This is a genomic window from Photorhabdus sp. CRCIA-P01 (assembly GCF_003545805.1).
GTDB lineage: Bacteria > Pseudomonadota > Gammaproteobacteria > Enterobacterales > Enterobacteriaceae > Photorhabdus > Photorhabdus antumapuensis.
On sequence record NZ_NMQR01000029.1, the window covers coordinates 1 to 57,505 of the forward strand.

A 57,505-nucleotide genomic window follows, 5' to 3' on the forward strand; every position below is an offset into this window, starting at 1 on the left:
TAACACAGCAGAAAAAGCTAAAAAAATCACATCCATTAATTCATGTTTTTTATTGATGTCAGAACGTGGGTCATCTATCTTGCTGATAAAGTTGAAAATACTCATTATTAAGATCACGCTTTTATAGAATAGAGAGATCTTAACGTTTTAATGAGAGAAGTGGCTATAAAAAGTTATATTTTGGTCTTTATTTAACCCAAATAACCTTGTTAAAATTGTGAGATCTTGCCCTGCAGCAATGAGAGTGTTTCATTTACTTGTCGTAATAGTTCTACTTGCTTCCGTTTTGCTCCTGCAATCTGATGGGATTTGAGAAGGTCTTTATCAACTACCCACTCTTTACCGTTCCATCTATCGTAATCGGTATCAGGTTTCTTGAATGTCAGAATTTCTGGCAGCTCGCCCAATTCAGTAATTTCTTGCTGTGCACGAGTTTGCTTGTTGTAAATAATTTTTCCGCGATAGTCAGGTACTATTTCCCAATGCTTACTGTCTTCACTGCGACAAACAGCCATATCATCAGAATTAGGAAGATCTGGCGCATCAAGGTAAGCACCCGCTGATAAACTGACACCCAACATCACATATTCAATATCAGAGTTTGTGAATTCTCGTGTAATTTGATTAGTGTGATAAACCTTTATCCAGCCCGCTTGAATTGCTAATCCGTCTTTACCCAATACGACTGTTTCATGTTCTAAAGAATATTTTTGTTCAGTCATTATGCTGCTCTCACTATGTAGTTAAATGCGACGTTGCGGGGGCGGTTCTCTGAGGCTACAGGAACAACCCTTGACGCGTCGAATCCGAAGCCGTATGGATTATCCGGGTTACGAATATTCTGTGACTTGGTCCTACCATCTGTTGCTATTCCAAGATTAATTTTACCGTAGAAAGCTTCTTTTGTTGCGAGATGATAACTATCTGCGATAGCCCCAGGGAACGAGCCTGTAATGTTCCTAATCGCGTCACCTTGCCACGTACTGCAAACCCGGCCCGGATCAACACCACGGCCATTATCCCAACCACGAATGAACTCACCTCTTAAATCGGGTAAATAACCACTAGGATAAGCCTTTGCTAATTCCGGAAATTTCGACTTATCAAAGGACTCACCGTTACATTTCAACCACCCAATGGGCGGTATAGCAGCAGGCCAGGGAATAGGAGTCCCTACGGGTAGATAATTAGCTTTATTACTGATATTAATTTCTTCACGCAATGAATTTATTATTTCTTGAGCCAACTTTTGCGTAACAGCTAATGTATCACTATCGCCCACCACATCCGTAAGCTGAACAACGCCCTTTTGTGTTAATGAGGCATCGGGAACTTTTGTTGTGGCTTTTTGTTCTAAAGCTCTATTTAATTGTGCGGTTAGTTTAGCTACGTTTCCATCATCCAGAACATCATCACCAGATTGTGTCGCAATGAAATTAGCTACGACAGATGATATGGTTGATGATTGACGCAATGCTTTATTTAACAAGTGAGTTGGAACATCATTTGGTGGAAACCCCGTCAGTAAATCCTTACTTTCTTCATATAATCTCTGACTCACTACATTCGCATTATCACTAATAGAAAAAGCTTTAAAATCATTCTTCTGACTCATATACACTCCTTAAATTAAATAATATTATTTTATAGATTTATAGACGACTTATCACAATTCAGTATATTTCAATAAAATAATAACAAAACACCCTTATAAATCAGAAGGCTGACTATTTTTATATAATTCCAAGAGTAAAAACCCATCTATATTTAACATCTGGAAACTACTTTTCTCTTATTCCTTCTATCTATTCCTGCAATTCTTTCTGTGCTTTGTAAACTGTGTTCATAACACTCCTCCTCATCACTTACTACCATTTAGTAATAATAGTCCGCACAATAATGTAAGAAAAGGTGACTATTTGAGCCATCCTTGGCTTGGGGTTATGCAAAGCAACAAATAGCCGTCTATCCAAAAAATTCTCTTTAGTCCATTCTCATATTGCTCTTTATTGTCACTCATTTTTGCGACCGCTAATACTTGACCAATATGCATTCTGAATGCCTTAACGCCAACCTCAGAAAGGAACTGGTGTATTTTGTCAGATGGTTACGTTTAATCGCCTCGCCTCTTCATTAATCATATCTACAATATCAGCCGGAAAACCTATTGAATAAAGTATTTCTCCCGATTCATTTTTAACATTTTCAAACCTTGTCGTATCTCCATATGCCAACCATTCAAAGGGAACATGCATAGCAGCCGCTAATCTTCCAGTCACTTGCGCACTTGGTTTACTTTTACCCGATTCTGCCTTACTTGCTTTTTCAGCAACAGATTGAAATTTGTTTAGTTCCTGATTTCCGCGTTCCAAATCAGCGGTGTTAACTCTCAGAGAAATAGTTGCTATATCAGACATGCTGGCCTCAAAAATAAAAACCAGCACTAAGCTGGCATGGGTTGGTTATATGTTAGAAACAGGAAGCTACTTGACGGGTTGATTCAGTTATCAGATTTAAATGCCCGGCCAGCAACAAAGATCGCCGCCAAACCAACAAGATCTAGAGTAATAAGCGTTCCAGCAAACCAAGTATTGCCAAGAGCTGCGAATACTGTAGCTATGACAAGGATCATTACAGAGATAGTAAATCCCATCCATTGACCCCTCTTGTCTTTATTAATTACCCCTTGCATAGCCTTGCTTTTAGTATCGTGCCGGAATGCCTGCTCTTTTTCTGACAATGACAACAGCCGTTCCGCAGTACCGGGAAGGATATTTTCATACTCACGAAACATACTTGGGGGAGGTAATGGACCTTGGAAATGAGACACTTTATGTTGAACAACGGCCATGATTTTTGGGCTATCGAGCAACCTGTCCAGTAACTCTGGTTGCTCGATCAACTGATGCTTTATCCGCTCTGCTATTTCTACGGATTCAGAATCATTACTATCGACTATGTTTGTATTTTCCCGGTTTTGCATCTTTATAACCTTGAGCACTTAAAACTTTAGCAACATCCTGGGATATCGCCGCCATATCATTACGAATTTGCTCCAAATCACTCTCGGATGATACCAGTTTCATATAATTAGTCGATGGCATTATATCCATAATGCTACCTGCCGCTTTTAAGTACCGCCGTATTGCAAGTGACATATTTCACCCTCCGATTATCAACACTCTATTGTTACATAAGTTTATAACATAACCTCATCACACAATAGTGTACATCGTTGTAATGGCAGATCAACGCTAAGTTATGAGATTTACTACACCATAAATATAAAATCCTAAGCAAACTAGGCTACTGGATACTTATTACATTGAGTGTCCTAAGATGCTCTTTGTGATGTTATGCAGCCAAACTATGCAGTTCTTTAAATGCAACGACTTTTTTGATAGTTCCGACAGAACCGCCTGGCGGAAAATTCTCTTTATCTGTTGTATCCATTCCTTCCAATGTAATAGAAGTTCCTGCTGCCACTTTTACGCGGAACTCTTCGTTGCCTTTAATTTGAGTAATTAGACCGGCCATGACATTTGCGCTATCGTTTTCTGGCTTACGCTTGAGAGTTAATACTTTGCGCAGCTCGGTTTCTATATCGAATCATCTACATCTTCATATGCCTGTAGCGGCTACTTCGTTGGCGTCCTGCCTGTTCGATGCGCTTAAATTTAAGATATCTTAACAAGAATGTCAATAATTTATTTAAATAAAATTAAATATTGGTTGTGAAGATTACTTAAATAATTGATCTATTTCAAAAGAGGCTTAAGAAGAAGCAAAAAACCCTCAAGTGAGGGTCTTTTGTTTTATGTTAATGAGGTATGTGTATGTCATGGTAATTTTGCTATTCTTGCGTCAACAACTACGCCAATGATTTTGCAGTTCCCATTAATCGGTATCATTCGATATTGTGGATTAAGAGGCTTAAGATAATGTTGTCCAGCATCGACAATGTATTGCTTAAATGTTGCTTCATTTTCCTGCTCTAACGTAGCAACAACTAATTTGCCGCTTGCTGGTGCCACTTCTGGATCTACTAAAATCATCATTCCTTCTGGGATACTTAATCCGGATAGTGATGTCATTGAATCGCCTTTCACTTCCAACCAGAAAGATTCATTAGAACAATTGACGGTAGTTTCATACCAATCATCAACGGCTTTTCTATGGTAAGGTTCCACCGCTTCACTCCAATTTCCAGCACAAACCCAGCTTATTAGTGGATATTCCCCCCTTGTTTTATTGAGTTTAAGAAATGAAACATTCGAGCTATCATCTTTTTCCCCTTTAAGGATGTATGCAGCCGAATAGCCTAAAGCAGAAGATAGAGCCAAAAGGTTATCACCTTTCGGCTCAGTATCTTCTTTTTCCCATTGAGAAATAGCAACATGCGAAACACCGACAAGCTTGCCGAGTTCTCTTTGAGTGAGCTTGAGCTCTTTTCTGCGTAATTTAATACGCTCACCGATTGTAGTTTTCATAATTAAGCTATCTTAAATCCTCTTGACTTAAGATTCCTTTAGCTCAATAATTAAAGATATCTTAAATAGAGGTTTGGATATGTTCAAAGATGACGCTATTAAATTTTTTGGCAATCAGCGGGCTATCGCCGAGAAACTCAACGTGTCTGATGCCGCAGTTTCTCAATGGAAAAATGTTATTCCTGAGCGAGCAACTCTTAAGTTGAACAGAATTACTAACGGTAAACTCAAATATAATCCTGAGTTATACAACAAATCTGCTGACTAATAATTGAACTACCCACAATGAATGCACCGCCTGTGTGGGCAGTCTTACCTCTAATTTGCACAACTCATTAAGAAATTGGCAAATTCTGCGTAGCGATATTTTAGGTATTCAAACTATAACCACCATCTAGGGTGATATTTATGTGCGGCGTTTTTCAAGGTATTATCTCCCACATCAGTTTATAGCAACTGATGCATGGAACTACGCGAATGAAAAAAGAATCTAACACTCGGCAAATCCCTCTTTATGTGATTCACTGCGATCCTATGCATATACAAAAATATAACCCTATTTCTCAGGGTTATATTTTTTTAATTGATTCTGATCTGTCAAAGAGATTTATTGTTTACTATAAGCCAAGTTCTGAGTGAGAGTCCAGACGGACAAGGCGCAACGTTCTCGCATCGGGTTTTTGATAAATCAGTATCAAGTCAGGCTTGACATAGCAATCTTGAAAGTCCTTCCAATTCCCAGAAAGAACATGATCGCAATATTTCGGCTCCAATAAGCTATCAAAGGCCAATAGTTCAACCACTGGCATAAGTGCGTCATCAAGAATTTCACGATGCCGACCTTTCTTTTCTCTCTTGTAATCTTGCTTAAACTGACTTGTATAGTTAATCATCCGCATTGAGGTCAGCCATTAACTCTTTGATAGTGCAGAATGAATTACCGCAACCCTGACGAGCTTCTTTCATTGCAGCTATTGTTGTCTCATTTGGTACCAAGGGTTCAAAAGGTAACGCTTTTTCTCTTGCTACTCGCGTTAGCATCATGCGAACGGCATCTGATACAGTCAGCCCCATAGCAGCCGCCGCTTCTGCTTTAATTTCCGCGTCAATACGGGCTTGTACTAATTGATTTGTAGCTATAATAAGATTTCTCATTGAATAACACTGTCATTCAACTTTAATTCAAAGAATGTCTGACATCAACAATTTCAGGGAGCTTCAAAGTTAAGCCATCCTTAGCTTAGAGTTACCATTGGTTAAGCAAGTTGAAAAATTTCTCCCTACGGATAATTAGATAGCCTGCTCTCTGAGCAAGCTCCATGAATGTATCAAGAGTTAAAACCTTTTCATCAGAATGTAATATCTTTTGACTGACTACGATTCCACTTTCGATTGTCATTAGAATTCGTCCATTAAATGACAAACCAAACATCATCGAATTGTAATAACTTCCCGTATTACTAATTACCGGTAGTACTTCACTAGTTACCCACTATTATTATTTCCAAATTATTTAGCAGCTTCAATTCGTTGGGTTTCAAGCATTATCGGTGTATGGTGATGTCCGGTAACCGCGTACATGATAGTTCCGGTTACGCTTACACGACGTCCGATAAGGCTTCGATATATATCATAGAAATCATCAGACCCGACTACCAGTTGCATAAGGTTATAATCACCCCATTCCGGAGCCCCTTTAGCGCATCCAATTGGTTTATCTGGCTGTAATACCCAATAGGTCTCAGGAGTATCCCCATTCTCCACGCTTTCGTAATTTGGCGGGCCAGGATAGGTGATCTTTAATAATGTGCCATCAAGAGTAATTTTTTGCCTCTCTTTATAGCAGTTCTCTGTTGTTTTAACCGCAGCAATCTTTCTATACATTTCAGATGACCGTTGATACCAATCTTGAAGACATTCAACTACTGCGCATTTTTCGCGAAGTTCCCAATTCTGTTTTACCAGAGCCTTAAAGTCTGCATTGTTGTCTGTAACCAATTTAGCTTGAAGGTAATCAACATATAGGTTGTCATCAGCTTGGGATAATGCCGGGGTCGAGCAGATTAACTTTTCAGCCTTACTAGTAGCTTTTGAGCAATCAAAGCTCGCGCCGAATGATAGGAATGACATACCACACAGTATTAATGCCAAAAAACCTATTAGTGTTCTCATACACTACTCCTATTGGTGATTTTTCAGCATTATTTTAAATACATTGAAGATAAAATCACAACCTGAATTTTTTCTAATTTACAATTTTCTCCTCAGGAGATTAACTGTATTTTCAACTCTTGATTTCCTCTAAGTTATCATACCTTTTCCGCCCGATCCTACACGATTGTGAATAATCTGATCACATCTATTTATCCTCAAGCATGCAGTAAACACGCCATCAAGTTTTACCTGATATGTCTCATATTCGGTTCATTCCTTTATTGAATGATTTTCACTGGCAAATACATCGTCGCTGTAGAGTTGGATAATTCAATGTTAACAAAACTATTCTAAGAATGGCCTGTTTATTCAGGCCACTTTCATTATTTTGGCTGTTCCGGCCACTCAATATCGGGAACCTGTGAAATATCAATCCTGTTCAACATGACTCTGTATCTCTTCCATACTGATAAAGCCGTTTCTTCTTCTTTAGTCGCAATTCCTAAATCAACAGCATCTTGTAATGGTGCTATCTGCTGGCTGGCCTCTACAATAAACTGTTGTTTTTTACTTTCAGCACGCTGCTGCAATTCATCTTTTGTTGGTGGAGGAATATCGGCCCATTCCGGTAAACCATTTTGACCTGCTATACGATATTTTCCTTCTGGTACATTATTGGCAGCATATTCTTGATAAATATCAATACTAACCTCCATAATATCATCGGGCAACGAACCAGAAGCAATATAATTTGCTTTCAATTCCATTGGGTAGAATGCATTTGTTTTTGCGCTATAAAAATACATAATTAATATCCTATCGCCAAATATCTCACTAAATTACTTGATAGCTCGTGTATAGAATTTCTGCACGTCACAATAAATTGACTTGCAGAAATAGGCATGGCAGCAACCCCTGATCCATAATTACCAAAATCAGGATATGTTGCAACAATCTGAAAACAAGCATTAGGAAATGGGATGGTGAAATTTCTGTAATCATTTATATTCATAGCGCCGTTTGCTTGCCCCCACTGAATAATTATTCCAGTATCACCACATTTCCACCAACCGTTCACGACCTTATTAGCAGTATTTACATTAAGATTACAACATTTCGCAATTTTTTGTTCTAACACGCTTTTTAATTTTGCGGTAATTTTGGATACATCACCGTCATCTAAAACATCACTGCCAGATTCTGTCGCAATAAAATCAGCTACAGCAGATGATATGGTTGATGTTTGACGCAATACCTTATTTAATACGTGATTAGGAATATATTGATTGTCTGGAAATCCAATTAACAACTCTGGATATGTTTCATAGCTTTGTTGACTTAATACATTGGCATTATTACTAATAGCAAAAGCTTTGAAGTCATTTTTTGCACTCATATATATCTCCTTAAATTAAATAATATTAGTTCATAATAAACATATTGAACTATCGTGAAGATGATTTCTTACAATTCACGTCAATAATAGTCTAGTTTAGAAAAGCAATAATGAAATATTTTTATAACTAAAATGAGCAACTATTTTTGTATAATTGACAATAATAAATAACCCAACACGTTGCAATAAAAATATCCCCAAACTCATTATATTCAACATTTGAAATTAATCTTTTATATATCTTTCTTTTTCATTCAATTATTTTTATTTTAAATTATAAACGTACTCTTCATGTTAGCTGTTACAGCCATTCAATATCATAAGCCGGTAAAATATCTATCCAACTCAGTAATACCTTGTATTTTTTCAAAGCTGTTAACAGCAATTCTTTCTTATCACTTTCCATATTATTCATATATAGCCAAAATCCATATTTAAATTCTGGCTATATTATTTGGACACTCACTGAGAGATGACTACCTGAATTAGCATCATGCGAGTCAATAAATAGATGCTAGTCTAATACTCTCAAAATAATAATTTATTATTATCTTATATACCTAAATAAATTACCGGTATCATACTAACATTTAATGGGCGGTTTTCGTCTGCCGTTGGTACGACTTTTGATGCATCAAAAGTGGCATAGGCTGAATATCCATGATTACTATTAGCATTAGTTCCCGCAGCAATGACTGTAGCAGTACTCAGAACACCATAAAATGCACCACTGGTACGAGTAAAAAGCCCATGCCCTTGCCATCCCACATTACCTGTAATATTTCTAATCGCATCGCCCTGTATCACACCAGGCTGCAAACCGGCACGCGCAAATACCCCTCGTCCATCAGCAAACAAATTAGGGAGATTAATTTTATCACCACTCTGTTTGATTCCCCATGCCACCTTATATGCATCGGATAAATTATTCAATGCTTGACCAACAGTTGAATCAATCGCATAAGTAGCACCATTCGCAATATATTCTCCTTTAGCTAAATCTGATGCTGGATGTGCAGATAAATAGATATCACCCACCCGTTTAGCACTGACGTAAAAAGCTTTGCTCAATTGTGCAGTGAGTTTGGTTATATCCCCATTATCCAAAACATCCTCGCCAGATTGTTCTGCAATAAAATTAGCCACGACAGATGCTATGGTTGACGACTGACGCAATATTTTATTCAACAAATGAGTGGGAACATCATTTGGTGGAAACCCAGTCAGCAAATCCTTACTTTCTTCATATCTTTCCTGACTTACTACATTAGCATTATTACCAACAGAGAAAGCTTTAAAATCATTTTTTGTGCTCATATATCCCCCTTAGATCAAATAACATTATTTTATAATTAACATATTGAATCACTATATAGATGATTGACATTAATTCATGCAAATTATAATCTGGTCCAGAAAAACAATAATTAAATATTCTTGTAATATGAATAATCTATTTATTCAGACTATCTTTATTACTTCGGCTGTTGAGGCCACTCAACATCAGGCGCTAATGAAATATCAACTTTTCTCAACATTACTCTATATTTCTTCCATTCCAGTAGAACGGCTTTTTCTGCTTCGGAGGCAATGCCCAAATCAACAGCGTCTTGTAGTGGCACAACAAGATTATTGGCTTTAATCAATAACTGAGATTTCTCATGTTCTGCTTGCTGTATTAATTTCTCTTTATCAGCAATATAAATATTATCAGATTCTGCTTCCGCATTCTCCCCAACAGTCTTATCAGAAGGTTTATTTAACGAGTTATATTCTTGAGCCCAAAGCGTCCACGGATTATCGCTAAATTGGCTACGTGTATATACTCGACTACTATTATAAACAAAATAGCGTTGAATAACCCCAGCCGCTCTCAACACAATAAGCGAACCCGCAAACGGTTCAGGGTAATTCGCGCCATTTTTGGCATGAGCATTATATTCTTGATAATAAACTCCTGGTGTTTTATAACTATTTAAATCCGCGTTATCACCTAAATTAATCGACTGCCCGGCGAAGATATCTTGAGAAGTAATATTGATATCCGCAGCTAAAGCTTTTCCATTAACTTTTCGGGTCCCTGTAATATATCGAGAGTCAGACTCTGCTTTTGCATACGCTCCAACCTCTCCAGCAGTAGGTCTATTCAGTGTATTATATTCTCTGGTCCAAGGCGTCCACGGGCTTTCATGAAACTGACTACGTGTATATACCCGACTGCTGTTATAAACAAAATAACGTTGAACAACACCGGCCGCTTTCAGCACAACCAGCGAACCAGCGAATGGCTCAGGATAATTATTACCATTTTTGGCATGGGCATTATACTCTTGGTGATAAATCCCCGGTATTTTGTAATTATCCAAATTCGCATTATCGCCTAAACTATGCGTCTGCCCTGCGAGGATATCCTGAGAAGTAATATTAATATCCTCAGTTAACACTTTCCCGTTAACTTTTCGGGTATTGGGTATCCTGGCATTAATACTTTCACGCAATGAATTTATTATTTCCTGAACCAGCTTTTGCGTCACCGCTAATGTGTCACTATTACCTACTACATCGGTAAGCTGAACAATACCTTTTCGTGTTAATGAGGCATCTGGAACTTCTGTTGCAATTTTCTGTTCTAAGACCCTATTGAGTTGATCGGTAAGTTTAGCAATATTACCATCATCCAAAATATCATTGCCAGATTGGGTCGCGATAAAATTAGCTACCACAGATGATATTGTTGACGATTGACGCAATACTTTATTTAACAGATTAACAGGAATATTATCTGGTGGAAAACCAGTCTGTAAGCTCTGGTTTTCTTCATACTTTGCTTGACTCACTACATTAGCATTATCATTAATAGAAAAAGCCTTAAAATCATTTTTGGCACTCATATACAATCCTCAAATTGAATAATATTATTTTGAGAGGAAATTCAAAAATAAAAACATCTATTTTTGCATTGTAAATTACATATCAATATCCTATTGCAAACCAAAACGCAGAACTTTCAGTCTCGTATGCCCAATAACTAAATCCTGTTACAGACAATTGTCTTGCCACAACATTATATGATGATTCTAGGTTAGATTTATCACCCAATGTCAACGAAACATTTACACAAGCATTAGGAAACTGGATTGGAAAATTAACGGGTGTATCATACGCTGCCCAGTTCACGATCCCCCACTGATAAATCACCCCTGTATCCCCACATTTCCACCAACCATTCACTGATTTTAAAGCTGTATTTTTATTTCCTTTAGCATTAACCAGGTTATCTACTTCTGCTTTTGTATACCCGCTAATAACTCTGTCAGCAGGTTTATTCAATGTGTTATATTCTTGGGCCCAAGGTGTCCATGGATTATCATGGAATTGGCTACGTGTATATACTCGGCTGCTGTTATAAACGAAATAACGTTGAATGATTCCAGCCGCTTTCAACACAATAAGTGAACCAGAGAGCGGTTCAGGATAATTGACGCCATTTTTAGCATGAGCATTATAATCCTGATAATAAATTCCTGGTGTTTTACAGTAATCCAAATTTACATTATCACCTAAACTAATCGCCTGCCCACTCAAAATATCCTGAGAAGTAATCGTGACATCCGTAGATAAAGATTTTCCATTCACCTTGCGGACCCCTGCAATATATCGGGAATCAGAATCTATTTTTGTATATGCGCCAATATCCTCAGCAGTAGGTTTATTCAACGTATTATATTCTCTCGTCCAAGGTGTCCACGGATTATCATGAAACTGACTACGTGTATATACCCGGCTGCTATTATAGACAAAGTAACGTTGAACGGTCCCAGCCGATTTCAATACAACAAGAGAACCGGCGAGAAATTCAGGGTAATTAAGGCCATTTTTGGCATGAGCATCATATTCTTGATGATAAATTCCCGGTGTTTTGTAGCTATTCAAATCCGCCTTATCACCTAAACTAATCGCCTGCCCACCTAAAATATCCTGAGAAGTAATAGTGATATCCTCAGACAGTGCTTTCCCATTAATTTTTCGGGTATTTGGTACTTTAGTATTAATACTTTCACGCAATGAATTTACTATTTCCTGAGCCAGCTTTTGCGTAATAGCTAATGTGTCACTATCGCCCACCACATTAGTAAGCTGAACAACGCCCTTTTGTGTTAATGAGGCATTTGGAATTTCTGTTGTGATTTTCTGTTTTAAAGCCTTATTTAATTGCTCGGTAAGTTTCGCTACATCTCCATCATCCAAAATATCACTACCAGATTGTGTCGCAATAAAATGGGCTACGACAGATGCTATTGTTGACGATTGACGTAATACCTTGTTTAACAGATTAATAGGAATATTATCTGGTGGAAATCCAGTCCGCAAACTTTGGTCTTGCTCATATTTCTCTTGACTCGCTACATTAGCATCATTACTAATAGAAAAAGCCTTAAAATCATTTTTAGTACTCATATACACCCCTTAGATTAAATAGCATTATTTATAGTAAATATATTGAATTATTATCAAGGTAATCCTTAATAATTTACGGCCGCCATAGTTTAATTCATAAAAATAATAATAAAACGTTCTTCTAAATCAGAAGAATAATTATTTTTGTATAATTAGCACAAAGAATAAAACCAATAAATTTCCATGAGAACATATCCAAACCATTTATATTCAACACCCGAAATTATTTCCTCCATTTTATAGTTTACTGCAATTTTCTATGTTTCATATTCCAGGCTAAACCTTTCAATATATTAATTCCAGAATCAATAAAACTACTGTATAAATGGCCTGTTTATTCGGGCCATTTTCGTCACTTTCCATTTGAGTCGCAATACCTAAATCAACAGCATCTTGTAGTGGTATTACCTTCTTACTTACAGTGAATAAAAGTCACAGCTTCTCATAGTAAACGCAACATCATTAAGCTAAAAATAAATAAATTCGCATTACTTTAAATAATTCATTAGATATTTTATCATCCAAAATATTTCGGGGTAATTATTTTATTGAGTTTACTGATAATCCTGAAATGCTACCATCAATCACCTTCCTGCATTTTTCTTTATAAATTAATTTACAAATTCCCTCATAAAAAAAGAGATCTCTTGATATCCCTTCAAATGATTAATCATCTATTTATACCCTTCATCTTTCAAGCTGCTGCTTTGTTGGCTGCTTTCACTCACCCCAGTCACATCGTTATCCATGCTCCTAGGGATTCATTCACTTGCCGCCGCGCTGCAACTCGAAATCTATTAGGTATATTACTTATTTTTTGTTAAATTAACCGGTTAATCTATTCTCTTATTTCCTGATTTATTTTTAATTTTTTACTAATGATTGATGGACGTCAGTGCATTTTACTTTGGAAAAGAACAGATGCTAAGGTAATAGCAACGAACCTCCCTCCTGAAAATGCACTTATTAGTTTAGCCGAATCCATTTGTTATTAATAATCCAATGAGTTAAGAATTCATTTCTTCAATAAAGCAACTTCATCCGCATTTTTCTGGCACAACAGAGTAAGATTAGTAATAGAACGGGTAAGATTGTCTATAGTACTCTCCAGCCTTTTAATATCCATTTCCAGTTGCTTATTTTTTATATCCAATGCACCCATTCTTGTCAATTCAGCATATAATTGCTGACCATTCACCGCCTCCGTACTGTTCCTCGAAATATCCCCGGCAGCAACATTCACAATCTTACGTTGATTACCCGGCCTTCCTACAGAAACAACGTTCGATTTGCTGGCAACGGCATTTGAACCTAATGCAATGCTCCCACTTGCTGTTACAGAGGCGTTTTGACCAATCGCAATTCCCTGAGACGCACTAACACTAACCTTTTGCCCCACGACAATAGCAGACGGAGAGTTGGATTTAGAGTCTGATCCTAATACAATACTCCTACTTCCTGTTACAGAGGAGTTTTGACCAATCACAATTGCCTGAGACCCACTGGCAGAAACATTTTGCCCCAGAGCAATAGAAGACGAGCCGCTGGATACAGAGCCATCTCCTAATGCAACGCTCGAACTTCCTGTTGCAGAGGAATTTTGACTAATTGCTACTGCCTGACTCCCCCTGGCAATAGCTTTTTTCCCCAGAGCAATAGCAGCCGAACCGCTGGATATAGAGTCTGATCCCACTGCAACACTCGAATTTCCTGTTGCAGTAGAGTTTTGACTAATTGCTACTGCCTGAACCCCGCTAGCAACAACCTTTTGCCCCAGGGTAATAGAAGCTGAACCACTGGATATAGAATCAGCACCAATCGCAATTGGCCATATGACTTTATCATCCTCATTCTCTTTATCCTCTTTTCTACCCGCCAGTTGATTTTGCCCAATAGCAATAGCAGCCTCACTAATTGATTTAGAAGTTAGTGGTGAAGCACCAATTGCTATAGCATATATTGCTGGTGCTTCTGCATTCCCCACAACAACTGAATCTTTACCAACTGTTTGATCGGTTATATTCATATTATCTGTAGACATAGATACCTCTTAATTCAGAAATTAAATTACTATATACCCGTTATCTTTCAAGCTGCTGCTTTGTTGGCTGCTTTCACTCACCCCAGTCACATAGTTGTCTATGCTCCTGGGGATTCGTTCACTTGCCGCCGCGCTGCAACTCGAAATCTATTAGGTATAACTTATTGCTGGATTAATAAAACCAGCAATATAACGTAGTATTGAACGTCACGGATAATTAAATTTCATATAATGATTTTTCTATACTTTTCATCATGAAATATTAAATCAACTTAACAGAATCTAAAAATATTATTATAACCTCCACTTTTTTACGCAAGTTAAAATTAACACCAAAAGTCGATAAAACATAATATTATACAAAAAATCCAGTTTGTAAATAAATTAAAATCCTAGAATTGTGAAATATATTTCATGGGATGCTATCCTAGATAATTAATTTTAACCAAGATACCAAACGTCATACGCGTAGATTTAATGGCATACTGAAAGGGCATTTTGAGATATTTCCCAAGGAATGTAAATAGATATTTAACACACCCGGCACAAAAAAATAATTACACATTTTAAAACAAATAGTTGAGGGGGAAATATAATCATTATCCAAGGTGGCCTTATAATTTTTACATTAATAGTCCACAGTAACCCAGTCTATAAAAATGATAATGAAATTTCATTACAGATTAAAAATAGACTGTTTTTAATCTGACAAAAATAAATAATCCAATAGGACCCCATCAAAAATATATCCAAAATAATTATATTCAACATATGAAATTATTATTCTCTTATCTCTTTTATTTTAATTAGTCTGCCCAGAGAAACAATAATAAACGACGCCTATTCATAAAAATATTTTAACAGCACTGAACCAATACCCACGACCCTTCCTTTGTTTTCGCCGGATCGCTATTAGCTTTTATTTCCGATTGTTTATAGCGCGTAACACAGATGAATAGAAATAAGTCAATAAATCCTTTCAGTACAATTTTGCCTGGCCAGATTTATATCAAACTGACAAGTCACCTAACTCAGATTGTTCAGCTATGTCCCCTATAACTCTCCTCTGCAACTACCGATTAACATATAGCAAGTGATATGCAACCTAAGGATAACGGTTAGTCATACCACTCAGTATCCCCTCTGCAAGATGCGCTCATCTCATCACCTAAAACACCGATGCAAAATTATTTTAATCTTTAAAATAATTTTTAAAAACCACTTGACTCTGAAGTTTTTCTGATTAAAATCGCAGCCACAATTTAGATTTTCGTGAAACAAATCACATTTTACCAATAAAGAGAGTTCATCATGAAATCTGTTACATCTTTCATCTCAAGTGTTCATAGTGTTGTTGTCTACCTCTCAACATCTCGCTTTCTGTAAGTATGCTTTTCAACCGATGAGTGAAAGGCCAGTTTCCGAGCTGGCTTTTATTAGATTAAAAGATTCAATATTAAAGGGAAATAAACAATCGATAAATAAAATCCTTATCACTAAATCATATATTCTCAGCCTAATAGCCAAGAATATATGAAATAACAATCAACAGATATTAATAATTCAATGCATCGAGAAGTCGTTTCTTCAATAATGCGACATCATCCACACTATTCTGAACCAGCAGAGTAAGATTAGCTACATCACTTTCCAGAGATTGAATCTTCTCTTCCAATTCTTTATTCTTTGCATCCAATAATATATCAACCCTTGCCGATTCAGCATATAGCTGCTGACCATTAACCGCCTCAGTACTGTGATTTGAAATATCTCCAGCCGCAACATGTATAATCTTACGTTCATGGCCCGTTTTTCCTACAGAAACAACATTCGGTTTATTAGCAATAGAATCCGCACCTAATGCAATGCTCCCTTTTTCTGTTGCGGAAGAGTGTTGACCAATTGCCACTGCCTGAGCCGCACTAGCAGTCACCTTTTGTCCCAAAGCGATAGAAGCCAGGCCGTTGGATACAGAATCAGCACCAATCGCAATCGGCCAAACGACTTTCGTATCACCTTGTTTACCCGCGATTTGATTTTGCCCAATGGCAATAGCCGCTTCACTGATTGTTTTAGAATTTCGGGGTGAAGCACCAATTGCGATAGAATGCACTGCTGGCGCTTCTGCATGTCCAAGTACAACTGAATCTTTACCTGTTGTTTGTTCAGCTACATTGGTATTTTCAATAGACATATTAAACCTCTTAATTTATAAATTAAATAACCATGCGTTGTTTGAAACTTAATAAAATATTCAACAGAATATAATATAAATTACGTGAGCTTATTTCACATATTAAAACTTAAATTAACGTTATATTTTTTCCACCGATAATATTAGATATAAATCCCAACTTGTAAATAAATTAAAATTATTGGATGGTGTAATACATTGCATAGAATTTATTTAATGTATTATCAAGCTTTATTGAATATAAATCTTACCAAACGAAACATCATGTTATTTAACCATTAGTTTATTGTTCACAACTTAAATAATAAATTAATTTAAAAATAATAAAATAAGGATTAGGCCAATTTGCAAACAATAGTAATAGATTTTCATCTACCTGATACAGTCACCATGAAGAATTTACTGATTAGTTAAACTTTATCTGATGTGATAATCGGAGAATGCATAGAAAATTCACGAATGTTACTGATTCGTTTTTCCATAAATACTTGTCTGAAATTTAATATTTCAATGTCTTACGGGACGCATTTCACTCACAGTATCAGCCAGTTCAATTAATTCAACAGGGTAATCTTGTCCGGTAATAATCACTGTCTGATTAATTGGCCGTTCGTTTAATGCCTTGATAATTTCGTCTAGCAATAGATAACCATTATTTATCACACAAACCAATTCACCAAGCACTACCAATGATAATTCAGGATCACGCATCATGCGCTTCGCATGCTGCCAAACCTCAGTACAAGCGGCAATATCCTTAGCACGATTTTGCCTTTCTCCAACCAAGTCCATTGATATTAGTTGAAATTCCACCCCATGCCGCTGCAACAAAACACGCTCACCGGCTGACCATTCATCCCTAATAAATTGGATAACGCCGGCCTTTAATCCATGACCCAATGCTCGTGCAACCGTTCCCATTGCCGCGGTAGTTTTCCCTCTGCCATCACCGGTATAGATAATGACAATCCCCCGGTTTTCCTGAGCGGCTGCAACTTGTGCCATAAATCTCTCTTTTTGCCGCTGTTTTCTCTGTTTATATCGCTCCTCACTCATTTGTCCGGCTCCAACATGTTAGTCAGTCAAGGAACGACTGTTTGTTTTGTTTGTATTCGCTTGAGATGACTCAGAAAATAATGTTTCTACCACCCGATCAACTTGTTGACGATCTTGACTGACCAACAATTGCATTAATCGCTCATTAGTGAAAAACCGCTCCCAAAAGTGACGACGTGCCGCCAAATGATGAAAATGTCGTTTTACCCGCTGGCGAAGTGTTCCACCGTAAGCGGCCAGACGACCAAGATGCATCGGTAACAACCGTTCCAGTTTTTCACGCCATAACCTGACCAATACCGGTGCATTACCTCCAGAGGAGATAGCAATCACCAGTGGCGAGCGATCAATCACTGACGGGGTAATAAAACTTGCCTGTTGTGGCTCATCCACCACATTGCAGAAAATACGGCGTTCCGTTGCACAATCACTCACATAGCCATTCACCGCTGCATCATTAGTGGCAGCAATAACCAGCCAGCAACGCTCAAGCCAGTGAGGCTCAAACTCACCGCGAATAAGTGCTACTTGACCAGCCTCTTCCCATATCTTAAATTGCGGGGTAAATTCCCGCGCATTAACTAATAGATGTGCGCCAGCATCTAATAACAGACGCGCTTTACGCTCGGCTACCTGACCGCCTCCAACCAGCAGACAGGTTTTATCCCGGATCTGACAAAACATCGGCAAATAATCCAACATAAGTCTCCTCCTACAGTTAACGTACACCACCCGGTATCATGGTCAGCAAATGCTGATTCTCGCCACCCAAGATCCACCCTTGGACAAGTTCACCACACGATGCCGGACAACGCGTTTCAGCCATAACCGAATACCTGACGTAACGCCGATACCAGACGGCGATTATCATGCTCGCCCTTGATGGCGACCCGATAATGAGCAGCATTCAAGCCCGGATAATTAGCACAATGGCGAATCAATATTCTCTGTTTCAGCAATGCTTGTTGAAGATCGATTTCCGGACGCAGACAACACAGGAAGATATAATTTGCCGAGGGAGGCCAAACACGCAATGCCGGTAACATGACCAATGCCTGATAAAGCCAACGTTGTTGCTCAGCTAACCAGCAGTGTGTTGCTTGAATGTAAGCGTTATCATTAAGCACAATTTCACCCGCCAATGCCGCGAAAGCATTAATCGTCCACGGCTCCCGCCAACATTTCATTGTCCTGATACCCGCGATATCACCGCTGACCAGATAACCAAGGCGCAACCCCGGAATAGCAAAAAATTTCGTTAATGAACGCAGAATATAAAGACGAGGAAAATGCGCTATCTGAGGAATAAATCCAGCAGTGTCCGGGAGAAAATCAATAAACGCCTCATCAACAATCAACGCAATATTATGCTGACGGCAACGTTCAAATATCGCCTGCAATAGCACAGCATCTGGCATCAACCCCGTCGGATTGTTCGGTGTCGCAAGAAACAAACAGTCAGGGCGATAGCGCTCCAATGCCATCAACAAGCGTTCATCAGGTTGATAGCTATCAGCTTCACTCATCACATACTCATCAATCTGGCAATCCACTCGCTGCAAGGCGCGCCGATATTCAGCAAATCCCGGTATCAACAACATGGCTCGACGCGGCTTAAGATAATTCACCACAGCATAAATCAATTCAGTAGCACCATTACCCGCCATCAGATTTTCGACAGTGCAATGATGAGCCTGCGCTAACGCGGCATGTAACCGGCGATATTCTGTATCAGGATAGTATTCTGCGCATTGCAATTGGTCGATAATGGCCGTTTTCAGGGATGCCGGCATGCCTAACGGATTGATATTCGCGCTGAAATCAATCATCTCTTCGACTGTAACACCGATTTTCAGCGCCATTTCCAGCACATTACCGCCATGTTCGCTCATCAAATATTATCCCCAAATGTTAAACAGAGAATCAGAGTGCCATCAGTGATGGAACAGAAGATAACAATAGATGATCCCGGCTAAAAGCCAGTGTCTCCCGCAAACGCACCACATCACCAATCACAATCAATGCAGGTGCAGTCAATCCCTGAGCAGCTACCCGCTGAGCCAGAGTTAACAGGGTTGCGCTGGCAACCTGCTGTTGCTGATGGCTGGCATACATCACAACCGCCGCCGGCGTTGTCGGCGCTTTACCGCCTGCGATCAGTTGCTCACAGATGCTCGCCAGTTGAGTCATTCCCATTAAGATAACCAACGTACCTTCCAGCTTTGCCAGCGTCGCCCAATCTTGGGATTCATTTTCCTGACGCAGGTGGCCGGTAACAACGTGAAAACCTGAGGCATAATCACGATGGGTGACCGGTATCCCGGCACAAGCCAGGCCACCAATGGATGAACTGATGCCCGGGACCACTTCAAAGGGGATTTTCGCCAGTGCCAAAGCTTCCGCTTCTTCACCGCCACGCCCGAACACATAAGGATCACCCCCTTTCAACCGAACAACATTTAACCCTTGTTGCGCACACTCTACCAAGATCTGATTAATTTGCCGTTGCGGCACTGGGTGATAGTTCGGCGTTTTGCCGACATTAATCATTTTGCAGTCATCAGGTGCTTCGGATAACAGGTCCGGGCTGACTAATCGATCATACACCAGCGCCTCAGCCTGACGGATACAATGTAATCCTCTGACAGTAATCAGCGCCGCATCGCCGGGACCGGCACCTACCAACCAAACTTTTCCGCTATTCATCATTTTTCTCACCCTTAACGAAAGTCTGTTGGAAGATATATAACCGATAGCCAGCAATACGATCTGGTGTGAGATCAATAATTCTTCATTTTTGTTAATGTATTGATGATAACCATCTGTTCTGACGCATTGCTGCTTTATCTGCTTGTTTCTCCTGGTAACTTACCCCTGCATCTTGTATCTACGCCATTTTTATTATAACCCCTAATGTTTTTGTGACTACAGTTGACTTTCTAACCAAATTGCCGATATTTAATACTGATTAATAAAAAAAAATGCCAACATACGCCTTATTACAGACAAGAGGTGTAACGATGGAAGCCAAGGAATTATTCAGTGTCGGTATTGACATCGGCACCACCACCACACAAGTGATCTTTTCGCGTTTGTCACTGGTGAACCGTGCAGCGGTATCACAAGTGCCACGCTACGAGTTTGTTAGCCGCGAGATTATCTGGCAAAGCCCGGTGTTATTTACCCCCGTAGACTTCGCCGGACAATTGCGTGAAGACGAACTGTTCAGTCTGATCCAGGCACAATATCAGGCCGCAAACATCGATCTGGAAAGTATCGATTCCGGCGCAGTGATCATTACCGGTGAAACCGCGAAAACATGCAATGCACGTCCTGCAATTATGACGCTGGCACAAAAATTAGGGGATTTTGTTGTCGCAACAGCGGGACCACATTTGGAATCGGTAATTGCCGGTTTGGGTTCCGGCGCTCAAGCACTTTCACAGCAAAAAATGGCCAGAGTGCTCAACATTGACATCGGCGGCGGCACAGCCAATTATGCCCTCTTTGATGCCGGGCGACTTATCGCCACCGCTTGCCTGAATGTCGGCGGCCGCTTATTGGAGACCGATCTTCAAGGGAAAGTTTTACGGGCACATCCGCCCGGGGCACTCATCGTTGATTCACTATTTGGTGAAAACACAGATATTCAACATCTGACTGCCATGCAATTACAGCAAATTGCTACGCGAATGTCACAATTGCTATGGGAAGTCGTCACCGGGCAACTCACACCTCTGGCACAACAATTACTCATGACCGAGCCGCTGCCAAACTGTGATGAACTCTACGCGGTCACCCTCTCCGGCGGGGTAGGAGAATGTTATCGAGAAGCCTCGGATCATGATCTATTCCGTTTTCACGATTTAGGGCCGCTGCTGGCCCAAGCTATCCATCGTGATAATGATTTCGCCAAACTGCCGCTGCAAGTGCCAAAACAAACCGTGCGCGCCACGGTGATTGGTGCCGGTGCTCATACATTATCGTTATCCGGTAGCACTATCTGGCTCGATACACTATCACTACCACTGCGCAATATTCCCGTCGTCCATCCTGACACAGAAGCCACTGAATCACTGGCAGAAGCCTGGCAACATGCACTCACACAAATGGATCTGAATGCCGAGCAGGATCTCTATGCATTGGCCCTACCCGACGCCCTGCCGGTGAATTATGCCGCCGTGCAGACATGCATTACCGCTTTACAGAACTTTGCCGGGCGCTATCCCTCTTCTCACCCGCTGCTCATCGTCGCGGGTCAAGATTTTGGTAAAGCATTGGGTATGCTGCTACATCCTCTGATGGGAGAACGGCCGCTAGCGGTTATTGATGAAGTTATCACCCGCACCGGGGATTATATCGACATTGGCACACCACTATTTAACGGCACTGTCGTTCCCGTCACTATCAAATCACTGGCTTTTCCTTCCTGAGAGAGCGTAAACATGAAATTGAAAACTCAGCTTTTTGGTAAGACCTATCAGTTTAAAGATGTCAAACAGGTGCTGGCAATGGCTAACGAATTGCGTTCCGGGGATGTGCTAGCCGGGGTAGCGGCCGAAAGTTCTCAACAACGGGTAGCGGCTAAACATGTCCTCTCGGAAATGACAATTGCGGATATTCGCATGAATCCGATCATTCCTTATGAAGAGGATTGCGTGACTCGCATTATTCAGGATGACATTAATGAAATTGCCTACACTCGCATAAAAAACTGGCGCATCGGCGAACTGCGTGAATATATATTGAGCGATGACACCAGCGTGGATGATATTGCCTTTCTGCGTAAAGGGATAAGTTCCGAAGTCGTTGCCGCCGTGGCAAAAATCAGCTCCAATGCAGACCTGATCTATGGCGCGAAAAAAATGCCGGTGATCAAAAAAGCCAATACCACCATTGGAACACCAGGAACGTTCAGTGCCCGGCTGCAACCTAACGATACCCGCGACGATGTACAAAGCATTCTGGCTCAGATTTACGAAGGGCTATCGTTTGGCGTTGGTGATGCCGTCATCGGCGTCAACCCGGTAACCGACGATGTGGAAAACCTCACCCGCGTGCTGGATACCATCCATGAGGTGATCGACAAATTCGCCATCCCAACCCAGGGCTGTGTCTTAGCCCATGTCACTACCCAGATAGAAGCCATTAAACGTGGTGCACCGGGTGGTTTAATTTTCCAAAGTATTTGCGGCAGTGAAAAAGGGCTAAAAGAGTTTGGCGTAGAATTGGCTATGTTGGATGAAGCGCGGGCCGTTGGTGCGGAATATTGCCGTCTTGCTGGTGATAACTGCCTGTATCTTGAAACCGGACAAGGCTCCGCGCTCTCCGCCGGTGCTCATTTTGGCGCGGATCAAGTGACAATGGAGGCACGAAACTACGGTTTGGCACGTCACTATGATCCATTTCTGGTGAATACCGTTGTCGGTTTCATCGGGCCGGAATACCTCTACAATGATCGCCAGATTATCCGCGCTGGACTGGAAGACCACTTTATGGGGAAACTCAGCGGCGTCTCAATGGGATGTGATTGCTGCTATACCAACCACGCAGATTCCGATCAAAACCAGAATGAAAACCTGATGATCCTGCTAGCAACCGCAGGGTGTAATTTCATCATGGGCATGCCGCTCGGTGATGACATTATGCTCAATTACCAGACATCTGCTTTCCACGATACCGCCACTATCCGCCATCTGCTCAATCTACGCCCATCACCCGAGTTTGAACGCTGGCTGGAACATATGGGGCTGATGGCAAATGGCCGTTTAACATCACGCGCAGGCGATGCATCGTTCTTTTTCTGATGCTTTGTTGAGATAAATCATATGAACCAAAAACAAATTGAAGAAAATATAAGCAATGTGGTGTCTGGTCAGGAACCATCTGCATCTCCTGAAATCACTGACGAAGCTGAAAGCTGTACGCTGGACTTAGGCTCCCTGGAAGCCAAACAGTGGATTGGTGTCCAAAACCCAAATCGTATAGAAGTCTTACAGGAATTACGCCGCAGCACTGTGGCGAGAGTGGGTACCGGCCGCAGCGGTCCACGCCCACGCACTCAGGCATTACTGCGTTTTCAGGCTGATCACTCCCGCTCTAAAGATACGGTGCTGAAAGAAGTCCCAACTGAATGGATTGAAAAACAGGGGTTGCTGGAAGTGCAATCTCAAATCAGCGACAAAAACCGCTATCTGACTCGCCCTGATCTGGGGAGGAAACTCAGTGCCAATGCGGTAGAAACCTTGTTGACACAGTGTAAAACAGGTTCTGATGTACAGGTTGTTGTCTCCGATGGTCTCTCTACTGATGCTATTATTTCCAACTATGAAGATATTCTGCCACCTCTGCTAAAAGGGCTGGAACAAGCAGGATTGTGCATCGGCACGCCGTTCTTTGTGCGCTATGGCCGCGTTAAAATTGAAGATCAGATTGGCGAATTGCTGAAAGCGAAAGTGGTTATCTTACTGATTGGAGAACGTCCCGGATTGGGGCAATCGGAAAGTCTCTCCTGCTATGCCGTTTACCAGCCGACGGTAGAGAAAACCGTTGAAGCTGACCGCACTTGTATCTCTAATATTCATCGTGGCGGCACACCACCGATCGAAGCCGCGGCAATTATTGTCGATTTAGCTAAAAATATGCTGGCACAACAAGCGTCCGGCATTGCGCTTAGTCGTTGATGGAATGGTATTACGTAAACATACGGAGCAAAAGAATATGGCTAGTATTCAATTTATTACAGACGAGCATGGCAAAAAACAAGCCGTTATTTTGCCAATGGACGAGTACGAAAGACTGTTGGCAGCTGCGGATCATGATGAAAATTATCAAATTATTCCCTATACAGCGGGACCAAATGACGATGAAACTATTCCTCATGAAGTCGTTTCTATCATGGTAGACGATGAAGTTTCACTACAAGCCGCTTGGCGCATTTATCGTGGACTATCACAAGCTGAGGTAGCGGAAAAACTGGGTATAAAACAAGCTGCCGTTTCTCAGTTTGAGAAATCAGATCGCCCACGCAAAGCAACGATTGAAAAATTAGCGGCTTTATATGATTGCCGAATAAGCCAACTCGTGCTCGACTGATTAAAAGAAAATCATCAATATAAAAATAAAAAAGAGGATGGCAGGCCAGAACCTGCCTCCTACTTTATTAACCGGCGGACCATAAATGCGATATAACTTCAAATTCTGCATTTTGAACATCACTGCTAATGTTATAGACTACAATTTTATAGAAATTAACAAGATTAGGCGGTGATGCAAGTATATCGGTGTTACCGGCATTAACATCAAGATAGGTATACATATTATAACTTCCAAACGGACCAGCCCAATAATTTATAGCCCTAATATTTGCAAAGCTATTGTTTTTTATAATTGCATCACTGAATTCAGTAGGTAATACTGCATTACCAGAATTATAAATTTCAAATCCATGTGGATCGGTCAACAGTATTTTTTTTGATGGAATTTCAGGGTCTTTCAATATAAAATCCAGTACAAAATCAATTTCTGCATTTTCAGTACTGCTAAGATTAGAAACTACCATTTTATATCGGTAAATCAGGCCACCAGGTCTTACGAGTATTTTAACTTCTCCAAGATAAATATCAACATAACTATACTGCTGATAATCTCCAATCAGGCCAGCCCAGTAATTTATGGCTCTAATTGGTGCTATACTCCTGTTTTTTATAATTGCCGTTGGGACAATCTTGGGCATTACAATATTGCTATTACTATAAATCTCAACGGTTTGAAGAGGACCTATAGATATTCTTTTTTTCGATGACATTATTCTTTTCCTTATTATTTATGTTGTTTAGTAATATATATAACAGGCAGTTTTACTTGTAAAATTTAACTTAACACTTTCCACAAACAGTTAAATATTGAAGTTTGTCAGCACAGTGAAGTAAAAAAAATATGATAAACGAATTCATCGTATATCAGTCTCATTCAACGGTAGGATTAATAGAATTTCAAACCTGCCAATATTCAGGTCTGAATATAATTATTTTATTTTCTTATTAATGCGGGTTATCAAATTATCCTGACAATTAAAACGGCAACACAATATTACTTTCAGCTAGCAGTCCCATATTGTTATACATAGCACAAGCCGCATCCACCAGATGCATAGCCAGCGCAGCACCGCTCCCCTCCCCCAAGCGCATGTCCAAATGTAAATAAGGCTCTAGTTGCAGGTGCTGCAACGCAATAATGGAGCCTTTTTCAGCCGATAAATGTGACGGGATAAGGTAATGACGCACATCGGGAGCAATACGGCAAGCGGCCAACGCCGCCGCGTAAGAGGGAAAACCATCCAGTATCACCGGCAGCCCGGCAGAAGCCGCACCAAGCATTACGCCCGCCATCCCCACTAAATCATAACCACCGACCTTCGCCAGCACATCAATGCCATCGCTGGCATCAGGCCGATTAATTGCAATCGCTTGTTGCACAATCGCCACTTTATGATGCAGGCGTTCTCTGGGGAAGTTAGCTCCAATGCCTACGATCTGTTGTGGATCGCTGTCCGTAAGAACGCTGACCACAGCCGCCGCCGGTGTGGTATTCGCCATACCCAATTCACCCACACCAAACAGTTTCACACCGTTTGCAACCTGTTCCAGCGTTAAGTGTGCGCTTGCCAATAACAAATCTTCGGCCTGCTGGCGGCTCATTGCCGGTCCTTGGGCAATGTTGCCACTGCCACGCCCCATCTTCATGTTCACTAATCCCGGCAGCGGATCGCTATCAATGCCCACATCCACAACTTTCACATCAGCACCCGCATTTGCCGCCAACACGCAAACACCCGTAATCCCTTTCATCATATTCTGCGCATGAATAGCCGTCGCTGACTTAGGCGATATGGTCACGCCTTCGTCATAAACCCCATGATCAGCAACCATCACAATAATCTGCTTACGATCAATATGATGGCCCGGTAATCCCCGCATTCCAGCTAGCTGAATCGCCAGATGTTCCAGACGTCCGAAGCTGCCTGTTGGTTTAACTAACCCATCCAATCGGGTAGCAGTGTGCGCCATCGCAACGTTATCCAGTGGAACAATAGCATTCAGGATCGATGAAAATGTTTGCATGGCGCTATTCCTGTATCTCAGGCTGCCAGTCAGTCCGGCTATTAAACGTACGCAACGTAGTGAATCCATGTTGGATTTCCACGACACTGTATGTTCCCTGTTCAAAATGAAAATGCCACATGGCAGAAGGCGGCATAGCCAGCAAACGCGCCAGTAACAAGCCCAACACTCCCTGATGAGTAACCAGCAACCGATTATCCTTGCTTTTCTGTATCAGCAGTTGCTGAACTACGTTTTCTATCCGGGCAGCAAATGCTGAAAAAGTTTCACCACCGGTCGGGGATGCCTGTTGCCAATCGGCTAACCAGGCAGACCAGGCTTGAGCATCTTCATGCTGTAAATCGTGATGATGGCGCATTTCCCATGCGCCGAAATGCATCTCATTGAGTTGAGCATCAATGCTAGCTGATAGCGAATGATCGGCCAGAATAATCTCCGCAGTATGGCGCGCGCGCCGTAACGTGCTGCTTGTCGCTTGCGAAAATGTCACGGCTGATAGACAGTGAGCAACTTGCCGGGCTTGATGTATTCCCGTTTCAGTCAACGCCACATCCGTCATACCGCAGAAAACACCGCTCAGATTCGCTTCCGTTTGACCATGCCGAACCAAAAATAGTCGCATTGCCGTTACCCTACCTCAGATGTGTTTAAGGACAACTAATTCAGAAATACGTATACCCTTCATCTTTCAAGCTGCTGCTTTGTTGGCTACTTTCACTCACCCCAGTCACATAGTTGTCTATGCTCCTGGGGATTCGTTCACTTGCCGCCGCGCTGCAACTCGAAATCTATTAGGTATAGATTCAGATTCGCTTTTTTGGCTGGCAGGTGACAATCACTCCGATTACCCCTTCAAGAGAAAAAACTTATTTGAGAAATATTTTTTAACCGACCAAACACCGCTTCTATCAGATAACGTTTTCTCAGAATGCCCTATCCTATTGCGCTAACACCTTTTTCATTAGGTGAACATAATTTATCATAAAACGCTGCGAGCTATGTCACTGCTCATTCGCACAGATAAAGTATTTCTGTTTTATAATTCCAGCGGATCATATGTTTTTCAGACGCATCCACGTAGTAATAACTATGAGCGCCTTTCAGGAAACTTAGATGGATGTTCTAGCATTCGTGTATCTATTCAATGGCGGCTCATTTTTCGCTGGCGTGATGGCCATGCTTATGATCTTTATCTTGACCCACATAAATACTAAGGAAACTTTATGGATACCAGAACAGCCGAACCTACTACTGTAGGCGAGATGTTGACTGAAGAATTTTTGAGACCCTTGAAAATAACTCAACAGCAGTTGGCGAATGCGATGGGTGTTTCTCGTAAGGTTATCGGTCAGATTGTGAATAATTCCCGGCGCCTATCCGTTGAAGAGGCCACGCAATTGGCCGGCTTATTTGAAACAGACGAGGATTTTTGGATTAACCTTCAAGCAGCTCATGATCGCTGGGAAAGTCGCCAAATTTCCGCCCGTAAGCATTACACGCCTATTACTGTTATTCTCTCAGCCAGTTAATGCTTGGCGCAAGAATAGGGAGTTGGACATTCTGTTAGGAAGTTACTCACAGTAACGCCAGTAAAAACACCAATTCCCCAATTTCTACAGACGCACCCAAGGTATCGCCTGTCTGTCCACCTAAACGACGGTGCAAATAAATCGCCAGTAATCCAATAACCAACAGCGTGATCATTAATGCCAACACACCAGACCAGCGCATCAGTAGAGCAATCAACATTGTCCCACTCAACAATGTTAACGATGTCTGATAACCATTAACCCGCCCGATATAAAGATTCCCTAACCCCATCCCTTCACGGGCACAACGCTGGCGATACATTAACAAGATAATCGCACTCCTGCCCGCAACAGATGCCGCAGTCAAAGCCATTAACATAGGAGCATCACGCAGAGCCAATTCGCTCACCACCAGCACTTTCGCCAAAATAAGGAAGATCAATGCCAACCCACCATTTGTTCCCAAACGGCTATCACGCATAATCTCCAGCATTCTTTCCCGCTTACGGGCAGAAAACACGCCATCACAGCTATCTGCCAAGCCATCAAGATGAAGAGCCCCAGTTAACAACGCCAGTGCTAATACGTAACTTAATGCCGCCAATGGCTCACCACACCAGGGAGCCAATAAAGTAAAAACCGCCGCCGCAAGCACACCGACAATCAATCCAACCAATGGGAAACTCGCTATGCCACGCACGTACTGATCTATTTCCACTCCCTGTGTCCAGCGTGATGGTACCGGAATACGAGTCATAAATTGTAAGGTGGCAAGAAACAAGCGCAGATTCATTTAATTTTCACCTCAATTCCCGATACCATCAAAAATACTTCACTGGCAGCCGCCGCCAGCCGCTGGTTAACCCTGCCGGCAATATCGCGGAAATGGCGGGCCAGACGGTTCTCCGGCACAATGCCCATTCCCAGTTCGTTAGTGACCAGATATATCGGGGAAGTCATGCGGGTACAAGCCGCTAACAGATCGCTAATTTGCTGCTGGATTCCCACCTCCAATACAGCAAAATCCATTTGCTCAGGTGGCATCTCTCCAGCTTGCTCAAATAATAGGTTGGTAATTAAGGTGGTGATACATTCCAGGATAACCGCTTCTCCCGGCCAGGTTTGTGTCGTGATGACCGCACCGAGATCGCGATAGCCTTCCCATGTACGCCAATGAACCGGCCGATTTTCGCGGTGCAGTTGTATGCGTTCGGCCATTTCACTGTCTGTCACTACGGCAGTCGCAATATATAACACCTGTTCACTCGCTTGTGCCGCCAGTCTCTCCGCCAGCACACTTTTACCACTACGAGCCCCACCAGTGATTAAGATCACGGAGCCGAACCTTGTCGATGAGTTTTCATACACTGATAAATCCGTTCTATATCCAGATGTTCACGCATGGCTTTCGCCAAGAGGTCAAACTGAGTCTGTTTGTAGTGGGTATAATCCAGTATTTCCCCTTGATAAGCCGCCAATCCTTTGCGCTGACGCAAAGCGTTAAGCAGAGCGCGGGTAAAATTAGCGCTATCAAACAAGCCATGAATATAGCTGCCCATCACACTGCCTTCTCGATTAACCGCACCATCACACCAACCACCAAATTGGCCGTTACGTTCGGTAATATAGACAAACGGGGTTGCATCCGCTCCCAGTAACGAGCTGCCCATATGAATTTCATAACCGCGAATAGGCTGCTCGACGCAGCCTGACAGCAAGCCCGGCAATGCTAACAAGCACTTACCGTTTACCCTAGTCGTTACTTTTTCATGGGCAAAGCGGGTTTCCATATCCAACAATCCAAGACCATCCATCTGTTCAATACCCGATTCCACACCATCAATGATCCGTTTCCCCAACATTTGATAACCACCGCAGATACCGATAACAGGAACACCCGCCTGATGTGCTGTTAACAAGGCATCCGCTAACCCGTGCTGTCTCAGCCACTGCAAATCTCCCAACGTGTTTTTGCTACCGGGCAAGATAATCAGATCCGACGGCTGCAACGCGGATGGTTGAGTCACATAACGCAAGCGGACATCCGGCTGCACCGCCAGCGCATTAAAATCAGTAAAATTAGCAATATGGGGCAAACGAATCACCGCAATATCCAGCGCCTTTTCCGTTGCGCCATCATATTTGCCCATTTGTAACGCTACGCCGTCTTCATCTTCCAGATCAATATTCAACCAAGGCATCACTCCCAGTACAGGCACCCCAGTTAAAGCTTCAATCTGTTCAATACCCGGCTGGAGCAAGCTGACATCACCTCGGAATTTATTGATGATCACCCCTTTTACCCGTGCTTTCTCCTCCGGGCGTAGCAGTGCCAATGTGCCATAGATGGCCGCAAATACGCCGCCGCGATCGATATCCGCTACCAACAGCACAGGGGCATCAACCATTTCCGCCATCCCCATATTGACAATATCTCGATCTCGCAAATTGATCTCCGCCGGACTGCCAGCCCCTTCCAGCACAATGACGTCATATTCACGAGCCAGACTGTGAAAAACCTCGCAAATTTGCTGTTGTAAACTGGGTTTGTACTGGTGATACTCCACCGCATTCATGCTACAGGCCACTTTTCCCATCAACACAACTTGAGCTTTACGTTCGCTGGTGGGTTTAAGCAATACCGGGTTCATCCGCACATCAGGCTCGATACCGGCCGCCTCTGCCTGAAAAATCTGCGCCCTTCCCATCTCTTCACCGTTAACAGTGATACCAGAATTCAGCGCCATATTCTGTGATTTAAACGGTGCGCAGCGATAACCATCTTGAACAAAGATACGGCACAATCCCGCAACCAGTACACTTTTCCCAACATCAGACGCCGTACCCTGCAACATTAAAGACAAGCCCATCATGCTATCTCCTTCAATTATTGGTGTAGCAGAGCAAAAAGCTGCTCCTCGGTTTTTACAACCGCGATTCCATTCACCATGCAGCTTTAGCTACCGTTCCAGCACTTATTTCTCAGTATGCCATTGTTTATTCACTAAAATGGTGGAGAAATAAGGTAGTTTCCGATCGGCATCCACTTGATCTAAACGGCGCCAGCACTGCTCACTTGGCAATGTAGCATCCGCCATCAACAAAGCATGTTCAAACAAATTCAGGCGTGCCAACAATGTACTCACGGCGGCAAAACGGTTATAGACTTTCATCAGCACCACGCAATCATGCGTTTGCAGTGCCTGTTCCAGCTCGGCTTCTGGCGCGGTACAAGACATTATCGCCATTGATTGCTGGTCCATCGCCAGTGGTAATACGGTACGCGCGGCAATCGCAGCAAAAGAGGTGATACCCGGGACAATTTCCAGCCACTCTTGCCGACCCATTCGCGCCAGCAAAAAGACCCACGTACTGAATAACATGGCATCACCAAGGGTAATAAAACCCACTTGCCGCCCCTGTGCCACTTCATCTTGCAGTTGCTGCGCCACTTCATCCCATACCGCCTGTTTCTCTTCGCCATTACTGTTCATCGGAAAATGGCAGGTACGAATTTCCGTGTGGTGCAATAGGTATTCACGCACGATGGAGAGCGCCAGACTATCCCCCCCTTTACGCCCTGCGGGGGCATAAAGCACATCAAGGCCAGCAAGTATTCGAGCTGCACGTACAGTAATCAGGTCACTGGCACCCGGACCGACACCTATAGCATAAAGTTTTCCATTCATCGCACCACCTCCTGTTGTTCTGCCTGTAATGCGTCCGCCAGATGTTGAACGAACATTTCGCGGATCAGCGGATTTTCACCTAATCCCTGTAACCAAGACTGGGTTTTGATCCCAACAGCTTCCAGTTGAGAACGCCATGAATCCGGCTCGTCCGATGCCATATCGTTAATCGCATGATCGCCTGCCACCAGCATTAACGGCATCAAATGTACCTTACGCACTGCCTGACGTCGTAAACGGATGATGATATTGTCGATTTCCGGGTAACTTTCCACCGCGCCAACCAACGCCGGGAAATTATGTGAATTCATCAAATGATCAAGGCACGCGTAGGCAGAAAAGGCATGGTGACTGGCACCATGTCCCATAAACACCACCCTCTCATCCTCGGCTAATGGCGGCATCTGACTTTTCAGGGCAATAAGCAGTTGTTGATAATCGGCAAAACGGTTAAGCAACGGCGTACCCACCACTAAACGTTGGAAATGATCACTAAAGGTACGCACTTCACTGACGATCTTTTCATATTCGTCACCGTTGATGACATGAAGGGATTGAATAGCGACATCCTGATAACCCTCATTGACCAAACGCTCCAACGCCTGACGTGGGTTATCCACCTGTAAACCATCACGTTTTTTTAATTTACGGATGATCATTTCCGAGGTGAATGCACGATACAGATCGCGATCACGGTAAGCTGCGGCCAGTTGTTGTTCACAGACATCAATATTCTTTTGTCGGGTTTGATGATAGCTGGTACCAAAGCTAATGATTAATAGTGCTTTTTTCATTTTATTGCCCTCATTATTCCTGCCAATTGGCTAGGTGTTGGACAAATTCATCCAGCGAACTAATCTGCTCTCCCTCATCTCCCTGTAAAGTCTGTGTCGGACGGCACACCACAATACAGGGAATATTGAGTGCCAGACAGGGAGCCACTTTCTGTTGATATCCCCCTTCGGCCCCAGACTCTTTTGTGATCACCACATCAGGGTGACAAAATTCATACACTGCATGATTGAATTCAGCCGTAAATGGCCCACGCAACGCGATAATATGATCGACCCCCAATCCTAACGCTTCACACTGAATCAATACCTCGGCGGTCGGCAATACCCGTACCAACAACGTTTTTCCCGGTAGTAAACGCTGATACAGTGCCAGTTGCTTACTGCCGGTGGTAAGCAAGATCCGTTGCCCTAGTGTCCTGGCAACGTCGCAAGCCGCCTCTGTACTATTTACTTTGTGCAACAGTGGATGGCTCAGTAAGTCAATCTCACTGGGACGCTGATAACGAGTAAGCCGCAGTGACAAACGACGACAAGCGGTGATCACGTTGTGACTTAGTGCATCTGCGTAGGGATGAGAAGCATCAATCACCCAACCTACCTGATGCCGATCAAAATAATCCACCATCGCCTCGGTATCCATTCGCCCCACCACCACATCTCCCTGAATATCACCCGCCAGTTGTTTCCCTGCATCAGTAGCAACAGAGAGACGATAACGTGCTCCCGCTGCGTCCAGTGCCTGACAGATCAACCGGGCATCGCTGGTACCGCCGAAAACATGGATAGCCGGATGGCTCATAACTCATACCCCCGTGGCGTGATCATCAATCCATCACGGCAATAGGTCGTTTGATTGCCAACGATCACCAAACTGGTCATATCCACCGGGGAAAAATCCATCTCGCCGAAAGTCGTGATCCATTTATCCTGCTTTTTACGCCCGGCGGCTTTTACCACCCCCACCGGCGTATACGGGTCTTTCCACGGCCGCATAAGTTCAAACGCCTTGGCAAGGTGCCCTTCCCGGCCACGACTGCGTGGGTTATAGAAACAAACAACAAAGTCGGCCTGCGCGGCGGCAATCACACGTTTCTCAATCATCGGCCACGGTGTCAACAAATCGCTCAAGCTGATATGACAAAAATCGTGCATCAACGGTGCGCCCAACAACGACGCCGCAGCAATACTGGCGGTGATCCCGGCGACCAACTTAACTTCAAGATCACACTGTTGCTGGCAAACCAATTCCAGCACTAAACCCGCCATGCCATAGATTCCCGCATCACCGCTGCTGATCAAAGCAACTTTACGGCCGGACAACGCCAGATCGATCGCCTTCTGGCAGCGTTCAATCTCCTTGCACATACCGGTCTTAATCACTTCTTTATCCATCGTCAGATGTTTAACTAAATGGGTGTAGGTTTTATAGCCGACAATAATTTCAGCTTCGCGGATCGCTGCAATGGCATCCTGCGTCATCATCGATTCATTACCTGGTCCAATACCGATTACTGTTAACATGATTGTGATACCCCCAAAGTGATAGTGACGCCCTGCTGACGCAAGGTCCGACCAACCAATTTTCCTTCGCTCATCAACCAAGCGACAGGTTGCGAAACACTGCCAACCCCCACCGTCTGGCGTACAAAATCGGAAGCGGGAAAACGTTGCTCATGAAGACTTAACTCATTAACACTGAACAACTCAAACGGTACACGCCAACGCTGTGCAAGCTGATTTAGCGCTGGTTCATCCTTTTTAATGACAACACTGCCGATGGCACGTAACGCCATCAGATCGAAATGGTTTTCCGCCATCTGCTGCTGCAATAGCTCAAGCACGGTTTGCAATGGCGTATCCCGGCGACAACCGATCCCGGCTACCACACGTTTCGGCACCAGTTTGTAAACCGGTAGAGGCAATGCCGGCAACGAATCGCGCAACGTGATACACACCAGCGCATCCAGCGCTGGCAACGCCTCCAGACTCGCTACCGGGACAAAACCACGGGTATCAAAATGTTCACGTTCGTTAAGTAGTGATTCATCCCACCACAGCCCGACTTTCTGACCACTGACCAGCATTTGGTTGACCACTTTCACCACATGGCGAAAATCCTGCATATCGGCATTTAACTGCGTGGCAAGCGTATCCAGCGCCGCCACCCCGTTAATATCCGTGGCGGTAGTAATCACCGGATCGGCCCCTAACAACTCTGCCAAATGGTGAGTCAATGCATTAGCGCCACCTACATGACCGGATAACAGGCTAATAACATGCTGACCACCTTCATCAATCACTACCACGGCGGGATCATGCATTTTGTCGTTTATCAGTGGCGCAAGCATGCGTACCGTGATACCAAGCGCCGCCACTACTACCAACGCCGAATAGTGTTTAAATGCCTCGCGCAACGTGTCGCCAAAGCTGCCATTAAAAGGCGTAAACCCCGGCTCCAGCAGCTTTTCGCTGGTAAAACAGGTCAGCGGCAGATGTGTTCTCAACCTTTGTACTAATCTGACCCCGCCCGGCGTCAAACAGAACACAGCAATCGATTCATGCCCGGCGATATTCATGGCTAAACCCCGCATCGTAGAGCTTGGAATAGTGGTACTCCTCTCCCAGGAAAGCACCGACCAGAATCAAAGCGGTTTTACGGATACCCGCTGCCTGTACTTTTTCGGTGATATCGGACAGCGTACCGCGCACGGTATGACTGTCAGCCCAAGTCGCTTTGTATATCACCACAACCGGCGTTGTGACCGGGTAACCTCCGGCCTGAAGACGTGCGACCACATGCCTCATCTTCTGCACAGAAAGGTAAATCGCCATCGAAGTCTGATGAGCAGCAAAGGATTCCAACTGTTCGAGCGGGGGCACCGGTGTACGTCCTTCAATCCGGGTAATAATCAAGCTTTGTGACACTTCCGGTACCGTGTATTCCACACCTAACTGCGCCGCGGCACCAAGAAAAGCACTGACACCCGGTATCGAAACAAAACTGATGCCCGCATCGGTCAAAGCTTCTCCTTGTTCACGTATGGAACCGTACAGCGAGAGATCGCCGGTTTGCAATCGCACCACCAGTTTACCCGCATGTACACCATCAACCATCAGTGCAACAATCTGTTCCAACGTCAGACCGGCGCTGTCATGGCATTCAACCTCTGGCGGGCAGTAATCCAGCAGTTCGGTGTTAATCAATGAACCGGCGTAAATCACCACCTGCGCCTGCTGCAATAAACGATAGCCTTTCAGGGTGATCAACGCCTTATCACCCGGCCCGGCACCCACAAACCAGACTTTCCGCGGATCAAAATGTTCAGACATCGATCTTCTCCTTGTAACAGGAAATCAGATAAGTCGGATTATTCGGCTTGAAATAGTGACCGCTACCAAGTGATGCCAGAGTAGAGGCTTGTAGCTGTATGCACTCTAAATCACTTATCTGACACGTCCGCAAATGTGCCAGCGCGTCATTCAGGTTATTCAACAAAATGAACGTCAACACCAGACGGCCACCGGGATACATGTGATCCAGCGCCCAGTCGATCAGTGCCGTCAATTGGCCCCCACTACCGCCAATAAATACCGCGTCTGCCATTACCTCCAATGCCAATGGCGCTTCTCCGGCGATAATCTCCACATTATGGCAACCTAGTCGTTGACGATTCTCCTCAATCAAGGCCAGTGCCGCCGGGTTGCGTTCAATAGCAGTCACGGTTAACGCCGGGAAGCGTAACGCCGCCTCCAATGCCACACTGCCCGTCCCCGTCCCCACATCAATCAATTGGCTGGCATCATTGAGTTCCAGCCGCTCCAGCGCCAATGCACGTACGGGCTCTTTGGTCATCGGCACTTTCTGTCCGCGCAAAAATTCATCATCTCTCATTTAGGATCACCACCACATTCATGTCATAGTCAGTCGCCACCGCTTCCGGCCGCAGACGGTGAATACGCTCATTAGGCAAAGAGAGGTTTTCACCAATAATCAATGTACGGCTCAGGCCACGCGCAATAATGGCCTCCGCAATTGCCCGCGGGCCGACGCGCCCATCAGTTACCATGCCTACTTTGTCGTGTTGCAGAAGCCAGCCAAAATCCGGGGTACGCCCGTGACTGCTGGTCAGATAGATATCGTTCATATCCAGTGCAGCTTTGGCACACAGATACTGAATTGAGCTGATACCCGGAATAATGCGCAGATCATCTGCGGTAAAATATTCAGACAATAATTTACCAATGCCATATAACAACGGGTCACCAGACGCTAATACCACAATCCGGCGTGTGCTGTTGTTCTGTAACCAAGCAAGCAAACTGGCAAGATCAGCATCCAGTACCCGGGTTTCGTGAGTGACACCGCTAAATATCTCCAGATGGCGTCTACCGCCGACCAATACCTCCGCCTCAGTGATATAGTGCTGTGCCTGTGGTATCAGATACGCAGTATCGCCGGGACCAATTCCCACTACAGTGATCATCGCATTGCCTCCAAAATGTCATTCAATGGGCGACTGGTGCCAAGTATCTGATTATCAAAGGAGAACATGATGGCATCACAACGCGGAGGGTTAACCGCGAAACGCAACATTTCACTCATTCGTTCACAAATGCGTTCAGCGATACGGTCATAAACCGCTTGCAAGCCGTGTTCTGCAATCAGTTCCATTGCGGCTTCCGTGGTATCGCAATGACTCACCTCTAACAGCAGTGCCTGCGACGCCCCCATCAGTGCCAGATAAGCAATCAACGTTTCCATGCGACCATCAGCAATATGACTGTGGGTATGGAAAATTCCCGCAGCCACTTTCACCAGTTTGCCGGGATGCCCCACCAACATGATATGGCGGAACCCAAGCCGTACCGCTTCCTGCAACATGTAACCCACGAAGTTACTCATAGTTACCACTAGCTGACCATCAAGCCCCAATTGTTCACGCACAAAACGTTCACCATGATTGCCGGGCACCAGAATGACCTTTTCAGCCCCCGCTGAACGTTTCATTTCTAGCTCTATTGCCAATGAGCGTTTCCAACTCTCTTCCGACATTGGCGTGACGATACCGGTGGTACCAATGATGGAAATGCCACCTAGTATCCCCAATCGCCCGTTGTAAGTTTTCTTTGCCCGCTCTTCACCTTCCGGCGCGAAAATTTCCACCTCCGCGCCCCGTAAAGGACCGATAGCTTCGCGTACCGCTGCCTCAATGGTCTGACGCGGTGTACGATTAATAGCCGGGTTACCTACCGGTAATCCGACACCCTTACGGGTCACCGTGCCAACACCTTCCCCGCCCCGCAGATGGATCTCACCGTGATCGCACAAGGTGACACGAGCAAAAATCAGCATGCCATGAGTGGCATCCACATCGTCGCCACCGTCTTTACGGATAGCGGCGGTCGCCTGCTGGCCTTCAATCAGCGGCTGCTCAACGTTAAGGCGCAATGTCACACCAGAAGGAGTAACAATAGAAACATGATCAATAACTTGCTGACGCAGTACCATTAATGCGGCAACCTTGGCGGCAGCGGTAGCACAGGAACCGGTGGTATAACCTTTGCGATACTGCTTACCGTTGTGCCAGATGCTGTCTAGTTGCATCGTATCGCTCATTGTGCCTCCTGCAACCGGTACAGAATGGCATTGATAATCGCCGCCGCGATATTACTTCCCCCTTTACGGCCCGCGGCTGCAATACAAGGCAATTCGCTTTGCATCAACGCCGCTTTCGATTCCGCCGCGCCGACAAAACCAACAGGCACCCCAACCACCGCCAATGGTGAAGCCTGCCTTTCCAGCAAGCGGAACAGAGCGGTTGGAGCGTTACCGAACACGAAGATTTTGTCACCTTCTTCCGCCAGTGCGATATCCACCGCTGCCATAGAACGGGTAATACCCTGTGCTTTCGCCATCGTTACCACACGTGGATCACTGATATAACAACGGCATTCACAGCCCATTTGCTGTAACAACGCTTTATTGATACCGGACAGAGCCATCGTGGTATCGGTATACAGAATGCACCCCCGGCGCAATGCCGCTGTAATACGAGTCAGCACATCCGGTGAAAACCACAAAATATCCAACCAGTCAAAATCTGCGGTAGTGTGGATCACCCGTTTAATCACCGCTTCCTGCATCTCATCAACAAAACGATAATCGGGGCGCTCACTGGCAATAATATCGCCAATGATTGCAAAGCTATTCTGTTCAATTTGCTGAGGTTTCTGGAGATAGTTCATATTCATTGCCCTTTTCTAAGCCATGCCGACCAACAGTAAGCGCAACAGCGCAAACAACAGTAAGGCCAGTTGCGAAGCTATCATCATCAAATGGATGCTGAGCGGGATATCCGTCAGCGCGATTTCACGGCGTTCATCACCAATCCAGGGTTTATCTACCCGTTCACCAAAGTAGTCATTCGGACCACCAAGGCGAATACCCAAAGCTCCGGCAATCGTCGCTTCCGGCCAGCCACAGTTAGGGCTGGTATGCTGATAACGATCGCGCCAGCCAATACGCAGTGCCTGGCGAAAATCAAGCCGGATAAACCAAGCCGCCGCACTCAATAACAGCCAACTCAACCGCGCCGGTAACCAATTCGCCAAATCATCCATGCGAGCAGAAACATACCCAATGGCGCGGTATTCCTGAGTTTTGTACCCCACCATTGAATCAAGGGTGTTAATCGCTTTATAAGCCATTGCCAACGGCGCACCACCAATCATCAAAAAAAACAGTGGAGCAATAACCCCATCAACGCTGTTTTCCGCCACCGTCTCCACTACTGCGCGCGTGATTTGTGGTGCATCCAGTTGAGAAGTATCGCGCCCGACAATCCATGACAATTGCTGGCGACTCTCATCCAATGAGCCCTGTTGTAATACGCCATGTACCTTTAGCGCAGTGTCACTCAGACAACGGCCTGCCAACAGGGTATAAATCATCCACACTTCGACCAGCCAGCCGACCCAAGGATGAATGGAGTTCATCAACCACAGACATCCCCAACTCACCAACCAAGTCAGCCCAACAACCACTATCCATAGCCCTGCTCCACCGACTTTCAATGCACGTTCACTGTGACAACAGCGCCGGACCGCCCGTTGTACCAGAGAGATCAGCTTACCAATCCAACGCACCGGATGAGGCCAATGTGGTGGATCACCTAACCAGCTATCGAGCAAGAAAGCAGCAAACCAGGCAGCAAGTGTCACAATAGCCTCCTTGCAGACCTCAACCAGCGATCAAGCAGACTAGGACGCTGAGCAAAATGGATATGAAGATAACTGGCTAGCGTTTGCTGTACCTGATAGCCTCCGGCCCATTGCTGGATTACCATCCCGTCACGCCATTTAGTACAGTCAAAAACCGAGGGCACTGAGCTGATAAAATCAGAATAATGAAACTCGTGGCCCCGTAAAATCTCACCTTCCGCAGCCAGCAAAGTGTCAACACGGGCCTGGGCCTGACAGTAACCAAAGCGTATCAACCGCGTCCCCATATGGCTTTCCCCCGGCAGAATACCGGCCATCAGGTGGCTCGCTCCCTCTCCGTCGGTCAACGATTTGCCAAGGTACATCAGACCACCGCATTCAGCATAAATGGGAACTTGACGGCAATGCGCATCCTGTAAAGCTTCCCGCATGGCACTATTGGCAGCCAATTGAGCGGCATATATTTCCGGGTAGCCACCACCGAGATAAATCATCTGACAATCGGGTAAACGGCGATCATGCAGTGGACTAAAACGGTGAATACGTACCCCCACCCGTTCCAACATCTCCAGATTATCTGGGTAATAAAAATTAAAGGCTTCATCATCCGCCAATGCCAGCGTCAAGCCATCAGCCAATGCGGGATCAGGCAATAATGGAGCCTCACCCTCCGGTAAAGCAGGACAGTCACAAAGCGCCAACAGACGATCAAGATTGATATGCGCCTCCACCTGCTGAGCCAGCCGCTGCCAGCGAGCATCATTGTCCACCTGCTCTTGGGCAGGAATAAGACCAAGATGACGAGACGGTAACGACACATCCTTCATCACAGGCAGACGCCCTAGCACCGGAACACCACAATAATGTTCAATCGCATGACGAATAAGTTCGAAATGATTTTCAGAATTGACGCGGTTAACAATGACGCCCGCAATCGTGAGAGAGGGATCAAAACGACAAAAACCCAGAACAGTTGCGGCAACAGAAGTCGATACTGCCTTACCATCCACCAACAAAATCACCGGGCATCCCAACTGCTTAGCCATTGCCGCGCTACTGCAATAGTTTGGGTTGGTACCATAACCATCATACAACCCCATCACACCTTCGATGACCGCTACATCTACATGACGCATATGCTGATTATAAAGACCATTAAGCGTCGCTGTTGGCAACATGAATGCATCAAGATTACGAGATGCCACGCCACACACAGAGCTGTGCCAGCCGCTGTCCAGATAATCTGGTCCCACTTTAAACGGCTGGACAGTCAACCCTCTCAACATCAATGCCCGCAAAATGCCAAGGGTAACAGTCGTCTTACCACAGCCACTACCCGTACCCGCGATAACAAATGCCTTCCTACCTGACCATTGCATAGAAAATTCCCGATATGTCGATCGGAAAAGGAGTGCCCATAAGACGTGCCAACACTGCGCACACCACTTGGATGACAACTCGCTTCCCACCGAAGGAGTTAATGTCTCGTGCCTGTCAGGTCGGTCTTCTGGCTTAGCGTCATCCTTCCCCGCAACCTTCCCAGTCTTTCCGACCAGTGGCATCAGCGGAGTTGTCAGCATCACAGCAGCGGGGGCTGCGGAGGATTTTCACCTCCTTCCCAACCACACCATTAAGGTGCGGTATTAACCCAACGGCGGTTTATACCCTTCATCTTTCAAGCTGCTGCTTTGTTGGCGACTTTCACTCACCCCAGTCACATCGTTATCTATGCTCTTGGGGATTCGTTCACTTGCCGCCTCGCTGCAACTCGAAATCTATTAGGTTTATTTATTTTTAACGCGGTCTACTTTTCAAGTTATTAAATTATTAGATAACTAATGATATATATTCACTTTTACCATAATAACCTTATTAAACTCATTGAATTAAAATGCAGATTAAATATATATTTCCCACACCAATAAAACGGCTAATTTTATTATTTTCGGCGATAAACTTATGCAATTCATAACAAAAATCACCGTCAATCTGATGACAAAGATAGTAACAACACCGCAACAGATTAATCGTTGATCATAATCAACTATCTATTCATAACATATAAGCTTATGATGTTGTTTATCGTAAAATCACTGCTTACATCATCTGTATAACCCAATCACAACGAGAACTGCTAATGTTATTAGATACCGCCGTCCCTCGCATTATTGGCGCCTGTTTTTATTACTCACCGAAATCAGAACAAGTCCGCCCGCTAATTCCATTGCTTGTCGATATTGATAAATTATTTCCCTGGTCAGATAACTGCAAAATAGAAAATCTGACGAAAAAGCTCGCTAGCTTCTCGGCCGAATCTCTACAATATGACTACTCCATCCTATTCGAAGGGCAAGGTGTTATGCCAGCCCCACCTTGGGGCTCGGTTTATTTGGACAGAGAAAACGCATTATCCGGTGAAAGTACGCTGGCTTACCGGGAATTTCTGGCAAAACAGAATATCGCCATGTCCAGTGAACAACGGGAACCCGAAGATCAATTCGGTCTGATGCTACTGGCCTTAGTTTATATTTTAGAACAAGGGCATAAACCTGCCGCCCGCACCCTGTTGGAACAGCATTTACTGCCATGGGCCTACCGTTATCTGGAATTAGTTCAGACAACTAAACTGGAAAATGATTTTTATTCCATTTTGGCGACTATGACTATTGACTATTTAAAAACATTGCAAACTGAATTGAAACTCATTCCGACAAAGCTAGAATTATTTCGCTAACACATTTATTATTCTACAATCAATGCTCCGGGTAATAAATTTAGTAACAACGAATAAATATACATTCTCCCGGAGTTCAACGCTCATTTAATCAACTTATCCTTTATCACAACGAATTTATACCAGAAAAACCTTTATAGCCCGCTCTCGTTCCATTGAACGTTATAGCCCTATTGCAGTATATAAAACTATTTAGCTGATTTTTATGTTATTTATTATTGGCTCTGGATAACAGGCACCCAATAGAATGATTTTATGCGCTAAAAAAACTGTCTATTAATTCATAAATTAATAAACATTAAATACTCATATAGAGGATTTATTAAAGCTCTAAAAGACTCTTAGCGATAATTTTTTCTTCATTGAATGTCTGTTTCCATTACATGGAAAGATTAAAAATGTAAACAACATGAGGTAAAAACATGAGAAAAACCTTTTTAGCTACACTTATTACAGGGATTATGTCAACAAGTTGTTTCGTACAAGCACTTCCCGAAAATAACAACGAACATCTTGCTGATCTGCAAGACAATACCAGCAACGAAGCTCCACTATTAAAATCTACCGATCCGGGTGCTGAGCGATTTAAGCATGTGGGAAAACTAAGCGGTCGTGGTCTGTGTACCGCGACACTTATTGCCGGTTCAGAAACCCCTGATGCCAATCAACAAGCCCTTATTCTCTCCGCAGGCCATTGTTTTGACTCTTCATTAGATACTAATGAAGTCGTGATTGATCAACCTGTAGGTCCTGGATGGACATACACCCCAAATTACTTTATTGACTTAATCAATAAACACCAACCTGTTGGTGTTGATAGGGTTTTATACGCAACCATGAAAGGCGGTGACCTTGCGGTTTTCAGACTTAAAGCAACTTATGGTGAGTTGGCAAATCGCGGAATACTGCCGGTAACTTTACAAAAAGATTATGCACCATCAGTAAGTCAGCCGATTGAACTTGCTCACATTCCGGCCAATGGCATAGCGGGTGATAAACGCTATCTACGCTATTCGGCTTGCTCCATTACTGGAAAAACTCCTCTCGTGTATGAAGGTACATGGGCTTGGTCTCCGGCCGTTTCTGTTGATTGCGCCGGTGTTGCGGGAGGAACTTCTGGTTCACCGGTTATATTGAAAGATCAACCCCAGATAATTGGTGTATTAAATACCACCGTCGATCGAAATTACACGGGTTGTGGTCTTAATCGGCCTTGTGAGTTAGTTAAGGATAAAGGTTTTTCACGTGAAGGTGACAGTTATTACATTCCTGTTGATAAAATTGCACGTGCATTTACCCCTGATGGAAAACTGGATTTAAGTCAATTTGATGATGGAAAAGGGATCACTATTAACGCTGGTGGCTCACTGATTACTAAGAGCACAGTTAACAACAAGCCTGCCACTTGGAATTTACATCTTGAGGAGCAGGGTTTTGATAATATTCGCTATAAAGGAGGACTTGCGAGTAATATTGATTGTTCAGATCCTGAAGGATACAGCAAACCTATTCCAGTCACTACACAACCGCTGGATAAACTTACCGTTCCTTCCAAAGAAGGGATTTACGCTATGTGTGTCATTGGACAACATTCTGCCAATAAACACTGGCAGAGTACGTCTAACGCATCAATAAAATTACGTGAAATTGATGACACACCTCCGACAATAAAACCAACAACAAGATTAGTTTTTGAAACAGAAGATAGTTGGATTGTTGATCCTATTTTTAACGTCTATGAAATTGTTGACTTACGTGTAAAATCAGGTCCATTAAAATCCACAAAATGCGACGATGACACAGGTTACTCTATTTATAGAAGAATCCCGATTTCTCTTAAAAAGAAAGATTCCCCAGTACGCTTTTGTGTATATGGATTGGATCAGGCGGATAATAAAGGCCCAATAGATTATCGTGATTTTGGTGTTAAGAAATAAGTCTTTAAAATTGGCCAGCGTTTGCTGGCCTTTTTTATCTCCACTGATAAATATAAAATACGAATTATACTGACGACACTAAGGATTCAAGATAACAACTAATTAATGGAGAAAATAAATATTTTATGTAATCAAGCAACACCTATTAATATCTATAAAAATATCCTTTATACGTATTAGATGTGATAGAAATCAGACATATCCATGAGTCAAGTAATATCCAAAATGACGATTTGCAGAAGAAATTATTAACTTAATATCCTATGAAGACGATCTTATGGATGATAGTTAGCTCACAAAAATCACTTGTTGAGGTTTCAAATAATTTCATTAAAGGAGCCTGTAACATGACAATATCGAAAATTTTAACTGGTGCAGCTATCGTGGTTTTATCTTCGTCAATATCTTAAACGCTGGCGTGGTATAGCAACACGATATGCGAAAAATAGTCAGTCTTTCCTCACCGCTGTTCAGATCCGTTGTCTCACGCTCTGGCTACAAATCTCATGACGATATTTTATAGGGGCTATTGACGTTTTGAGAAGAATTTTTAAATGAAACACCCAGAAAGCCGTTAAAACTGTTAACTGCGGTTGACAACATAAAAGGTTATATTATACTCAGTATTATAGAAATATCATGAGGGGTAAAATGATTAAAGTAAATCGAACGCCCGAAGTAGAGAGATGGTTAAAATCTTTGAAAGACAAAACCGCAAAAGCAAAAATCATTATAAGAATTGATAGAATGAAAGAAGGTAATTTCTGAGATGCAGAACCTGTTGGGAGTGGAACATCAGAATTAAGAATTCATCAAGAGAAGGGATATAGGGTATATTTTTCTAATAGGAATAATGAAATAGTTTTGTTGCTTTGTGGTGGTGATAAAAATACACAACAACAAGATATCAAAAAAGCGAAAGAAATAGCTAAAGAATGGGGATTTTGACATGAATAAAGAGCTCAAAGAGTTTGATGTTGTTGATTTTTTAAATGATGATGAAGATATTCAAACCTATTTAAATGCAGCGTTAGAGGAAAATGATACTAAATATTTATTTATTGCATTAGGCAATATCGCAAGAACAAAAAATATCAGCCAGCTATCAAAACAAGTCGGAATGAGTAGAGAGGGTATTTATAAAGCACTTTCTGGGGAAGCAAACCCTACATTTAATACAGTGTTTAAAATAACGAAAGCGTTGGGTTTAAAATTACATTTCACAGGGGCTTAATTGCCCCGTTTTTTTATGCCCTATGCCTGTCAGGGCATGGGGGCTGTACAAATCTAACGGAAGTAAAAGCACAGACTAAAGAAATAGGCTTAATTGGAAATCTGGAATGTATTAAACACCATCCCGTTTTTTCAGTAAAAGGGTCTGAAGCCCAACCGTACGGAAACGCACGATAAGTGCATTTTTCAACCAAATAATTTGGGGGCATATAAAGCACACTAAGTGTATTCTGACGCTGGTCAATAGCTTCTTGGCCGATTCGATCTTGCTGCTGGTCATTTTGGGGCTTGCGCCCACCCCTCACTTTGCCTTCAGGGGTTGTAAGCCGGACAATGGCATTCAATTAAGCTCTCATAACTGAGCTCCATAAGATGTACACGAAACGTCAACAGCCCCTAGGTAACTCTCTAATTGATTCTGGTTATAACACTTCCCGTGAATTGGAATACCCCATAGTTTACCAATATATGTGATTTATTTTAGGTTGTTTTTTAAACTAAAGCTGACCATAATTCAACCAAAAGCAATATTGCTTTTCATAATCGTCATTTTGGTCATTTATTGATACGTAAATATGCCCGATTTTTACCATATTGGATCCTGTTGAATGCTTTAACAGGCTGCCTTGGCAAAGAATGCTGTCAGTTAACTGGTTACAGAAAACCTTGGTTTAGTGGAAACCGTGAATTTGGCAAAAAGTGCGTATCCAAAATCAGGCGGTGTTGTAAATGGGAATGTGGATGCAACGGGATATGTTTCCGGTAAGGGAGTATATGAAGCACCGGGTATTCGGGTATATAGTTCGATAAACAAGCCGTCACCCGGAGAACTAGGTGCATATACGACGGGTGACTGTGATAATCGTTACGCCTTGAAGAACGCTGTTGGGGTGATTAATTTACGACTTGGAAGTTGGGTAACAGAGGGAGGATGGACAAACGAGACAAAAGACTGGTCTGCTCCTTCTGGGCATGTCCTTGTTGGCTTGGGTACAGTAATGTGGAGTTCAGGAAGACAGCACCTTGCCAGTGTACATTATCGTCCTGTACAAGCATACATAAATGGTATTTGGGTAACAATCTCCTCAATCTAGGGTGACATTATGAAAACTGGTATTTTTACACCTTATATTCCAAAAGGTGGCATATCCTGTGTTCAATACTTAAGAGATGATGAAGGCAATGACTGGTATCAGATTCAAGAAAAATTTTTAGAAGAAACTGTCAAATTCACATTCAATAAGGATGGTGTTATCACTTCAATATCAAAGGATATATCTAGTTTATTCCCTATCTATTTATCCGTTGCTGAACTTGCATCAGAATATGTACCAACGGAGATAATTATCACAGATGGGTGGTTTTTTGACGGTAAGAAAATCATTAAGCGCATTTATACACTGGAAGAACAACGACAGCAGGCAAAGAACCAAAAGTCAGAAAAAATGATTGCTGCGAATGAGGTAATTCAGCCTTTGCAGGATGCTATTGATTTAGGAATAGCAACTAGCGAGGAAAAAGCCTTATTACTAGAATGGAAAAGGTATCGAGTATCACTTAATCGCATTGATACTTCATTAGCATCAAAAATTATCTGGCCTGAACAACCAAAGTAAAATAACAACGGCCTGCTCCCCAGGCCGTAAATTTTTAAATTTAAGCGTTACAAACAGAACTATAAGTACTTATCGTTTCTGAAACCATTTTTCTCACATCAAACTCATTAACTGCTTTTTCCCTAGCTTTTTCAGATAATTCTTTTAACTCTTGAGATGATAAATTAGCAATTAAATTTAAAACATTATATATTGATGTTTCATCCCCTGCTTTTGTGATCCAACCATTAACACCATGATCAATATTTTCTGGTAATCCTCCGAAATCACTGACAATAACAGGCAAACTGCAAGCCATCATTTCTCTGCAAGCAAAACTGATAGTCTCACAATCAGTAGATAAAACAAACCCTATAGAAGCATTCTTTATATAATTAATAATTTCTTTATCATCATTAATATAACCCGTAAATTCAACATCGATGTGAGAGAAAGGAGCATCCACTAATTTATCTATATCTTCTTGGTGAGGAGTACGTCCAATAATTTTTATACGAAATTTATCAGATAGCTCTTTATTTTTTACCAAACATCTTATCAAAAAATACCACCCTTTGTGTTCAGCGGTTCCAGCAGAGGAAATAAGTGTTATTTTCCCTTTTTCTATAACTGAATGTTCAGTTTTCCATTTATCGGTATCAATACCATTTTTTATAGTAACAGCCTGTTTATCAGAGATAAAAGAAGAGCATTGATTTCTAGTGGAGTCACTCACGAAAATAATTCTTTCATTAAATTTTTTCAGCCTGATTTTGGATAACCAAGATACAGGGTAATGATTATGTTTTGTATAGATTATTTTACATCTCATTCCGAAAAATATCCTTGCGAGGATAGCGGTTTTATTGTCAGAAGTTCCATTAGTATGGATTATGTCTATTTTTTGTCTTCTGATAATTTGTGACAAAACCTTACAGGTTGTTACGAGTTGTTTGAGTTTATTAAGCTTGCAGAAAAAATAAAGAGGAACAACATTATTAAACCCGGAACTGGTAAGTTCTTTGTACAATCTGCTTTCAGGTGGACAAGCAATCAACAATTTTCCTTTATTATAATCAAAATATTTAACTATATTCATGATATATGTTGTATGACCACCGCCATTACCTGTATGGAAATTTGTTATCATAATATTCATCGCTCACCTACTCTTATCTTTGTCATGAGTTAATTTCATCTAGAAATCAAGGCCAACACAGACCTTATTTACATTCTTCATAATATAAAAACTCATCTTGGAATTTTATCTTCTGGTAATGAACTATACTTCATGATTTTATTACTAAAGTTCAGAACATCATCTTGGTTTTCACATAGTTCATTAGACAACATTTTACAATTTTCAGGTATTGTAGACTCTTTAATACCTGTCCACTCTGAAAATAGCGTTAAGAAATTCATTGAATTACGTTGAGCGTTAATAATCTTACGTGACGTATCATCATAAGATGTAATAAACATAGGAACCTGATAATTTTGCTTATATTTATCATTATGAGCAAGCCTCATCTTCTTAGTATCTTTCTCAAAGAAAGAAACCCCATGATCAGCAAAATACATCAAAGACCAGCTCTTCTCATTTTTCTGTACTTCATCAGTAATTATTGATAGCAAGTTATCAGTGTTTTCAATGCTCTGTATATAGCAAGAAACCTGCTCTGACTTAAAAAACACCTTGTATTCATAATTTGTTCTAGTACAAGCAGGGGAGTGAGAACCCATTAAATGGATAACAATTAGCTTCTTTTCTTTTTTATCCTCTAGGGCTTTTTTCACAATCGGTATTATATTTGTATCTAGCATATTTCTGTTAAGACCAGAACTGGATTCACCTTTTTTAATAAATAATGGAGAATCAGCCCTTGCTCCCATACTGGCAACTGGAGTATCAAATACTCCCATAGAACCTTGATTTGATATCCAGTAAGTATAAAAGCCAGCTTTTTTTGCTAATGTAACAATATTATTGCTTAAAATATTTTTACCAGCTTTGACCATTGCTAATGAATTTTCTAGTGATATTTGGGTTGATGGACCTGCTGAGATATAATTTGTAAAAAGCGTCCCATTGGCAGTGCTCATAAAAGGTGTATTATGTATCGGGAATCCATACGCATTCATAAAATCTCTACGTACACTTTCTCCAATCACAACAATATAGGTACTATATTTGGACTTTTCTGATACTGTTCCCAATGAATCCTTTTCACTTAGTATTTGTTGCATTTTTTTATGTTCACTTTTCACCCTTATAAAATTGATAGTAGCATCTTTGACTGCTCTAATTTCAGGAATTCCAGAGTCAAGAATATTGAATTCCTTACCCTGTATAAAAGCTTTTAAAGGGTGATGTATTGTAGTAATTAATGCAAAAGAAAATAGAAGAACATTAACATTTCTATGTAAATTAATGCTTACTTTCAAAGATAACAAACAAAAGATCAAAATAAACGCACTAAAAAGATAGTGTTCAGTTGGAATAGAAGAGATGAATTCACTAGCCTCTTGTTCGTTTGTATAGAATAACGAAAGAATTGAGTTGAAGTTTGGTGAGCCATATGTAAGCCCGATAGGAGCATAAACGAGAGCTGCTATACCAAGAACGATAAGCAGAAGTTTGTAAACCACAGTGGCCTTGTTTAGTAATAGAAAAACAGAGAATATAGCGAACACATACGCTATTTTTAAGCGATAGCCTAAAGCTATATGAGTTAAAAGGCAAAAAATGAAGAGTGCAACAACTGGTAATAGCTTGATTAAATGGTTTTTTGTAAGTTTCATATTTATCTATCAATAGCACATCGTGTAGTAGTAAAATGCAGTTTAGCTTTCAAAAAGTAGAAAAAACGGAGATTCAATTTCTTCATCCATCCGGGTTTTCTATCAATACTATACTATGTATTTTTCGTCATGTGAATAAGAGAAATCTTAGTTAACATTTAAACCAGAATACTTTGCTTGCAATATAAAGAACTATAACACAGAAATATCACTATAACCCCCAGTGTAAGAAAATACACATAATATGCCACATGATAATAAATCATAGTAGCAGGAGAAAATAAATAAAATAATCCTTAAATATATGCATAGCTAATTTTACTGTATTTGGTCCTATTGAATATTTTGAAAAACTGGTTTATTAATATTTTCTGTAGCCCATTAACTGCCGGTAATCTTTGTCAAGGCAGCTTTTAAAAGCATTCAATGGGACTCAATATGGTAAAAATCGGGCAGATCTAAGTATCAATAAATAACCGAAATGATGATTCAGAAAGAAATATATTAACTATGATGGAATTACGAACATTAATTGAATAATAAATATACAGAAAATTAGCGTCACCTTGCTTTATTTGCTCAGAAATTTCATCACAACGCATCTCAAGCAGTCGCTCTTTCTAGACCTACCATAGCACCATATTCTGCAACATTACGCATTAGCCAATTCTCTTACCCATAGTTCACTTGAGATAAATAAATTTACTTTGTGTGTATGCGTACGTATGTTGATGTCAGGTTGGGAGGATATGAAATGAACTAACCTGATAAAAGAGCTGATTGCCGTTAGATGTGAACTTAGAAGGCTACAGAAGGAGCCACCAATAACCAGTAAGATTCTCCCGGTTTCATATCCTAAAAAAGATCTACCTATCGATACTGACAAATCTATAAGACTTTGGAGATCATTATGTTTTTCTCAGTAGGTGTTGAGTTGCCGAAAGATGAAAACACCGCGTATGGTCTGATTATTCCTGCGCTGTGTACAGAGAAGTATGGTTGTTTTTCTGCCACTGATAATAGAGAAAACATTGCGATAATGGCTCGTGAGGCTATCTTGTTAACAGTAGAAGATATGGTCGCAAATAATAGCGCAGTTGAACATATTCAGGATACTGGCTATCTGGTTTATGCAAAAAACACAGAATATCAATATGTTGATAGTTGGTTTGTTATCAACGTTGGTTTAGGGGACACGGTGAATTTGGCGAAAAGTGCCGTGCCGAGTAGCCGGAAAATTAATGGGAAAGCACTGACCGGGGATGTCAGTTTGAATGCCGGGGATGTGGGGGCACAACCTACAGGCAACTATGCTGTTCGCGGGGAAAGCTACACAAAAGGCGAATCTGATGGCAAGTATCAGCCGCGTGGGAACTACCAGCCTGCGGGAGATTATGCAGTTAGAGGGGAAAGCTATATTAAAAGAGAGAGTGACGAAAGGTATCGGAAAAGTGGAGTGAATACCAGTTGGGTTAGAGTAGGAGGAGCTGGGCTAGAGGGATGCACTATTACATTTAGTCGAGACGTTCGCGGTTCAACATTATTTGTTAAAAATAAACAATAGGGAAAGTTCGTTCCTATTATTACACCTCCTCAGGATAATATTGAGGTTATGCAAAGTGTTCTTATGGGAGGAATTTTGCATTACAAACTCACAAACAATGGAACTGTAATGTATATCATCTGGTCACCGGATGCAAAGTTTACTGAAGCGTATTTGTTATTATAGAAAAAAGGGCTGTTCACCCTTTACCTTTTGTAAAAGATAAATTGAAAACTTGTCCCAGAGTGTTGCTTAAATAGGGTAGATGTTTTACAGGCTCCCGATATTGAATGGCCGAAGCAACAAAATTCATTGCAATATCAGCGCCATTTGGCCCTGATATTGTTTTGGTTTTTCAGGTTGCACCTAGTATCTGCGCAATACATTCTATCCTGTAACTGATATGGGGTATTCAATCTGAAATCCGATTACTGTATTTGATTTTTTCATATTACTCATTTTATTCACTAATAATCACTTGATCCCAGTAAATAGGCGTCGCTACTATCACAAAACTTCGGGTTCCAGTAGTACGGATAGTCAGCCAGTTATCACCCATCAGAGTAAATACCGCTATCCTACCAATAGCCACTGGAATTGGTACTGGAAAATACCAGCCTTTCTGCGACCACTCTCCGAATCTCATGTATACTAAACGTCCTAAAATATCGCTACTGGTATTTATTGTGGCATCGACCCCAGCCCAACCAGACCAAATAACTGTCTCCTGTGTTCTGAGTACCCCAGTATTTTTTTGTAAATATCGAGAGTCAGATTCGGACTTTGTGTATGATTGTCCTGCTAGGGCGTAATTTCCTTTGAGTTGAAACCGCCTATCACAGTCACCCGTCGTATATGCACCTAGTTCTCCGGGTGACGGCTTGTTTATCGAACTATATACCCGAATACCCGGTGCTTCATATACTCCCTTACCGGAAACATATCCCGTTGCATCCACATTCCCATTTACAACACCGCCTGATTTTGGATACGCACTTTGCGCCAACTTGACGGTTTCTGATAAACCCAAGTTTTTCACAAACTCATTTTTATTAGGAACATCTGCACCATTTTGGTTTTTGGATAATCTGCTGTTAGCATTATTATTTACATCTGAAACTAGCTTCTGAGTTGCAGCAAGTGTATTACCATTACCAACCACCTCCGTAAGCTGAACAACACCTTTCTGTGTTAATGAGGCATTTGGTACTTCGGTTGCAATTTTTTGTTCTAACGCTCTATTTAATTGGGCCGCGAGTTTAACTATATCCCCATCGTCCAAAACATCATTGCCGGAATATGTTGCAATAAAATTAGACACAACAGATGCTATTGTTGACGATTGACGTAATACCTTATTGAGCAAATGAACAGTAATATCATCTGGTGGAAATCCAGTTTTTAAACTCTGATTTTCTTCATATTTTTCTTGACTCACTACATTTGCATTATTATTAATAGAAAAAGCTTTAAAATCATTCTTGTGATTCATATGTCTTCCTTAAATTATATAATACCATTTCATAATCAATATATTTCAATAATTATAAAAATGATCCCTCTGCAACTCACACCAACCAAAGTCTAACTCAGAAAAATAATAATGCGTTGTTATTATTCCTTATGAGTTTAACTATTTTTGTATAATTAACAGTAATAATCAGTTCAACATTTTGGAATTGAAAATACATTCATAAATATATATTTAACATATTGAAGTTATTTTTCCCTTATCTCTTCTATCTTTTCCTACAACTCTCTCCGCTTAACATTCCACTCTGAATCTTTAGGTATCTGAACCCTGACATCTAATCTATCATGTTCAAGAATATCACAATCTCATCAATGCACTTGAGTCTCCAGTTCTGAAAACGGTAATCAAATGAAATTGTGAGTTGGTTTTGATGATGTAGCTAAGCAAGAATAAATATCTAAAATAAACTACACATTTTGATAAAAAATGCGTCACCGAAATTTTATCAATTCAAATGACATGTGAGATTTCTGACTTTGATTGCTATTGGGCTACATAAGCAGCCCTGTGATAAGAGTAAGATATTGTGTATCTACGTAATAAGTACAAATGATTTTACCATACTAAAAAGAATTTTCTTTATTTGAAAATAATTCATGAGGTGTTTTATACTCCAATTTTTTGTGTAGGCTATTATTCAACTTGTCCATGACGAATGTCATTTCCTATCTTGTCACCGATTGAAAAGTCTGTTCTCTTTGGAAAATATTGGCGAATCAATCCATTTGTGTTTTCATTGACGTATCACTCTATGGGAACGTAAGGATGCACGAAATGAATTTGAGCGTTTAAGAGTTTATAGGCCATAATGCATTTTACTTTTGCGAGAAAGATGCCGACTATAGCAATTAACTGCTCTTATGAAAAATTGCACTCATTAATCGAATCTGCTATACCATTCAAAGTTTAAAACCTAGGAGACAGCTTAATAATGGAAAAAATTATCGTTAACGGTGTTTCTAACCAAAAATTCATAAACGACTATGCTTATGATTTTGAACAGATAGTTAATCAAAGGGTCAATCCTAATTCCATTCCAGATAGATTATATCGTAAAGGTAAAGCTTGCTGGGTTTTTCAAACTTTAATTAATCTTAAATATTACTACGGCGATTATCTCGATATTACATTAACCAATCAAGTCCGTGCTGATGCAATTAATCTATTACACTACGATGATTTTAGCTTTAGAACTAAGCCGTGGGCAGGATGCACTGTTGTTTGTCAAGCTGATCGTCCTCTTGTTTATGGGGCTGATTATGTCGTTGTACAAAATCCACTACAAACAGAACCCGGAAAGATATTTTTACCACACTAGCCACAACCAAACTTAAAGTGCAGATCTAAAGATAGCAATGAAGTAAAAACCATTGGTTTTTTTGGGCATGTTGATGCTTTACCTGATTTTTTCACAGAAAAAAATCTTATACGTGAGTTAAGTAAAAGAGGAATAACACTTAGAATATCAACAAATGATTGGACTAATTATAGTGACGTCGATATTGCTATAAGTTTTAGGAAAGAATATAGCCCTGACCTTATGAGAAAGCCGGCTAGCAAACTTATCAATGCGTGGGGTGCTGGTTGTCCTTTGATATGTGATAATGAACCTATTTCCATGTAGTACCTGGAAATAGTGTATTTGGATTTTTATTTTGTGCAAACCAAACCACAATGCCGATCGGATAAATGGTGTTGATATTAGCGGCACTTTTCGCCAATGCCACGGTTTCCACTAAACCATGTTTTCTGTAGCCCGTTAACTGACGGTAATCTTTGTCAAGGCAGCTTTTAAAAGCATTCAATGGGACTCAATATGGTAAAAATCGGGCAGATCTAAGTATCAATAAATAACCGAAATGATGATTGAGAAAGAAACATATTAACTATGATGGAATTACAAACATCAATTGAATAATAAATATACAGAAAATTGGCGTCACCTTGCTTTATTTGCTCAGAAATTTCATCACAACGTCCTTCAAGCAACAACGCTCTGAATTCTGGAGGTAGACCTACCGTAACGCTATATTTTGCAACATCACGTATTAGCGAATTTCTTACCCATAGTTCACTTGAGATAAATAAATTTACTTTGTGTGTATGCGTGCGTATGTTGATGTCAGGTTGGGAGGATATGAAATCAACTGACCTGATAAAAGAGCTGTTGCCGTTGGATGCGAACTTAGAAGGTTACAGAAGGAGTCACCTATAACCGGAAAGACATTCCTGGTCCCGCATTCCAAAAAAGATCTGCCTATCGGCACCGTCAAATCTATAAAGAAAATGGCGGAGATTTAATCCCCGCCGACTTTGGAGGTCATCATGTTTTTCTCAGTAGGTGTTGAGTTGCCGAAAGATGAAAACACCGCGTATGGTCTGATTATTCCTGCGCTGTGTACAGAGAAGTATGGTTGTTTTTCTGCCACTGATAATAGAGAAAACATTGCGATAATGGCTCGTGAGGCTATCTTGTTAACAGTAGAAGATATGGTCTCAAATAATAGAGCAGTTGAACATATTCAGGATACTGGTTATCTGGTTTATGCAAAAAACACAGAATATCAATATGTTGATAGCTGGTTTATTATCGATGTTGATTTGTCTGAATTTTCCGGAAAGCAGCAGCGTATTAATATCTCACTGCCTGATACGCTCATTCAACGTATTGATAATCGTGTCAAAGAAAGTCCGGCACAATATCGAGACCGAAGTCACTTTTTAGCAGAAGCTGCAAGACATGAACTCAGCTAATACCAGGCGCACGGATGCGCGCCTGGTATTAAAAAGTACTCAATTGATGCCGTCTTTGTAAATCCCTACGATATCGGTATGAATATAAAGCTCGAATCATAGACTTTGTACTGTTTTAATGGATATGTGATTCCGTCCGCAGGTCCATTCTTAGCAAAGATTAGAGTAACTGACAGATGAAAGTTAAGGGTATTCCATATCCAAGAAAAAACAATATGTGCTAATAATGAAAAAATTGGTCATGTAACCAATGGTTAGCAATAAAAAGATGAGGCATAATACAACAACTAACTATTGGCGTCATGACCCAAAAATTAGCCATGATTCAACTTTGATAGTTTTTTCTAAATCACATAGTTCTATACCACCTCATTAACTTAATGAATGCGCTCGTAACGTTAATCAAGATTCTATCACTCGTATTAGATGTTGTCCCATTGACAGAATGACTATGAGCAACTGAGTTTCATTATTTGATCTTTAGAAAACTGTTTTCCATTTATTGCTTTGACTATTTCAACATCTAATCTCAAGGATGATGCTTGATGTAGCATAGAATATCTTCGTTCAATATCTGACTCTACGTTGATAATAAAAATTTCCATTCTTTCATGATAACACAATTACACCTACATTATGACTCAGACACTAAGATTACTGATAAATTAATATTGTCATTGTATTTATTTGTCAGAGAATCACTATCTCTACGATGGTAATATATTAATTACAACTTGGGTGATAATGCCTACTTTAATGCAAGAAAACATAAAATTTCTACCTTTTGAAATTCTATTTGTTTCTTATTTTTAGAAATTTTCTTTTAAAACTAAATCTAACATTATGATCTAACATAAAGCCTAATAAGGTTCCTGAATTTTCTACCGAAAGTTTTATCAGTTATTAAGATTACCTCTGCTATTGTATTTATTTTAATTTGACCAATAGAATTAGATAGACTATCTTCTCTTTTTATGTAGTTATAGTATTTCATCTCAGTATAATGAATATTATTGCACTTAACTAAAATTGGAGGAAATGATAGAGCGTCTTCATAACAAGAAACCTCGGGAAAATTATTTCCATGAAATAATTCTCTCTTAAAAAATTTCCCACATGAATGTGCCTGAAATTTCTTATGAATTAAAAACTCTTTTATTGCCGTATTTCTATGAATTTCTACAGGGGATAATAATTTTGATTTTTCTATTATGTCAGAATATTTTTTT

At 41.7% G+C, this 57,505-nt stretch carries 57 protein-coding genes, 7 pseudogenes and 1 riboswitch; of the genes and pseudogenes, 18 read left to right on the forward strand and 46 right to left on the reverse strand.

The window, feature by feature from the left end:
- Positions 1-209: 209 nt before the first annotated feature.
- The 7 genes from D3222_RS16225 to D3222_RS16255 all read right to left on the reverse strand — a co-directional run bounded on the left by D3222_RS16225 (position 210) and on the right by D3222_RS16255 (position 4,490).
- Complete coding sequence (locus D3222_RS16225; RefSeq protein ID WP_118987088.1) at positions 210-722, reverse strand: tail fiber assembly protein; 513 nt, start codon at positions 720-722, stop codon at positions 210-212.
- Entirely contained in the window at positions 722-1,615 is an 894-nt protein-coding gene (locus D3222_RS16230; protein WP_118987089.1) for a tail fiber protein, read from the reverse strand. Before D3222_RS16230 ends, D3222_RS16225 begins: the two co-directional genes overlap by 1 nt.
- Before the next feature lie 484 nt (positions 1,616-2,099).
- The gene (locus tag D3222_RS16235) at positions 2,100-2,417 is read right to left on the reverse strand and encodes a hypothetical protein (RefSeq protein WP_118987090.1); all 318 of its coding nucleotides are present in this window, start codon (positions 2,415-2,417) and stop codon (positions 2,100-2,102) included.
- 83 nt (positions 2,418-2,500) lie between these two features.
- Positions 2,501-2,983, reverse strand: a complete 483-nt coding sequence (locus D3222_RS16240; protein ID WP_118987091.1) for a DUF2335 domain-containing protein — start codon at positions 2,981-2,983, stop codon at positions 2,501-2,503.
- Entirely contained in the window at positions 2,949-3,158 is a 210-nt protein-coding gene (locus tag D3222_RS16245) for a hypothetical protein (protein ID WP_118987092.1), read from the reverse strand. The genes D3222_RS16240 and D3222_RS16245 overlap by 35 nt, the downstream gene beginning before the upstream one ends.
- Before the next feature lie 196 nt (positions 3,159-3,354).
- The gene (locus D3222_RS16250; RefSeq protein ID WP_118987093.1) at positions 3,355-3,537 is read right to left on the reverse strand and encodes a phage tail tube protein; all 183 of its coding nucleotides are present in this window, start codon (positions 3,535-3,537) and stop codon (positions 3,355-3,357) included.
- Positions 3,538-3,839: 302 nt separating this feature from the next.
- Positions 3,840-4,490, reverse strand: coding sequence for a LexA family protein (locus D3222_RS16255; RefSeq protein ID WP_118987094.1), 651 nt, complete (start codon positions 4,488-4,490; stop codon positions 3,840-3,842).
- Between the two features lie 79 nt (positions 4,491-4,569).
- Here D3222_RS16255 and D3222_RS16260 point away from each other — a divergent pair, with 79 nt between their 5' ends.
- A complete protein-coding gene (locus tag D3222_RS16260; protein ID WP_118987095.1) occupies positions 4,570-4,758 on the forward strand; it encodes a Cro/CI family transcriptional regulator in 189 nt (62 codons plus the stop codon).
- A 349-nt stretch (positions 4,759-5,107) separates the two neighbouring features.
- On the opposite strand, the gene D3222_RS16265 is transcribed toward D3222_RS16260, so the two are convergent.
- The 14 genes and pseudogenes from D3222_RS16265 to cobA form a co-directional block, all read right to left on the reverse strand.
- A complete protein-coding gene (locus tag D3222_RS16265) occupies positions 5,108-5,389 on the reverse strand; it encodes a type II toxin-antitoxin system YafQ family toxin (RefSeq protein WP_118987096.1) in 282 nt (93 codons plus the stop codon).
- Positions 5,376-5,630: a type II toxin-antitoxin system RelB/DinJ family antitoxin gene (locus tag D3222_RS16270; protein ID WP_118987140.1), complete on the reverse strand. Its 255-nt coding sequence runs from the start codon at positions 5,628-5,630 to the stop codon at positions 5,376-5,378. Before D3222_RS16270 ends, D3222_RS16265 begins: the two co-directional genes overlap by 14 nt.
- Positions 5,631-5,999: 369 nt before the next feature.
- The gene (locus D3222_RS16280) at positions 6,000-6,662 is read right to left on the reverse strand and encodes a DUF4431 domain-containing protein (protein WP_232832545.1); all 663 of its coding nucleotides are present in this window, start codon (positions 6,660-6,662) and stop codon (positions 6,000-6,002) included.
- 365 nt (positions 6,663-7,027) lie between these two features.
- On the reverse strand, positions 7,028-7,450 hold the full coding sequence (locus D3222_RS16285; protein ID WP_118987098.1) for a tail fiber assembly protein: 423 nt from the start codon (positions 7,448-7,450) through the stop codon (positions 7,028-7,030).
- Between the two features lie 2 nt (positions 7,451-7,452).
- On the reverse strand, positions 7,453-8,040 hold the full coding sequence (locus D3222_RS16290; protein WP_118987099.1) for a gp53-like domain-containing protein: 588 nt from the start codon (positions 8,038-8,040) through the stop codon (positions 7,453-7,455).
- 552 nt (positions 8,041-8,592) lie between these two features.
- A complete protein-coding gene (locus D3222_RS16300) occupies positions 8,593-9,357 on the reverse strand; it encodes a phage tail protein (RefSeq protein WP_118987101.1) in 765 nt (254 codons plus the stop codon).
- Between the two features lie 158 nt (positions 9,358-9,515).
- Positions 9,516-10,931: a tail fiber assembly protein gene (locus D3222_RS16305; RefSeq protein ID WP_118987102.1), complete on the reverse strand. Its 1,416-nt coding sequence runs from the start codon at positions 10,929-10,931 to the stop codon at positions 9,516-9,518.
- 82 nt (positions 10,932-11,013) lie between these two features.
- A complete protein-coding gene (locus tag D3222_RS16310) occupies positions 11,014-12,498 on the reverse strand; it encodes a pyocin knob domain-containing protein (RefSeq protein WP_118987103.1) in 1,485 nt (494 codons plus the stop codon).
- A gap of 1,015 nt (positions 12,499-13,513) precedes the next feature.
- Entirely contained in the window at positions 13,514-14,539 is a 1,026-nt protein-coding gene (locus D3222_RS26080) for a hypothetical protein (protein WP_232832546.1), read from the reverse strand.
- Positions 14,540-16,094: 1,555 nt separating this feature from the next.
- Entirely contained in the window at positions 16,095-16,733 is a 639-nt protein-coding gene (locus D3222_RS16325; RefSeq protein WP_118987104.1) for a hypothetical protein, read from the reverse strand.
- A gap of 507 nt (positions 16,734-17,240) precedes the next feature.
- Entirely contained in the window at positions 17,241-17,789 is a 549-nt protein-coding gene (gene cobO, locus D3222_RS16330) for a cob(I)yrinic acid a,c-diamide adenosyltransferase (RefSeq protein ID WP_118987105.1), read from the reverse strand.
- 69 nt (positions 17,790-17,858) lie between these two features.
- Positions 17,859-18,488, reverse strand: a pseudogene (locus tag D3222_RS16335) (NAD(P)-dependent oxidoreductase); the annotation flags it as partial.
- A gap of 119 nt (positions 18,489-18,607) precedes the next feature.
- On the reverse strand, positions 18,608-19,681 hold the full coding sequence (gene cobD / locus D3222_RS16340) for a threonine-phosphate decarboxylase CobD (protein ID WP_118987107.1): 1,074 nt from the start codon (positions 19,679-19,681) through the stop codon (positions 18,608-18,610).
- 31 nt (positions 19,682-19,712) lie between these two features.
- Positions 19,713-20,495: a uroporphyrinogen-III C-methyltransferase gene (gene cobA / locus D3222_RS16345; protein WP_118987144.1), complete on the reverse strand. Its 783-nt coding sequence runs from the start codon at positions 20,493-20,495 to the stop codon at positions 19,713-19,715.
- Between the two features lie 314 nt (positions 20,496-20,809).
- Between cobA and eutA the strand changes: the two genes are divergently transcribed.
- Genes eutA through D3222_RS16365 form a run of 4 tightly spaced genes read left to right on the forward strand, consistent with a single transcriptional unit; the run spans position 20,810 to position 24,884 of the window.
- Positions 20,810-22,222, forward strand: a complete 1,413-nt coding sequence (eutA, locus tag D3222_RS16350; protein ID WP_118987108.1) for an ethanolamine ammonia-lyase reactivating factor EutA — start codon at positions 20,810-20,812, stop codon at positions 22,220-22,222.
- A gap of 12 nt (positions 22,223-22,234) precedes the next feature.
- Entirely contained in the window at positions 22,235-23,596 is a 1,362-nt protein-coding gene (locus tag D3222_RS16355) for an ethanolamine ammonia-lyase subunit EutB (RefSeq protein ID WP_118987109.1), read from the forward strand.
- A 21-nt stretch (positions 23,597-23,617) separates the two neighbouring features.
- Complete coding sequence (gene eutC / locus D3222_RS16360) at positions 23,618-24,472, forward strand: ethanolamine ammonia-lyase subunit EutC (protein WP_118987110.1); 855 nt, start codon at positions 23,618-23,620, stop codon at positions 24,470-24,472.
- Positions 24,473-24,509: 37 nt separating this feature from the next.
- Complete coding sequence (locus D3222_RS16365) at positions 24,510-24,884, forward strand: helix-turn-helix domain-containing protein (RefSeq protein ID WP_118987111.1); 375 nt, start codon at positions 24,510-24,512, stop codon at positions 24,882-24,884.
- Positions 24,885-24,951: 67 nt separating this feature from the next.
- Here D3222_RS16365 and D3222_RS16370 read toward each other — a convergent pair whose 3' ends face one another.
- The 3 genes from D3222_RS16370 to D3222_RS16380 all read right to left on the reverse strand — a co-directional run bounded on the left by D3222_RS16370 (position 24,952) and on the right by D3222_RS16380 (position 27,533).
- Positions 24,952-25,596: a hypothetical protein gene (locus D3222_RS16370; RefSeq protein WP_118987112.1), complete on the reverse strand. Its 645-nt coding sequence runs from the start codon at positions 25,594-25,596 to the stop codon at positions 24,952-24,954.
- 265 nt (positions 25,597-25,861) lie between these two features.
- On the reverse strand, positions 25,862-26,911 hold the full coding sequence (cobT, locus tag D3222_RS16375) for a nicotinate-nucleotide--dimethylbenzimidazole phosphoribosyltransferase (protein ID WP_118987113.1): 1,050 nt from the start codon (positions 26,909-26,911) through the stop codon (positions 25,862-25,864).
- A 4-nt stretch (positions 26,912-26,915) separates the two neighbouring features.
- Positions 26,916-27,533 (reverse strand): adenosylcobalamin/alpha-ribazole phosphatase, encoded by a 618-nt coding sequence (locus D3222_RS16380; RefSeq protein WP_118987114.1) that lies wholly within the window; start codon positions 27,531-27,533, stop codon positions 26,916-26,918.
- 376 nt (positions 27,534-27,909) lie between these two features.
- Here D3222_RS16380 and D3222_RS26790 point away from each other — a divergent pair, with 376 nt between their 5' ends.
- On the forward strand, positions 27,910-28,125 hold the full coding sequence (locus D3222_RS26790; protein WP_118987115.1) for a type II toxin-antitoxin system RelE/ParE family toxin: 216 nt from the start codon (positions 27,910-27,912) through the stop codon (positions 28,123-28,125).
- Positions 28,126-28,134: 9 nt separating this feature from the next.
- The gene (locus D3222_RS16390) at positions 28,135-28,440 is read left to right on the forward strand and encodes a HigA family addiction module antitoxin (RefSeq protein ID WP_118987116.1); all 306 of its coding nucleotides are present in this window, start codon (positions 28,135-28,137) and stop codon (positions 28,438-28,440) included.
- A gap of 46 nt (positions 28,441-28,486) precedes the next feature.
- Here D3222_RS16390 and cobS read toward each other — a convergent pair whose 3' ends face one another.
- The 15 genes from cobS to D3222_RS16465 form a co-directional block, all read right to left on the reverse strand.
- Positions 28,487-29,233, reverse strand: coding sequence for an adenosylcobinamide-GDP ribazoletransferase (gene cobS / locus D3222_RS16395; protein WP_118987117.1), 747 nt, complete (start codon positions 29,231-29,233; stop codon positions 28,487-28,489).
- Complete coding sequence (cobU, locus tag D3222_RS16400; protein ID WP_118987118.1) at positions 29,230-29,775, reverse strand: bifunctional adenosylcobinamide kinase/adenosylcobinamide-phosphate guanylyltransferase; 546 nt, start codon at positions 29,773-29,775, stop codon at positions 29,230-29,232. Before cobU ends, cobS begins: the two co-directional genes overlap by 4 nt.
- Positions 29,772-31,310: a cobyric acid synthase gene (locus D3222_RS16405; protein ID WP_118987145.1), complete on the reverse strand. Its 1,539-nt coding sequence runs from the start codon at positions 31,308-31,310 to the stop codon at positions 29,772-29,774. The genes cobU and D3222_RS16405 overlap by 4 nt, the downstream gene beginning before the upstream one ends.
- 105 nt (positions 31,311-31,415) lie before the next feature.
- Positions 31,416-32,129, reverse strand: a complete 714-nt coding sequence (locus D3222_RS16410; protein WP_118987119.1) for a cobalt-factor II C(20)-methyltransferase — start codon at positions 32,127-32,129, stop codon at positions 31,416-31,418.
- Positions 32,126-32,923, reverse strand: coding sequence for a sirohydrochlorin cobaltochelatase (gene cbiK, locus D3222_RS16415; protein ID WP_118987120.1), 798 nt, complete (start codon positions 32,921-32,923; stop codon positions 32,126-32,128). The genes D3222_RS16410 and cbiK overlap by 4 nt, the downstream gene beginning before the upstream one ends.
- A gap of 13 nt (positions 32,924-32,936) precedes the next feature.
- A complete protein-coding gene (locus tag D3222_RS16420) occupies positions 32,937-33,722 on the reverse strand; it encodes a cobalt-precorrin-6A reductase (protein WP_118987121.1) in 786 nt (261 codons plus the stop codon).
- On the reverse strand, positions 33,719-34,444 hold the full coding sequence (locus D3222_RS16425) for a precorrin-3B C(17)-methyltransferase (RefSeq protein WP_118987122.1): 726 nt from the start codon (positions 34,442-34,444) through the stop codon (positions 33,719-33,721). Before D3222_RS16425 ends, D3222_RS16420 begins: the two co-directional genes overlap by 4 nt.
- Complete coding sequence (gene cbiG, locus D3222_RS16430; RefSeq protein ID WP_118987123.1) at positions 34,438-35,499, reverse strand: cobalt-precorrin 5A hydrolase; 1,062 nt, start codon at positions 35,497-35,499, stop codon at positions 34,438-34,440. Before cbiG ends, D3222_RS16425 begins: the two co-directional genes overlap by 7 nt.
- Positions 35,480-36,253, reverse strand: coding sequence for a cobalt-precorrin-4 methyltransferase (locus tag D3222_RS16435; protein WP_118987124.1), 774 nt, complete (start codon positions 36,251-36,253; stop codon positions 35,480-35,482). Before D3222_RS16435 ends, cbiG begins: the two co-directional genes overlap by 20 nt.
- Complete coding sequence (locus tag D3222_RS16440) at positions 36,246-36,815, reverse strand: decarboxylating cobalt-precorrin-6B (C(15))-methyltransferase (protein WP_118987125.1); 570 nt, start codon at positions 36,813-36,815, stop codon at positions 36,246-36,248. The genes D3222_RS16435 and D3222_RS16440 overlap by 8 nt, the downstream gene beginning before the upstream one ends.
- The gene (locus D3222_RS16445) at positions 36,805-37,407 is read right to left on the reverse strand and encodes a cobalt-precorrin-7 (C(5))-methyltransferase (RefSeq protein ID WP_118987126.1); all 603 of its coding nucleotides are present in this window, start codon (positions 37,405-37,407) and stop codon (positions 36,805-36,807) included. Before D3222_RS16445 ends, D3222_RS16440 begins: the two co-directional genes overlap by 11 nt.
- Positions 37,404-38,540: a cobalt-precorrin-5B (C(1))-methyltransferase CbiD gene (gene cbiD, locus D3222_RS16450; RefSeq protein ID WP_118987127.1), complete on the reverse strand. Its 1,137-nt coding sequence runs from the start codon at positions 38,538-38,540 to the stop codon at positions 37,404-37,406. The genes D3222_RS16445 and cbiD overlap by 4 nt, the downstream gene beginning before the upstream one ends.
- Complete coding sequence (locus D3222_RS16455) at positions 38,537-39,169, reverse strand: cobalt-precorrin-8 methylmutase (RefSeq protein ID WP_118987146.1); 633 nt, start codon at positions 39,167-39,169, stop codon at positions 38,537-38,539. The genes cbiD and D3222_RS16455 overlap by 4 nt, the downstream gene beginning before the upstream one ends.
- 15 nt (positions 39,170-39,184) lie before the next feature.
- Entirely contained in the window at positions 39,185-40,144 is a 960-nt protein-coding gene (gene cbiB, locus D3222_RS16460; RefSeq protein ID WP_118987128.1) for an adenosylcobinamide-phosphate synthase CbiB, read from the reverse strand.
- Positions 40,141-41,523, reverse strand: a complete 1,383-nt coding sequence (locus D3222_RS16465) for a cobyrinate a,c-diamide synthase (RefSeq protein WP_118987129.1) — start codon at positions 41,521-41,523, stop codon at positions 40,141-40,143. The genes cbiB and D3222_RS16465 overlap by 4 nt, the downstream gene beginning before the upstream one ends.
- Positions 41,524-41,624: 101 nt before the next feature.
- Positions 41,625-41,810, reverse strand: a riboswitch (cobalamin riboswitch).
- Positions 41,811-42,281: 471 nt separating this feature from the next.
- Between D3222_RS16465 and dmsD the strand changes: the two genes are divergently transcribed.
- The 7 genes and pseudogenes from dmsD to D3222_RS16500 all read left to right on the forward strand — a co-directional run bounded on the left by dmsD (position 42,282) and on the right by D3222_RS16500 (position 47,664).
- Positions 42,282-42,878 carry a Tat proofreading chaperone DmsD gene (gene dmsD, locus D3222_RS16470; RefSeq protein ID WP_118987130.1) on the forward strand — a complete coding sequence of 199 codons (597 nt, stop codon included), beginning with the start codon at positions 42,282-42,284 and terminating at the stop codon, positions 42,876-42,878.
- A gap of 422 nt (positions 42,879-43,300) precedes the next feature.
- Positions 43,301-44,815, forward strand: coding sequence for a trypsin-like serine peptidase (locus tag D3222_RS16475; protein ID WP_118987131.1), 1,515 nt, complete (start codon positions 43,301-43,303; stop codon positions 44,813-44,815).
- Between the two features lie 402 nt (positions 44,816-45,217).
- Positions 45,218-45,325, forward strand: a pseudogene (locus D3222_RS16480) (IS5/IS1182 family transposase); the annotation flags it as partial.
- A 141-nt stretch (positions 45,326-45,466) separates the two neighbouring features.
- Positions 45,467-45,763, forward strand: a pseudogene (locus D3222_RS16485) (type II toxin-antitoxin system RelE/ParE family toxin).
- A gap of 1 nt (position 45,764) precedes the next feature.
- Positions 45,765-46,049 carry an addiction module antidote protein gene (locus D3222_RS16490; RefSeq protein ID WP_118987132.1) on the forward strand — a complete coding sequence of 95 codons (285 nt, stop codon included), beginning with the start codon at positions 45,765-45,767 and terminating at the stop codon, positions 46,047-46,049.
- Positions 46,050-46,737: 688 nt separating this feature from the next.
- On the forward strand, positions 46,738-47,142 hold the full coding sequence (locus D3222_RS16495; RefSeq protein ID WP_157975343.1) for a hypothetical protein: 405 nt from the start codon (positions 46,738-46,740) through the stop codon (positions 47,140-47,142).
- A 9-nt stretch (positions 47,143-47,151) separates the two neighbouring features.
- Positions 47,152-47,664: a tail fiber assembly protein gene (locus tag D3222_RS16500; protein ID WP_118987134.1), complete on the forward strand. Its 513-nt coding sequence runs from the start codon at positions 47,152-47,154 to the stop codon at positions 47,662-47,664.
- A 40-nt stretch (positions 47,665-47,704) separates the two neighbouring features.
- Here the strand turns inward: D3222_RS16500 and D3222_RS16505 are convergent, their stop codons facing one another.
- Together D3222_RS16505 and D3222_RS16510 are read right to left on the reverse strand one after the other, a co-directional pair.
- Positions 47,705-48,802: a glycosyltransferase family 4 protein gene (locus tag D3222_RS16505; protein ID WP_118987135.1), complete on the reverse strand. Its 1,098-nt coding sequence runs from the start codon at positions 48,800-48,802 to the stop codon at positions 47,705-47,707.
- Positions 48,803-48,894: 92 nt separating this feature from the next.
- A complete protein-coding gene (locus D3222_RS16510) occupies positions 48,895-50,445 on the reverse strand; it encodes a phosphoethanolamine transferase (protein WP_118987136.1) in 1,551 nt (516 codons plus the stop codon).
- Positions 50,446-51,355: 910 nt separating this feature from the next.
- Between D3222_RS16510 and D3222_RS26090 the strand changes: the two genes are divergently transcribed.
- Complete coding sequence (locus D3222_RS26090) at positions 51,356-52,009, forward strand: type II toxin-antitoxin system HicB family antitoxin (RefSeq protein ID WP_232832547.1); 654 nt, start codon at positions 51,356-51,358, stop codon at positions 52,007-52,009.
- Between the two features lie 439 nt (positions 52,010-52,448).
- Here the strand turns inward: D3222_RS26090 and D3222_RS26095 are convergent, their stop codons facing one another.
- Entirely contained in the window at positions 52,449-53,480 is a 1,032-nt protein-coding gene (locus D3222_RS26095; RefSeq protein WP_232832548.1) for a phage tail protein, read from the reverse strand.
- Positions 53,481-54,085: 605 nt separating this feature from the next.
- Positions 54,086-54,260, reverse strand: a pseudogene (locus tag D3222_RS26100) (IS30 family transposase); the annotation flags it as partial.
- A gap of 193 nt (positions 54,261-54,453) precedes the next feature.
- On the opposite strand from D3222_RS26100, the gene D3222_RS26105 reads away from it, so the two are divergent.
- Positions 54,454-54,840, forward strand: coding sequence for a hypothetical protein (locus tag D3222_RS26105; RefSeq protein WP_232832549.1), 387 nt, complete (start codon positions 54,454-54,456; stop codon positions 54,838-54,840).
- A gap of 295 nt (positions 54,841-55,135) precedes the next feature.
- Here the strand turns inward: D3222_RS26105 and D3222_RS26110 are convergent.
- Positions 55,136-55,210, reverse strand: a pseudogene (locus D3222_RS26110) (phage baseplate protein); the annotation flags it as partial.
- 449 nt (positions 55,211-55,659) lie between these two features.
- Here D3222_RS26110 and D3222_RS16545 point away from each other — a divergent pair.
- Both D3222_RS16545 and D3222_RS16550 read left to right on the forward strand, forming a co-directional pair.
- Positions 55,660-55,823, forward strand: a pseudogene (locus tag D3222_RS16545) (type II toxin-antitoxin system HicA family toxin).
- A 24-nt stretch (positions 55,824-55,847) separates the two neighbouring features.
- The gene (locus D3222_RS16550) at positions 55,848-56,276 is read left to right on the forward strand and encodes a type II toxin-antitoxin system HicB family antitoxin (protein WP_118987138.1); all 429 of its coding nucleotides are present in this window, start codon (positions 55,848-55,850) and stop codon (positions 56,274-56,276) included.
- A 449-nt stretch (positions 56,277-56,725) separates the two neighbouring features.
- On the opposite strand, the gene D3222_RS16560 is transcribed toward D3222_RS16550, so the two are convergent.
- Both D3222_RS16560 and D3222_RS16565 read right to left on the reverse strand, forming a co-directional pair.
- Complete coding sequence (locus D3222_RS16560) at positions 56,726-56,881, reverse strand: glycosyltransferase family 25 protein (RefSeq protein WP_118987139.1); 156 nt, start codon at positions 56,879-56,881, stop codon at positions 56,726-56,728.
- A gap of 236 nt (positions 56,882-57,117) precedes the next feature.
- Positions 57,118-57,505: pseudogene (locus tag D3222_RS16565) on the reverse strand (glycosyltransferase family 2 protein); the annotation flags it as partial.

Coding starts and splice junctions, on each gene's coding strand:
- D3222_RS16225 (WP_118987088.1), bottom strand. CDS start 722: ATGACTGAACAAAAATATTCTTTAGAACATGAAACAGTCGTATTGGGT.
- D3222_RS16230 (WP_118987089.1), bottom strand. CDS start 1,615: ATGAGTCAGAAGAATGATTTTAAAGCTTTTTCTATTAGTGATAATGCG.
- D3222_RS16235 (WP_118987090.1), bottom strand. CDS start 2,417: ATGTCTGATATAGCAACTATTTCTCTGAGAGTTAACACCGCTGATTTG.
- D3222_RS16240 (WP_118987091.1), bottom strand. CDS start 2,983: ATGCAAAACCGGGAAAATACAAACATAGTCGATAGTAATGATTCTGAA.
- D3222_RS16245 (WP_118987092.1), bottom strand. CDS start 3,158: ATGTCACTTGCAATACGGCGGTACTTAAAAGCGGCAGGTAGCATTATG.
- D3222_RS16250 (WP_118987093.1), bottom strand. CDS start 3,537: ATGGCCGGTCTAATTACTCAAATTAAAGGCAACGAAGAGTTCCGCGTA.
- D3222_RS16255 (WP_118987094.1), bottom strand. CDS start 4,490: ATGAAAACTACAATCGGTGAGCGTATTAAATTACGCAGAAAAGAGCTC.
- D3222_RS16260 (WP_118987095.1), top strand. CDS start 4,570: ATGTTCAAAGATGACGCTATTAAATTTTTTGGCAATCAGCGGGCTATC.
- D3222_RS16265 (WP_118987096.1), bottom strand. CDS start 5,389: ATGCGGATGATTAACTATACAAGTCAGTTTAAGCAAGATTACAAGAGA.
- D3222_RS16280 (WP_232832545.1), bottom strand. CDS start 6,662: ATGAGAACACTAATAGGTTTTTTGGCATTAATACTGTGTGGTATGTCA.
- D3222_RS16285 (WP_118987098.1), bottom strand. CDS start 7,450: ATGTATTTTTATAGCGCAAAAACAAATGCATTCTACCCAATGGAATTG.
- D3222_RS16290 (WP_118987099.1), bottom strand. CDS start 8,040: ATGAGTGCAAAAAATGACTTCAAAGCTTTTGCTATTAGTAATAATGCC.
- D3222_RS16300 (WP_118987101.1), bottom strand. CDS start 9,357: ATGAGCACAAAAAATGATTTTAAAGCTTTCTCTGTTGGTAATAATGCT.
- D3222_RS16305 (WP_118987102.1), bottom strand. CDS start 10,931: ATGAGTGCCAAAAATGATTTTAAGGCTTTTTCTATTAATGATAATGCT.
- D3222_RS16310 (WP_118987103.1), bottom strand. CDS start 12,498: ATGAGTACTAAAAATGATTTTAAGGCTTTTTCTATTAGTAATGATGCT.
- D3222_RS26080 (WP_232832546.1), bottom strand. CDS start 14,539: ATGTCTACAGATAATATGAATATAACCGATCAAACAGTTGGTAAAGAT.
- D3222_RS16325 (WP_118987104.1), bottom strand. CDS start 16,733: ATGTCTATTGAAAATACCAATGTAGCTGAACAAACAACAGGTAAAGAT.
- cobO (WP_118987105.1), bottom strand. CDS start 17,789: ATGAGTGAGGAGCGATATAAACAGAGAAAACAGCGGCAAAAAGAGAGA.
- cobD (WP_118987107.1), bottom strand. CDS start 19,681: ATGAGCGAACATGGCGGTAATGTGCTGGAAATGGCGCTGAAAATCGGT.
- cobA (WP_118987144.1), bottom strand. CDS start 20,495: ATGAATAGCGGAAAAGTTTGGTTGGTAGGTGCCGGTCCCGGCGATGCG.
- eutA (WP_118987108.1), top strand. CDS start 20,810: ATGGAAGCCAAGGAATTATTCAGTGTCGGTATTGACATCGGCACCACC.
- D3222_RS16355 (WP_118987109.1), top strand. CDS start 22,235: ATGAAATTGAAAACTCAGCTTTTTGGTAAGACCTATCAGTTTAAAGAT.
- eutC (WP_118987110.1), top strand. CDS start 23,618: ATGAACCAAAAACAAATTGAAGAAAATATAAGCAATGTGGTGTCTGGT.
- D3222_RS16365 (WP_118987111.1), top strand. CDS start 24,510: ATGGCTAGTATTCAATTTATTACAGACGAGCATGGCAAAAAACAAGCC.
- D3222_RS16370 (WP_118987112.1), bottom strand. CDS start 25,596: ATGTCATCGAAAAAAAGAATATCTATAGGTCCTCTTCAAACCGTTGAG.
- cobT (WP_118987113.1), bottom strand. CDS start 26,911: ATGCAAACATTTTCATCGATCCTGAATGCTATTGTTCCACTGGATAAC.
- D3222_RS16380 (WP_118987114.1), bottom strand. CDS start 27,533: ATGCGACTATTTTTGGTTCGGCATGGTCAAACGGAAGCGAATCTGAGC.
- D3222_RS26790 (WP_118987115.1), top strand. CDS start 27,910: ATGTCACTGCTCATTCGCACAGATAAAGTATTTCTGTTTTATAATTCC.
- D3222_RS16390 (WP_118987116.1), top strand. CDS start 28,135: ATGGATACCAGAACAGCCGAACCTACTACTGTAGGCGAGATGTTGACT.
- cobS (WP_118987117.1), bottom strand. CDS start 29,233: ATGAATCTGCGCTTGTTTCTTGCCACCTTACAATTTATGACTCGTATT.
- D3222_RS16405 (WP_118987145.1), bottom strand. CDS start 31,310: ATGGGCTTGTCTTTAATGTTGCAGGGTACGGCGTCTGATGTTGGGAAA.
- D3222_RS16410 (WP_118987119.1), bottom strand. CDS start 32,129: ATGAATGGAAAACTTTATGCTATAGGTGTCGGTCCGGGTGCCAGTGAC.
- cbiK (WP_118987120.1), bottom strand. CDS start 32,923: ATGAAAAAAGCACTATTAATCATTAGCTTTGGTACCAGCTATCATCAA.
- D3222_RS16420 (WP_118987121.1), bottom strand. CDS start 33,722: ATGAGCCATCCGGCTATCCATGTTTTCGGCGGTACCAGCGATGCCCGG.
- D3222_RS16425 (WP_118987122.1), bottom strand. CDS start 34,444: ATGTTAACAGTAATCGGTATTGGACCAGGTAATGAATCGATGATGACG.
- cbiG (WP_118987123.1), bottom strand. CDS start 35,499: ATGAATATCGCCGGGCATGAATCGATTGCTGTGTTCTGTTTGACGCCG.
- D3222_RS16435 (WP_118987124.1), bottom strand. CDS start 36,253: ATGTCTGAACATTTTGATCCGCGGAAAGTCTGGTTTGTGGGTGCCGGG.
- D3222_RS16440 (WP_118987125.1), bottom strand. CDS start 36,815: ATGAGAGATGATGAATTTTTGCGCGGACAGAAAGTGCCGATGACCAAA.
- D3222_RS16445 (WP_118987126.1), bottom strand. CDS start 37,407: ATGATCACTGTAGTGGGAATTGGTCCCGGCGATACTGCGTATCTGATA.
- cbiD (WP_118987127.1), bottom strand. CDS start 38,540: ATGAGCGATACGATGCAACTAGACAGCATCTGGCACAACGGTAAGCAG.
- D3222_RS16455 (WP_118987146.1), bottom strand. CDS start 39,169: ATGAACTATCTCCAGAAACCTCAGCAAATTGAACAGAATAGCTTTGCA.
- D3222_RS16465 (WP_118987129.1), bottom strand. CDS start 41,523: ATGCAATGGTCAGGTAGGAAGGCATTTGTTATCGCGGGTACGGGTAGT.
- dmsD (WP_118987130.1), top strand. CDS start 42,282: ATGTTATTAGATACCGCCGTCCCTCGCATTATTGGCGCCTGTTTTTAT.
- D3222_RS16475 (WP_118987131.1), top strand. CDS start 43,301: ATGAGAAAAACCTTTTTAGCTACACTTATTACAGGGATTATGTCAACA.
- D3222_RS16490 (WP_118987132.1), top strand. CDS start 45,765: ATGAATAAAGAGCTCAAAGAGTTTGATGTTGTTGATTTTTTAAATGAT.
- D3222_RS16500 (WP_118987134.1), top strand. CDS start 47,152: ATGAAAACTGGTATTTTTACACCTTATATTCCAAAAGGTGGCATATCC.
- D3222_RS16505 (WP_118987135.1), bottom strand. CDS start 48,802: ATGAATATTATGATAACAAATTTCCATACAGGTAATGGCGGTGGTCAT.
- D3222_RS16510 (WP_118987136.1), bottom strand. CDS start 50,445: ATGAAACTTACAAAAAACCATTTAATCAAGCTATTACCAGTTGTTGCA.
- D3222_RS26090 (WP_232832547.1), top strand. CDS start 51,356: ATGTTTTTCTCAGTAGGTGTTGAGTTGCCGAAAGATGAAAACACCGCG.
- D3222_RS26095 (WP_232832548.1), bottom strand. CDS start 53,480: ATGAATCACAAGAATGATTTTAAAGCTTTTTCTATTAATAATAATGCA.
- D3222_RS26105 (WP_232832549.1), top strand. CDS start 54,454: ATGGAAAAAATTATCGTTAACGGTGTTTCTAACCAAAAATTCATAAAC.
- D3222_RS16550 (WP_118987138.1), top strand. CDS start 55,848: ATGTTTTTCTCAGTAGGTGTTGAGTTGCCGAAAGATGAAAACACCGCG.
- D3222_RS16560 (WP_118987139.1), bottom strand. CDS start 56,881: ATGGAAATTTTTATTATCAACGTAGAGTCAGATATTGAACGAAGATAT.